The sequence below is a fragment of the Actinoplanes sp. NPDC048796 genome (assembly GCF_040650035.1).
Classification (GTDB): domain Bacteria; phylum Actinomycetota; class Actinomycetes; order Mycobacteriales; family Micromonosporaceae; genus Actinoplanes.
Genome location: NZ_JBEZGO010000005.1, coordinates 165,791 through 211,282 on the forward strand (window position 1 = coordinate 165,791; position 45,492 = coordinate 211,282).

A 45,492-nucleotide genomic window follows, 5' to 3' on the forward strand; every position below is an offset into this window, starting at 1 on the left:
ACGAGCCGGGCCCGCGGCCCGAGACCTTCGAGTTCGCCGTACGCGTCGAAGAAGCCGTTGAGGTGCTCGACGCGCACCAGCCGGTCGCTCGCCTCGCCCCGCGCGCGCAGGGCGGCGGCCACCGACACCGCGCCGAGGACGCCGATCGCCGCTTGCACGCGGCGCGGGATGAACGTGCGACGTCTGCGCGCCGGTGACGATCGCCCGGCCCGGCACCATCGGAAGGAACCGGTAGTCATCGGCGTCCGGCGCCGCCGACGGCCCGACCACCGCGGCCTTGCTCGTCAGCGGGTGGCCACCGCCGAGCCCGTCGATCTGCCGCTCGTCGGGCGACCCCAGGACGCGCAGCAGGAGGTCGTCGCGGTCAGCGGGATCGTGCACCGTGGCCACTCCCGCGTCGCGCAGGGCCTCGATGGTGCCGGGTTCGGCTCGGCGCACGTTCCGGACGACGTGATGCGATGCCAATGGCGCCTCCTCCGTCGCAGCCATGTCTACGGCCCGCGCTGAAGCCAGTCAATGTTGTCTTCTCAATTGTCGACGATATGAGCACGTCAGCCGCGGCCGGCCCGGCGAGCGGGACCAGTTCGGCGCCCGCTCGTCGGCCCGGTTCGCCGAGATGCACGAGCTCGTTCAGCTCGCCGCGGTCAGGCCAGGAACTCGGCCACGTCGGCGGCGAACTCGGCGTAGTGCTGGAACAGGAAACCGTGGGCGGCGTCCGGGTAGAGCTTGAGCCGGGCGCCCGGGATCAGGCCGGCCAGCAGGTGCGAGTAGCGGGGCAGGATCATCGGGTCGCTGTCGCCGTTGGCGACGAACACCGGGGCCTCGATGCCCGTCACGCGTTCGAGCAGGGCGTGGTTCGGGATGCCCCACTCGGTCACGGCGTCGTACTGGGCCAGGCGCGTCTCCCAGGTGGTCGCCTTGTCGCGGTCGGCTGTCCGGGCGTACATCCGGCCCAGGGCCTTCTGCCCCTCCTGACGGCTGGCCTCGGAACCGGTGAAGAAGACCCCGAGGTAGCCCTCCGGAGTGGTCTGCGGGACGCCGACAGCGCCGATGACGTCCGGGGCCCAGCCGTGCATCCCGGCCGCGCCGCGCGGCGCCGCCGAGGCCAGCACGAGACGGCGGACGGCGTCGGGCCGGATCAGCGCCACCTCCTGGGCCACGAAGCTGCCGAGGGAGAAGCCGAGGACGTCGGCCTGGGTGATGCCGAGGGCGTCGAGGAAGGCGAGGGCGTCGTGGGCCATCCGGGTCACGCTCGGCGGTGTGACGCCGGTCGTCCCGCCGACGCCGGTGTTGTCGAAGGCGATGACCCGGCGGCCGGCGGCCAGGGTGTCGATCAGCGCCGGATCCCAGCTGTCGAGGTTGCCCCGGAAGTGCTGCAGGAGCAGCAGAGGCACCCCCGAGGATCCGGTCTCCCGGTAGGCGTAGTCGATCCCGTTCTGAGCGCTCACCAGCTTGTTGGGCGAGTCGATGTAGCTACTTGGCATGACGCCATGCTTCGTCCGCGCCGGCCCACCCACATACGGCGAATGACTGGCCGTCAGGGAAGTTTGGCCACCGTCAGCAGGACCACGCTGTCGTCCAGCGCCTCCAGGCTGTGCCGAGCGTCGGGGATGATGACGAGGTCGCCCGCCTCGGCGTCGCCGGCGTCCTCGCCCGCGACCAGACGGACCCGGCCGCTGAGGACCTGAAGGGTCGCGTCGCCCGGGCTGTTGTGCTCGTGCAGCTGCTGGCCGGCGGCGAGCGCGATGACGGTCTGCCGCAGGGTGGTCGTGTGGTTGCCGAAGACGGTGTGGGCGCCACGTCCGCTCGGCACGTCCCGGGCGGTGACCGTCTCCTTGGCCGCGAGCTCGGTCAGCGAGATCTTCTCCATGCTCCGACCCTGCCCCGCCCTCCGGGCGGGGTGCAGAGGCGAAAGTCCCGAGAAGGCGCTCGGCTAGCGGGCGCGGCCGGTGCGGAAGGCGTAGGCCACCAGGGCCGCCCGATCGCGGCAGGCCGTCTTGGCCAGCAGGTGGTTGACGTGGGTCTTCACGGTGGCGTCGGAGACGTGCAGGCGGGCGGCGATCTCGCTGTTGCTGTGGCCCTGGGCGATCTCGCGCAGCACGTCCTCCTCGCGGGCGGTCAGGCCGCTGTCGTCCCCGGGGACGGGGGCCACGCCGTACGGCGCCCCGCCGGCCAGCGCCTCCAGGAGACGGCGCTGCACGCTCGGGTCGAGCTGGGCCTCGCCCGCCGCCACGGTCAGGATGGCCTGCTGGATGTCCTCGGCGCCGGCGTCCTTCGTCAGGTAACCGCGCGCGCCGGCCTGCAGGGCGCGGAAGACGGTGGTGTCGTCGGCGTACGTGGTCAGGACGACCACCCGCGAGCGGGACCCGGCCGCCGCGAGGCGAGTCGTGGCCTCGACGCCGTCCACGCCCGGCATGTTGAGGTCCATCAGCACCACGTCGGGGTCGAGCAGCGCCACCTGCCGCAGCGCGTCGGCGCCGTCGAGGGCCGTGCCCACCACGGTGAGGCCGTCGAGCAGCCCCAGCATCATGGCCAGGCCGTCGCGGACGACCTTCTGGTCGTCGGCGATCAGAACGGTGACGGTCAATTTTCCCCCAGCGGCAGCGTCAGGCTGACATGCCATCCCTTGTCGGTCGGCCCGGCGGACAGGTGTCCCCCGGCCAGCGCCGCCCGCTCGGCCAGCCCGGTCAGTCCGAAGCCACCCGACGGCAGCTCGGTCCCCGGGCCGCCGGTGTCGGCCACGGTCAGCTCGACAGTGTCCGGGCCCCACCCCAGCGAGACCGCGACCGTGGCGTCCGGACCGGCGTGCTTCGCCGCGTTGGTGAGCGCTTCCTGGACCGTACGGTAGAGCGCCAGGCCGTTCTCGGGCGGGAGCGGCCGCGGCGTCCCGGTGACCGTCAGGGTGGCGCCGGGATGCCGGTCGACCAGGCCGGGAATGAGCGACGGGCCGGGCAGCCGGTCGCCGCGCAGGGTCTCGACCACCTGACGGGCCGAGGTGAGGCCGTCGCGGGCCATGCCGTGCGCGCCGGCAATCTGGTCGACCAGGCGCTGGTCGGCGCCGGTCTTGGTGGCCAGCAGGCGCGCACCCTCCAGCTGCACGGCCAGGCCGGCCAGCGTGTGGGCGAGCACGTCGTGCAGTTCGCGGGCGATCCGGCCGCGCTCGGCCAGGCGGGCCGCCTCCTCGCGGGCGGCCCGGGTGGCCGACTCCTGGGCCAGGCGCTCCTCGGCCTGCTCGCGGGCCGTGCGGTTGGCCTGCGCGAAGGCCGACGCCAGGAAGAGGAAGAAGCCGCCGATGGCCAGGTTGAGGAAGGCGCTGACGCCCTGCGACGAGTTGAGCGCCTCGGCCAGCGCGGTGCCGACCACCACGATCCCGCCGAAGACGAACGCGGGGACGCGGGAGAGCCGCAGGCCGATGCCGGCCACCGCCATGAAGCTGAGGATGTAGCCGGGCCCGGACGGCAGCATCAGGTCCATCAGGGCGCCGCAGAGGCCGGCCCCGGTGAAGCAGGCGGCGAGGATCCACGGATTCGTGAGCTTGGAGTACGTGCCGGTCAGCCACAGCGCGATCCCGGCCACCACCACGACGGGGAACGCGGCCCGGGCCGCTCCCGACGAGGGGAGACCGGCCAGGACCGCGTTCACCGCGATCACCACCGCGCTGGCGTAGACCAGCACCCGGAAGGTGCGTCGTGCGTTCACCGCGCCATTGTCCCGGACAGCTCGGGCTGCCGGAGGCGGGCGGCGGAGACCATCAGCACGACCAGGCGGGAGAGCACCATCGCCAGCGAGAGCACCACGAAGGCGGCGGTCCAGGCGTCGGCGCCGGTGATGAGGTGGGTGCGCGAGAAGTCGACCAGGCCCTGGGTGAACCAGTGGTCGGCGCCGTAGATGAACAGCATGCGCCCGGCGGTCACCGCGATCCAGATCGCCGCGAAGCCGAAGCCGGCCGTGGTCAGGATCCGCCCGGTCGACGCGTCCCGGCGCACCCGGACGAACAGCCCGGACACGACGCCCAGCAGCACACCGGCGGCCAGGCCGGCCAGCACCAGCGGCACGTCGTTGCCCTCGGTCGGGAACGAGTGGAGGTAGAAGGCGGCGACGGCCAGCACGATGACGACCGGGCGCAGGAGCCGCTTGCCGGTGAACTCGTGGGTGCCGAGCGCGGTGGTGAGCATGAGAACGAGGATGCCGAGGCTGATCAGGTAGTTCGTCATGCCATAGACGATCCCGGCTTCGCGGGCGCGGCGAATCGGCGTACGGATGGAACTCCGGTCTCCACCCCAGGGTGGAGACCGATCCGGCCGGCCAGCTGAGCCCGGGAGGTCACCGCGAGTTTGGGGAAGATCCGGTAGAGGTGCGAGCCGACCGTGCGCGGCGACAGGAACATCCGCTGGCCGATCTCGCGGTTGGACAGCCCGTCGGCCGCGAACCGGGCGATCTGAAGCTCCTGCGCCGACAGGAGGCCGGCGGCCGGCACCCCGCCGGACGCGCGCAGTTCGCGTCCGGCCCGGCGCGCCCAGGTGGCGGCGCCGAGCACTTCGAACGTGTGCCGCGCCGACTCGACCGGCAGCCGCGACTCGCTGACCCGCCGCTGCCGGCGCAGCCAGGACCCGTACTCCAAATCGATCCGCGCGGCCAGCCACGGCGACCTCGCCGCTTGGCGCGCCCGCACGAACGAGTCCTCGTCGCCGTCGAGCAGGGCGCGCACGTACGGATCCCGGATCCGCGGCATCGCGTCCCGCTTGCCGCAGCGCAGGGCGGCCTCGGCGAGGTGCCCGGCGGCGTCGACCGGTCGCGGTCCGTCCATCAAGGACGACAGCGTGGTGTACGCCTCGGCGTAGCGCTCGGCGCTCAACAGGGCCACGCCCCGGGCGTACCGCACGGCGGTCGCGGTCAGCGGGCCGCCCAGGATCTCGGCCTCGGCGGCGTGCCGTCCCGAGCTCTCGGTCTCGCCGCGCACCGCCTCGACCAGGGCGATCGTCGCGGTCGCGCGGGCACGCCAGGCCGGCTGTCCGGTACGTTCGGCCAGCACCCGGCATTCGGTGGCGGCCGACGCCGCGGCCGGCCAGTCGCCGGCGGCCACGGCGGCCTCGGCCCGCAGCGCCAGCACGTGAACGAGCAGTCCGAGCCGCCCGCCGCGCCGCAGCGCCGCCGCCTCCGCGGTCAGCAGATCGCCGGCCCGCACCACGTCCCCACCGGCCAGCGCGGTCAGCCCGAGCTCCGGCCCGCTCCCCTCAGCCTCACCCGCGACCGCCCGAGCCCCAACCGTCCGAGTCCCAGCCCCGACCGTCCGAGTCCCAGCCCCGACCGTCCGAGCCCCAGCCCCGACCGCCCGGACGGCGGTCGCCCGGGGATCGCCGGCCACGTCGCCGAGCGCCGCCAGCACGGCCGGCAACGCCGACGCGGCCGGGCCGTCCCACGTGATCAGGGACAGCCCGGCCGCCGTGACCAGCGTGTCGAGCGCCGCCCCGGGCTCGCGGGCGGCGGCCAGCCCGGCCGCCGCCCGCGTCAACTCGGCGATCGCGTCGTGCGGCCGCGCCGCGAAACGGGCACGGATCGCTCGTACCCGGGCGTCTCCCGGGTCCGCGTGGTCGAGCAGCGCCGCCGCCCGCTCCGTCCACCCGTGCGCGAACGCGCGCTCGATCTCGTCCGTCCGCTCACCGCCGGCCGGCGGCCGGCCCACCCGGCGGAGCACCTTCCGGCGCCGCCGCCGGCGTTCCCGTTCCCTCTCGATCGTGCTCATGGGCCGAAGTTAGAACCGCCCAGTAGAGGACCAGTGACCATCGAGTGACACCACTCAGCCGCCCGTGATGCTCCAGTGCCACGGCTCGGACGGCAGGTTGACGAAGCCGTACTCGTCCGCGTGCAGTTGCAGCCACTTGAAGGCCGGGCTCTTCGAGGTGAGCGTCTTGCCGCCGGACGTGACGTCGACGGCCAGGCCGATCTCGTGCAGCGACCGGCCCGGAACGGCGGTGGGCACCCGGCACGACGAGGACGGCGCCGTGTAGATGTCCGGGCAGCCGTTGATCTTCCGCAGCTCGATCTGGCGCTGCTTGGTGCGGAAGCCGCCGCCCGAGATGTCGATGCCGGCCTTTTCAGCGTCGTCGACCATGCGCCGGTAGGCGTACGAGACGGTGCGGTGAACCGTCGTTCCGTAGATCACGACCGTGTCGGCGGTGGTGAAGGCCGGCCGGACCGCCGTCACCACGCTCCTGCTCACGGCGGCGGCCTGGCCGGCCAGCTCGGCCGGGGTCTTCAGGGCCGCGATCTTCTGCTCGGTCAGCACGATCGCCGCCGAGGCCGACTTCACCGAGTTGTTCGCGGTGGTCAGGGCGGCCGTCGCCGCCGACGACGAGGACCGGGCCTGGGCCAGGGCCGTCGCCGCGGCACGCGCTTGGGTGGTACGGACGGTGAGGGTCTTCTGCGCGGCCGTGACCCCGTTCCGGGCGATGGTGACAGCGGACTTGTGGCGCGGCTTCACCTTCGACAGCTTCTTCCGGGCCGCCGTCACCGCCGCCCTGGCCGCCGTCACGCGGTCCTTGGCCGTCTTGTCGGCGTTCGTGGCCGCGGTGACCTGCTTGGCGGCCACGGACAGGGCCGCCGTGGCCCGGGTGACCTCCACGGTGCGGGTCGTCACGGTCGTGCGCTGGGTGGCGAGTGTCTGGCGCAGCTGCGCGCCGGTGGCGGTCACGGTGAGGCTGCGGTACATCAGGCTGGTCCAGCTCTGCGCGGCGGCCGGGACGGCCGCCTCGGCCGGAGCCTGCATGCCGGCGGTGGCGAGAGCGGCAGCGACGATCGCGGTGGTGACGGACCGTCGGGCTCGGGATCGGGTTTCCTGTCGTTTCGTCACCCGGCAAAGATGGTGTCGCCCGGGTGCAGCCCCAGGGCCGTCCCGGGTGCGAACCAGGTGTCACGGCACGAGCACGACCACCTTGCCGCTCACTTTGTTGTCCTCCACGTCCCGGTGCGCGTCGCGGATCCGCTCGAACGGGTAGACGGTGACCGGCCCCAGATCGAGCGTGCCGGCCGCGATCCGGTCGAGGCTGTCCTGCAGCACGGCCGGCGACAGCGAGGTGGCGTCGCCGCGTCGACCCCGTCCGGATAGAGCGCGCGGACCCGCTCGGCCACCTTCCCGTCGTCCAGCAGCGCGTGGTCGGCGGTCAGCTCGGCCAGGCGGCCGGGCTGGCGCGTGGTGGCCAGGACGGTGGCGCCCATGCTTGCGGCCAGCGCCGCCGTCGCGTACCCCAGAGCCGATGTTCCGCCCCGGATGAGCAGGGTCTGGCCGGGTCGCAGGTCAAGACCGACGGTCAGGGAGCCGTACGCCGTCTGAAGCCTCTCCGGTACGGCGCCCACCGTCGCCCACGGTAGTGCCGACGCGAACGGGATCACCTGCCGTCGCGGCACCACCGTGTACTCGGCGTAGCCGCCGTCGAAGCTGCGGCCCATTCCGCCCATCATCGCCACCACCTGCTGTCCCGGGGACAGGTCGGTGCCGGGCGCCTCGTCGACCAGGCCCACGGCCTCGATCCCGGGAACGATCGGGAAGCGGGCGTTCTCCGCGTACCCCAGGCGCAGATGGAGCTCGGACCGGTTGAGACCGAAGGCTTTCACGCGGATGCGCACGTCGCCGGGACCCGGCACGGGCAGCGGCCGCTCGCGGATCTCAAGGTGCTCCACGGGTCCGGGCGAGGTCAGGACGACGGCTCTCATGGCTTATAGTTTCCACGGAATTAGATTCCATGGAATGCAATTTGCTAAGATGTGCGGCGTGACACAGAGAGTGCGCTGGGCCCATGACCTCGTACGCCTGGAGGTCGTCCTCTGGGACCACGTGGACTCCCGGCTCAAGCAGGCCCACGGCCTTTCGCTGGCCGGATTCGAGACCTTGTGGGTTCTCCAGGACGGCGAGCCGGCCCGCGTCGGCGACCTGGCCCGTGAGCTGCGGATCACCATGGGCGGCGCCAGTAAACTGGCCGACCGGGTCGGCGCCGCCGGCCTCATCGAGCGCACGGCCGACCCGGGTGACCGGCGCGCCACCCGGATCGCCTTGACCGCCGAGGGCCGGGCGATGCTGACCGCCGCCACCGGGACGTACGACGCCGCCGTGGCCGAACTGCTCGACGGCGTGGTCAGTGACCACGAACTGAGCGTGACCCACGACGTGATCACGCGCTTGCTGGCGTCCACTCGCCCCGCCGGCGCCGGTTAGCCTTGCCGCCGTGAACACGAACACCCGCGCCGACCGGGCCGCCCGCGCCTGGCTCGACGTGCACGGCGTCCTGGCCGCCACCCAGCCCGACGGCTATCTGCACGTCTCCCCCCACGGCACCGCCGAGCTCGTCACCGGCACCCGGATTCCCCTCCTCAACGGGGTCGTCGCCATCACCCGCGACCCCGACGCCGGCGAGATCGCCGGCGCCGCGACGTCCCCGCGCTTGGCGGGCCTGCCCTGGTCTCTTCGGGTACGCGGGGAGGACGCCGACGACCGCATCGCGGCCGTGGCCGCCGCACACGGGCTGGCCACCCGCTCGCCGCAGCCGTTCCTGCTCCGTGAGCTCACCCCGGCCGACGCCGCCCCGGTCGCCGGCGCCCGGCGCGTCACCGGAACCGAGAGCGCGGCCTACCAGCGGGCCCTGGCCGCCGGTTTCGGGGCGCCGCTGGACGGCATGGCCATCTTCGCCCACCCCCACCTGCTCGACCACCCGTCGATGAGCGCCTACCTGATCGAGGCCGGCGGCGAACCGGTGGCGACCGCCTTCGCCGCCCTCTCCGGCGACCTGGTCGGCGTCTTCAACATCGCGGTCCTCCCACCCTTCCGCCGCCGGGGTTTCGGCCGCGCTGCCACCGCCGCCGCCCTCAGCGACGCCTACGCCAAGGGCGCCCGCACCGCCTTCCTGCACTCGACGGCCGAGGGCCGCCCCCTCTACGACCGCATGGGCTTCCACCTGGCCGAGAACTGGACCCTGTTCACATGACCTTCGCCGACGACGTGCGGTCCGCCTTCCGGCGCGGCGAGACCGACGAGGTCGTACGGCTGTGCCGGACCGCCCTCGCCGAGTCCCGCGCCACCGAGGTGGAGGCCCTGTACGGCCTGTCCCGCGCGGCCCTGCGTTCCGGCGACCTGGCCGGCGCCACCGCCCTGGCCCGGCAGTCGCTGGAGGCGGCACAGCGCGCGGGCGACCGGGCGCTGGAGGAACGCCCACGGCACGTCCTGGCCGCGGTCGCCCGCCTCGCCGGCGACCTGGCCGGCGCCCGGGAGCTCTACCTGGACAGCATCCGCCTCAACGAGGAGCTGGGCCACGCCGAGACGGTCCTCACCGAACGCCACAACCTGGCGTTCTGCGACCTCCGGCTGGGCCACCTGGACGCGGCTCGCGAGTTGTTCGCCGCCAACCGCGCCGAGGCCGAGCGCAACGGCTGGGCCTCCTTCCTGCCGTTCGCCGCGATCGCCGACGCCTGCCTGGCCGCCGCCGAGGGCGACCACGCGCGGGCGGCCCGGCTGATCGCGGCCGCCGACGCCGCTTTCGCCGCCCACGGCCAGGTTCCCGACCCCGACGACGCCGCCGAACTCGACCTCGCCCGCGCCGAGGCGGCGGCCGCGCTGGGCGAAGCCGCCTATGCCGAGACCTACGCGCGGGCGGGCGGTCAGTCGCCGGCGCGCAGCGTGTCCGAGGGTGATTCGCCGTAGCGGGCACGGTATTCGCTGCTGAAGCGGCCCAGGTGGGCGAAGCCGCAACGATGGGCCACGGCGGCCACCGTCACCTCGCCGTACGCGGCGCGCTTCAGGATGGCGTGGGCCCGGCCCAGGCGGACCTGCCGCACGTACGCCATGGGGGTCAGGCCCAGATGCCGGCGGAACCCGTCCTGGAGTGACCGGACGCTGAGATGGCCGGCGGCGGCCAGCTCGGCCACGGTGAAAGGGCGCTCGGGGCGCTCGTTCACCGCGTCCGTCACGCGGCGGATCGCGCGCGGCGGCGCCGGTGGGGGCGGCTGGTCGAGGTCGTCGCGGAAGTTGTGGGGCAGGCACAGCAGCATGCCGTCGATCAAGGCGTAGCGCAGGCGTTCGGCGATCAGCGGGTATTCGAGCAGGCTGTGCTTGGCCACCGACTCATCGCGGAACAGGCGGACCAGGCGGCACCAGCTCGCGGCCGGGCCATGGGTGACGTCGAGGGCCGGCGGCAGCACGAGGCGGTGCGTCACCGGGCGGCCCAGCATGGCCGACAGCTCGGCGTGCAGGGCCTGTTCGTCGACCACGACCGCCAGGGGGCGGAAGTCCGCGCCGTGCCGGAACGTCACGTCGCGGCCGGGCCCGATGACCGCGGCACGGTGCCGGTCGACGCCCACCTCGTCGTGGTTGTGGCGGACCCCCGCGGTGCCGGCGGTGGCCAGCGTGACCTGGTAGCCGCCGATGTTCTCGACCGCCGTGGTCAGCGGCATGGTGAACGAGTAGCTTCCGGTCAGCAGCGCGCCCACCCGGGCCACGTCGAGCTCGAGCCGGAACGGGAAGCCGCCGGCCGTGTCCAGCCGAAGCCCGGACGGGGCGAAGAACCGGGCCATCTCCTGCCGCGCGTGGTCCATGTCGGAGCTGGCGAGCCGCCACCGCGATAAGCCGTCCACCCCCGCTACCTTGCCCACGAATTCGCATGACCCGGCGCCCTCACGCATTCATCCATGTGGACTCTTCGATTCACGTGCCTACGCTGCGGTCATGCCAACCGTCCTGTACCGGGCGCTTGTCGCCACCACCGCGGTCGTGCTCGTGGCGGCCGCCGCACCGGCTCCGGCCCACGCCGCCGCGCCGGCTCCGGCGGTCGGGGCCACCACGTCGGCCGCCGACACCGTCGGCAGCGGGAACACCTGCGCCGGCTTCCTCGACGAACGGGCGCACCTGGGCAATCTGGGGATCCGGCGGGTCTTCGCCTCGGCCGGTCAGCTGCCGCCGGCCGACGCCGTCAACTGCCACACCGCGTACGGCGCCGTTCTCTGGTTCTCTTTCAAGACGTCCTGTACGCCGGTGGCCGTGGCCGCCGGCGGCTGCGACACCGAGATCCAGAACATCGCGGCCGCCATGCCGGCCGGCGCCTACCTCACGTACTTCCACGAACCCGAGGACGACATGACCGGCACCCAGTTCGTGGCCGCCTTCAGCCGGGTCTACGTGGTCGCCAAGGCCGTCAACGCCTCGATCTCGATCGTGCCGATCCACATGTCGTACCAGTGGCGGCCCGGCTCGACCGGCGTCACCAACAACGGCACCGGCGGCGACCGGGAGATCAGGGACTGGATCGTGCCGCCGCTCTACGCCGACGCGTACGGCTTCGACCTCTACTGGCAGGCCAGCACCCGGGGCAGCGAGCCCGACAACCCGGTCAGCGCCGGCAACGACCCAAGGATGCTGCGCTGGTACAACGCCGTCGCCGGCCTGGGCCGCCCGCTCACGCTCCCCGAGTGGGGCATAGACGACGACCAGGGGGTACGGGCGTCGCGTGGCCCCGCCATCCGGGCGTCCCGGGCGTGGCTGTCCGCGCGCGACTTCCGGGTCATCGCCTACTGGCAGATGGACAACTGGTATCTCGGCGCCAGTTCGGTCCCGGCCGGCGGATACCTCGATCCGGATGGGGTCGCCGCGTACCAGGAACTGGTGTCCGGCGCCTGATCGTCCGGACACAAAACGAACGGCGGCCCGCTGAAACCAGTCGGGCCGCCGTTCGCGGAATGTGAAATCAGAGAGGACGGATGTTCGACGCCTGAAGGCCCTTCTGGCCCTGCGTGACCTCGAACTCCACCCGCTGGTTCTCGTCGAGACTGCGGTATCCGCTGCTCGCGATCGCCGAGAAGTGGGCGAACAGGTCGGCGCCACCGTCATCGGGGGTGATGAAGCCGAAACCCTTGTCGCCGTTGAACCACTTCACGGTACCGGTAGCCATGTCTGCTCCTTAGCAGGCTTTCAGGGGCCGCACTGTGCGAACCCTTACGCCGCCGCGTTGATCACCCGCGCCGGAAACGACACGAAAAACGAAAAAGCGCCCGCGGGTCCAGATAACCCATCAGGCGCCGAAAACGTCTACGGAAATCAAAACTGCAACACGGCCAACTTAGCACAGAATCCGCTGATCTCCGCCGACCCGGATGCGTGCTGCGTCACAGCGACGCGCGTACAGTGCCCTGCATGGCTGACGTCCGGCCCTTGGTTCCGTCGGCCCCCAGGAGATTCACGTGACCGTTTCACCCTCGCCACGGCCCGTCCCGACCCTCCGGGAGAGAAGCGCGGCCAGTTTCCACGCCGTCCTCGCCACCGCCCTGACCGCGGGGCTGGAGCAGGCCCTCGAGGCCGGCGACCACCAGAAGGCGATCGGCTTCATCAACCGCGGCTTCGCCGAGGGAAGCCCCCAGCTGGGCTGCGAACTGCTCTGCCGGGCCACCGAGGTCATCGGGTCGGCCCGCACGTGGACGGTGCAGCTCGCGCCCCTGAGCCAGAGGGGCCGGCGGTCCACTGTGTAGAGACGGCTGTCGCGGACGATCGCGACGAGACTGCCGCGCGGATCAGGGGGTCCTCGATTCGCCGGACCGGACCTGCTCGGTGGTCACCGCGGGCCTCCCCACCACCACCTGCGGCCGGGCAGCGAGCTCTGCTACTGGGACGCCTCTCTCGCCGTACCCAGGAGTGTTCTTACCCCTGGGTGTTCTTACATTGCCCGAACATCGGCCGGCCGCCCGCGCGGGCACAATGGGCCGGTGACCGAGAAAGGGCTGGTGCTCCTCGTCGAGGACGAGCGCCCGATCGCCGACCTCGTGCGGCTCTACCTGGCCCGCGACGGCTTCGGCGTCCATGTCGCCCACGACGGCGAGGCGGGGCTTCAGGCCGTACGGAGGCTGCGGCCGGTCGCCTGTGTGCTCGACATCGCCCTGCCCGGCCTGGAGGGCACCGAGATCTGCCGCCGGATGCGCGAGGACGGCGACTGGACGCCGGTGGTCTTCCTGACCGCCCGCGACGACGAGGTGGACCGCGTCCTCGGCCTCGAGCTGGGCGGCGACGACTACCTGACCAAGCCGTTCAGCCCGCGCGAGCTGGTCGCGCGGGTACGCGCCCTGCTGCGCCGGGCCGCCGGCCCCGGCGACGGCGACCGGGTGCGGACGCTCGGCCCGGTCTCGCTGGATCCGGCGCGCCGCCTGGCCTCGGCCGCCGGCCGCCCGCTCACCCTGACCGCTACCGAGTTCGACCTGCTCGCGCATCTGCTGCGCCGACCCGGCCGCGTGTTCACCCGCGAGGAACTGCTGGCCGCGGTGTGGGGGTACGCGTCGCACGCGCAGACGCGCACCGTCGACGTGCACATCGCTCAACTGCGCGCCAAGCTGGCCGACTGCGCCGCCCTGATCCGCACCGTCCGCGGCGTCGGCTACACCGCCACCGCCGATGGTTAGGACGTTCACCGGGCGGGCGGTGCTCGTCACGGCGGCCACGGCGGTCGTCTCGGTCATCGTGACCGCCCTGGTCGCCCTGCCGATCGCGGTCCGGTCGGCCGACCACGCGGCCCGCGCGGATCTGTCCGAGAAGTCGGCGCTGGCGGTCGAACTGCTCACCAGCGAGCGGGCCGCGGCGCGGACCCGGATCGTGAACCGGCTGCGCGACGACGGGATCGCCGTCTACCTGGTCCGGCGGGGCGCCGCCGACCGGCCGGGCCTGCCCGCGCGGGTGGTGGGGCGGATCGCCGCCGGCGAGGACGTCGACGCCCGCGGGGTCGTGGACGGCCGGGCGGTGCTGATCTCCGGCCGCCCGCTGACCGGCAACGACGCCGGGGTGGTGCTCACCCGCGCGGCCGGCTCGGGCACGGCGGCGCGGGTGCTGGGCGGCGTGTGGATCGCCCTGCTGGCCGGTCTGGCCGGCGGGGTGGTGGCGGGCGCGCTGCTCGCCCACTTCATCGCCCGGCCGCTGCGGCAGGCCGCGCTGGCCGCGAAGCAGCTCTCGGCCGGCGACCGTTCCGTGCGGCTGCCGGTCCGCCCACCGGCCGAGGCGGCCGAACTGGCCACCGCCCTCAACCAGCTCGGCGCCGCCCTTCAGCGCAGCGAGGGCCGTGAGCGCGAGTTCCTGCTGTCGGTCTCGCACGAGCTCCGGACGCCCCTGGCCACGATCCGCGGCTACGCCGAGGCGCTGGCCGACGGGGTGGTCACCGCCGACGGCGCCGGCCGGATCATGCTGGGCGAGGCGGATCGGCTGGAACGGCTGATCTCCGACCTGCTGGTGCTCTCCCGGCTGGAAGCGGCCGACCTTCCCGTGCAGATGGTCGCCGTGGACCTGGCCGATCTCGTCGGGTCGGCGGCCGAGGCGTGGGCGCCGCGCTGCGCCCCGGACGGTCCGCGCCTGAGCACCGAGCTTCCGGACGGTCCGGTCATGGTCGGCACCGACCCGGGGCGGCTGCGCCAGGTGGTCGACGGGCTCGCCGAGAACGCGCTGCGCGTGCTGCCGTCCGGCGCGCCCCTGGTGTTCGCCGTCCGGGCCGGCGAGCGGGGCGGCGTGGTGGAGATCCGCGACGGCGGTCCCGGCTTCACCGACGAGGATCTGGCGGTCGCCTTCCAGCGGGGCGCCCTGCAGCAGCGGTACCGCCACGAACGCGCGACCGGCAGCGGCCTCGGCCTGGCCCTCGCCGCCCGCCTCGTCGAACGCCTCGAGGGCACCATCGAGGCCGCGCACGCCCCCGAGGGCGGCGCGATGTTCCGCATCACCCTGCCGTTCGCCACGTGAAGCAATCCGCCTTACCGAATCCGAACACTTCCCTGACGTGGTGCACGCGCGCCGCCGCGAGAGTGGCCGCCATGAGAAGAAACATGAAGTTGACCGCGCTCGGGCTCGGGCTCGCGGGCCTGCTCGCGCTGGCCGCCTACGCCGCGCCGGCCGGGGCGACTGATCTCACCGGTGAGACGTCCGCGCTGACGACGGTCGGCCTGGACAGCCCTGAGCCGTCCGCCACCGCGTCGAACCAGCCCCGGGCGAAGCACCAGCCGGGCCGCGCCTACCTGCGGAAGAACACCCTGCACGGCGAGATCGTCGTGCAGGGCAAGGACGGCCCCCGGACCCTGGTCGTCCAGCGGGGCACCGTCACCGCCGCCGGCGGCGACAGCCTGAGCGTGAAGTCCACCGACGGCTTCACCCAGACCTGGGCCAAGGCCGAGAAGTTCACCGTCCGCGGCGACCTGAAGACGGGGGCCGAGGTCGGCGTGGCCGGCCGCAGGGAGGGCGACAAGACCGTCGCCCGCCTGGTGATCGTCAAGAAGTGACGCCCAGGGTGCTCTCCCGGGCGATCAGCCGGTGCTCGGCGCGCCATTCGACGCCGGGCACCGGGGACGGGCTGGTGATGCGCTTGACGAGGCGGTCGACGGCCATCTGGGCGATCGCCCTCTTGTCGGGCTGGATCGTGCTGATCGTGGGACTGCTGTAGCGCCCGTCCTCGATGTCGTCGTAGCCGATGATGGCCACGTCCTCCGGCACCCGCAGGCCACGCTGATGCAGCGCGTGGATGGCGCCGGACGCGACGAGGTCGCTGTAGCAGAAGACCGCGTCCGGCGGGTCGGCCCGGTCGAGCAGGGCCGCCATCGCCGTCGCGCCGTCGACCCGGTTGAAGCGGGCCGTGCTGATGATGAGGGACTCGTCGACCGGCCGGCCCGCGGCCGCGTGCGCGGCCCGGAAGCCCTGTGTACGCAACTGGGCCGCCTCGCCCGTCGGGTACGGCTGGTCGCCGATGGCCGCGATCCGCCGCCGGCCCAGGGAGATCAGGTGCGCGACCGCGTCGGTCGAGGCGGCCACGTCGTCGATGCCCACGTGGTCGAACGTGCCGTCCGACGAGCGCTCGCCCAGCACGACCAGGGGCAGGTCGGGATCCCGTACGGCCAGATCCTCTTGCGAGAGGCCCAGCGGGCTGAAGATCATGCCGTCGAAGAGGAAGCGGCGCGAGCCCCGCCCGATCAGCTCGTGCTCGTGCTCGCGGTCGCCGTCGGTCTGGTCGACCAGCACGTTGTAGCCGAGCTTGCGGGCGGCCGGAATGATCCCCTGCAGCAGCTCGGCGAAGTACGGGGTGTCCAGATAGGGCACGACGACCACGATCTGCCCGGACCGGCCGGTGGCCAGGTTGCGGGCGAGCACGTTGGGCCGGTATCCGAGCTGGGCGATGGCCCGCTCGACCTTCTCGCGGGTCGCGTCGGTGACGCGGGCGTAGCCGTTCACGACGTTGGAGACCGTGCGCGGCGAGACGCCGGCCAGATCGGCGACGTCACGCAGAGTAGTTTCGCGCATGGTCCCCCCTGAAATTTCCACGAGAATATTTCCGGCAGGTTGCCTCTTGCCAGAGCCGAATGGCCGGGGCATAGTCCTTTGCAGCGCTGCAAAGCGCAATCTACCTCACACCAACCCCCACGAGTGGTGTACTCCCCCGCCATTCGGCTCCAGATCCATCGATCGCGCCGACGTCACCGTCGGTCATGTCGGCGCGCCCGTGCACAGGAGGCCGGACCATGCGATTCATGACAAAAACCGCGATGAGCCTCGCGCTCATCACCACGCTGGCCGCGTGCGGTGGCGGCGATGATCAAGAAACGACGGCCGCCAAGCCGACGAACTGCACCAACAAGATCGTCAACGAGGCGGCGCCCCGCGTCCTCGTCTGGGCCTGGTATCCGAACATGGCCAAGGTCGTCGACAACTTCAACAAGCAGCACACCGACGTCCAGGTCTGCTGGACCAACGCCGGGCAGGGCCAGCCCGAGTACGAGAAGTTCCAGACCGCCATCTCGGCCAAGAAGGGCGCGCCCGACGTCATCATGCTCGAGGCCGACCAGCTCGTCGGCTTCGAGATCCAGGACGCCCTGGTCGACCTGGCCCCGTACGGCGCCGGCGACGTCAAGAAGAACTTCAGCGAGGGCGCCTGGAAGGACGTCTCGCAGGGCGACGCGGTCTACGCGGCGCCGGTCGACGGCGGCCCGATGGCGCTGATCTACCGCACCGACATCTTCGACAAATACCAGATCAAACCCCCGAAGACCTGGGCCGAGTACGCCGAGGCGGCGGCCAAGGTCAAGGCGGCCGGCGGCCCGGTCTTCGGCGACTTCGGCAGCAACGTGCCGGCCGTGACGACCGCCCTGATGATCCAGAAGGGCGCGGTGCCGTTCGTCTACGACCTCAAGGACAAGCAGAACATCACCGTCAAGCTCGACGACCAGGCCACCAAGGACGTGCTGAACTTCTGGGGCGACCTCTCCAAGAAGGGGCTGGTCGGCAAGGAGGACCAGTTCACCACCGACTACATCGCGGGCATGGTCGGCGGCAAGTACGCCACGTACGTCTCGGCCGCCTGGGCCCCCGGCTATCTGACCGGCGCCGGCGTCGGCAACGGCAAGGAGAAGGGCAAGTTCGCGGTCGCCCCGCTGCCGCAGTGGGACCCGGCGAACCCGGTGAGCGTGAACTGGGGCGGCTCGGCCTTCGCGGTCACCAGCCAGGCCACCGACAAGGCGAACGCGGCCAAGGTGGCGCTGGGCCTGTACGCCGACGAGGCCTCACTGACCGACGGCTGGAAGACGCAGACCATCTTCCCGCTCAACCAGAGCGTGCTGACCTCGGACGAGTTCGTGAACGCGAAGGTCGAATTCTTCAACGGCCAGACCGCGAACAAGGACATCTACATCCCGGCCGAGAACGCGTACAAGGGCGCCACCTACAGCCCCTTCACGGTCTACTACTACGCCCAGCTCCAGGCCCAGATCGTGAAGATCAACGAGGGCAAGACGACAGGCGACCAGGCGGCCACCGACCTGCACAACCAGATCGTCCAGTACGCGAAGACCCAGGGCTTCACGGTCAAGTGACGACGACACGCGGAAAAGCAACGGGCTGGCTTTTCATCCTGCCGTTCCTGGTGGTGTTCCTGGCCTTCCTGGTGGCCCCGCTGTGCTACGCCGGCTACCTCTCGCTCTGGACGAAAGGGCTGGCCACCGGGACGACCTTCGCCGGCTTCGACAACTACACCAGAGCCTTCGAGGATCCGTCGTTCCGCAAGGGCCTCTGGTTCGTGCTGCGGTTCAGCGCCGTCGTCATCCCGCTGCAGATCATCGTGGCCCTGGTCGCGGCGCTCGTGCTCGACGAGGTGACCGGCCGCCTGGCCCGCTTCTCGCGGCTGGTCATCTTCCTCCCGTACGCCATTCCGGCCGTTCTCGGCGCCCTCATGTGGGGTTTCCTCTACAGCCCGAGCTTCGGCCCGATCGAGCAGATCGCCACCGCGTTCGACGTGCGGGCGCCGTTCCTGCTCAGCCAGGGCAACATCTTCTACGGCCTGCTCAACGTGGTGACCTGGCAGTGGTCCGGCTACTACATGATCATCATCTACGCCGCCCTGCGCAGCATCGACACGTCCATCTACGAGGCGGCGCGCATCGACGGCGCCACCGCGCGGCAGATCGCGCTGCGCATCAAGGTGCCGATGGTGTCCTCGGCCCTGGTGCTGATCCTGGTCTTTTCGCTCATCGGCACGCTCCAGTTCTTCACCGAGCCGCAGATCCTGGCCCCGATCGCCAACGGCTCGGTCACGCCCGACTTCACGCCGAACATCTACGCGTACAACATCGCCTTCCGCTACGCGCAGTTCAACTACGCCTCGGCCATCTCGTTCTCGCTCGGCTTCGTGGTCTTCCTGGCGGTCGGCATCTTCATGTTCGTCACCCGCAAGAAGGGGAGCATCTTCACGTGACCAGGCCCCGCCACATCTGGGCCAAGCTCCTGCTGCTGGCCATGGTGTGCTACTTCCTGATCCCGGTCTGGTGGCTTCTGGTCGCCAGCACCAAGAACGCCGAAGGACTGTTCTCCGGCCGCGGCGCGCTGTGGTTCTCGAACGGCTTCCACTTCTTCGAGAACCTGGGCGACCTGTTCACGTACAACAACGGTGAATATCTGCGCTGGCTGGGCAACTCCGCGCTGTACGCCTTCGCCGGCGGCATCGGCTGCACGGTCGTCTCGGTTCTCGCCGGGTACGGCTTCGCGAAGTTCAGCTTCCGCGGCCGCAACGTGGTCTTCGCCGCCGTGCTCGGGTCGGTCATGGTGCCGCTGACGGCCCTGGTGATCCCGACGTTCGTGCTCATGTCGAACGCCGGGCTCACCGACACCATCTGGGCCGTCATCCTGCCGTCGCTGCTCAGCCCGTTCGCGGTCTATCTCATGCGGGTGTACGCGTCCGCGTCGGTACCCGACGAACTGCTCGACGCGGCCCGGATCGACGGCGCCGGCGAGCTCCGCACGTTCGTCAAGGTGGCGCTGCCGCTCATGCGCCCCGGGGTCATCACGGTGCTGCTGCTGTCGATCGTCTCCACCTGGAACAACTTCTTCCTGCCGCTCACCATGCTGTCCACCTCGAAGCTCTACCCGCTCACGGTCGGCATCGGCCTGTGGGAGCAGCTGGCCAGTTCCAACAACGGCGGTGGCCAGTCCCTCTGGAACCTCATCATCGTCGGTTCGCTGGTGTCGATCGTCCCGCTCGTCGTCGCCTTCCTGACCCTGCAGAAGTACTGGCAGGGTGGACTGGCCGTAGGAAGCCTCAAGTAAAGGACCAACGTGCTCAACGCCAAGCTGCACCTCGACCCCGACCGTGTCGTCGCCCCCGTCTCCCGCCGCACCTTCGGCTCGTTCGTCGAGCACATGGGCCGCTGCGTCTACGGCGGCCTCTACGAGCCCGCGCATCCCTCGGCCGACGCCGACGGCTTCCGGGCCGACGTGCTCGCCCTCGTCCGGGAGCTCGGCGTCTCGCTGGTCCGCTACCCCGGCGGCAACTTCGTCTCCGGATACAAGTGGGAGGACGGGATCGGGCCGGTCGCCGACCGGCCGGTGCGCCGCGACCTCGCCTGGCACAGCCTGGAGACCAACGAGGTCGGCGTCGACGAGTTCATGCGCTGGGCGGGCAAGGCCGGGGTCGAGGTCATGTACGCCCTCAACCTCGGCACCCGCGGCGTCCAGGAGGCGCTCGACGTCCACGAATACCTCAACCAGCCGGCCCGGACCCATCTGGCCGAGCTGCGCCGCCGGAACGGGTCGGAGAAGCCGTACGGCATAAGCATGTTCTGTCTCGGCAACGAGATGGACGGGCCCTGGCAGACGGGACACAAGACCGCTGACGAGTACGGGCGTCTGGCCGCCGAGACGGCACGCGCGCTGCGGGCCGCCCAGCCGGACGCGGAGTTCATCGCCTGCGGCAGCTCGAGCTCGTCCATGCCGACCTTCGGCGCCTGGGAGGCCGAGGTGCTCGAGCTGGCGTACGACCAGGTCGACTACATCTCGGCCCACGCTTACTACGAGCCGCTGGACGGCGACGTCGACTCGTTCCTGGCCTCGGCGGTCGACATGGACCACTTCATCGACAGCGTGGTGGCGACCGCGGACAGCGTCGGCGCCCGCCTGAAGTCGAAGAAGCGCATCAACATCTCGTTCGACGAGTGGAACGTCTGGTATCTCAGCCAGTGGGAGGCGTCCCGCTCGGCGATCACCGAGTGGGAGGTGGCCCCGCGCGTCATCGAGGACAGCTACAACGTGATGGACGCGGTCGTGGTCGGCAGCCTGCTCATCTCGCTGCTGCGGCACAGCGACCGGGTCACCGCCGCCTGCCTGGCGCAGCTGGTGAACGTCATCGCCCCGATCCGCAGCGAACCCGACGGCGAGGCCTGGCGGCAGACCACGTTCCACCCGTTCGCCCTGACGTCCCGCCTCTCCTCCGGCGACGTGCTCGACGTCAAAATTGATTCCCCGGTGTACGAGACCTCGCGCTTCGGCGCGGTGCCGGTCGTCGACGCCGTGGCCACCCACGACGACGGCGCCCTGTCGGTCTTCGTGGTCAACCGCCACCGTACCGAAAGCGTCTCCTTCTCCTTCCCCGCCCGGGGACCGGTGTCGGAGGCGTGGGTGCTCAGCGACGACGACCTGACCGCCACCAACACGCAGCAGTTCCCCGACCGGGTCATCCCCCGCGAACTGGCCGTGGAGGCGACGGACGGCACGGTCACGGTGACGCTGCCACCGGTGTCGTGGAGCGCGATCCGCCTCTAGGACGCCGGGGCGAGGTCGCGGTGGTGGCGGGTCCACGTGCCCTTGCCCTGGCGCTTGGCGGCGTACATGGCCAGGTCGGCGTCGCGCACCAGCGAGTCGACGTCGTCGTCACAGGTGGCGCAGGCGATGCCGATGCTGGCGCCGGCGCGCACGGCGGTGTCCTCGAACGGGATCGGCTCGGCCAGCTCGCGCAGGATGCGCTGGGCCGTGTGCTCGGCGCCCTCCCCGTCGCAGTCGCGCAGCAGGACGGCGAACTCGTCGCCGCCCAGGCGGGCCACCACGTCGCCCGGGCGCACGCACGCGGTCAGCTTCCCGCCGACGCCGGCCAGCAGCACGTCGCCGGCGGCGTGGCCCAGGGTGTCGTTGACCGCCTTGAAGCCGTCGAGGTCGATCAGCAGCAGCGAGGTGTTCTCGTCACCGACGTCGCGCAGCGCGCCGGTGACCTCCTCGTGGAAGTGGGTGCGGTTGGCCAGGCCGGTCAGCCCGTCGTACAGGGCCTGATGCCGCAGCCGGGCCTCGTGCTCGCGCAGCTGGTCGATGAGGCGGTTGTTCTCGTGGAACGCGGCCAGCTGGCGGCAGACGACCAGGATCACGATGATGCCCAGGCCGGCCATCGCGCCCCACAGGCGCGGATGCGGGCCGGCCGGCGTCTCGACGACGACCGTGGTGAAGGCGACGGCGATCGATCCGTACGGGAGAAGGCTGTAGGGACGACGCCGCCGTGACCCGAACGCCGAGCCCTGGTCGAACCGGGCGACGTCCTCCTGGATCCGCGCGCCCAGCCCGATCAGCAACGACGGCAGCAGGCGCACGACGAAGACGTACGGGTCGAGCGTGCCGTCGGGGTTCGGCCCCAGGAAGAAGCCGACACTGTTGATCCCGGCCGACACGATCATCGGGACGGCGGCGGCCCGGTGCATGGGCGCGTTGCCGCTGAGAACCAGCTTCACCGCGGCGAAGCACGAGGTGAGGATGACGCAGCCGGCGGCCAGCGTCCCGGCGATGTTGCCGCCGTGCTGGGAGGGTTCGATGGCGAAGCAGTACGCCACGACGGCCCCGCCCACGAGCACGGTCGACGAGTCCAGCCAGAACGCCACCTTCTCCCGGCGCGAACTCCCCGGAATCGGATGCAGCAGCATCGCCACGATGATGGCGCCCAGCCCCACCGCGAACAGCAGCCCCTGCACCGGCCCACCGGCGGTGTCCTTGAGACCCGGCCCGATGAACGCGGTGACGGCCTGCACGGTGTCGCCGACGGTGAAGAGCACGCCGGCCGCCGTCATGACGAGCCAGAACCGGCGGATGGCCCCGGTCGCCATCCGGTGGACCCGCCACGCCGACCAGGCCAGCAGCGCGTCGAGCGGCGGCTGGAACGCCCAGAAGGCCCGCGCCTGGTCGTGGGCGGCGTCGAGGGAGCAGAGCACCCAGGCGCCGGCCAGCGTCCACAGCACGGCCGCCAGTATGAGCGGATCGCGGAGAAGACGGTTCACCTCTGCGGTATCGGTCGTTCCGGCGCCGGCCTGAGGATTCAGCCCGCGGGCGGCGACGGTTGCGCCGGGCACAGCTGGACGGCCAGCCGCCCGAAGACGTCGGTGGTGATGTCGCCCGCGCACGACCGGCCACCGGCCACGGTCCGGGACCAGCCCTGCAAGCGGCCCCGCACGGTGGTGCCGCAGCGCACCTCGAAGTCGGCGGTGACACGGTCGACGCCGGTGTAGACGACATCCGCCGGCCCGGCGCCGGAGCCGTACCCGAACGACTGCCCCTCGGCGGACGGCGCGGTGGTGTGCACCGGCCGGCCGGTCTTCCGCGCGAGCGAGGCACCCAGCGCGGTCAGCCACCCGGGCGCGTCGACACCGGTGACCGACGGGGTGAACGGTTTGTCCAGCAGCCGGCGGCCCGCCCCGCCGGAGGCGAGCTCGTCCGCCCGGAACAGGGTGACCTGCGTCAGCACCGGCGTCGTGGTCACGGCCGACCAGGTCAGCGTCTCCGCCGTCGGCTCGCAGCCGGACGGGACGGGTGTGACGGCTGGTTCCGCGTCGGCCCGCGCGCACGCCCCGGCCATCATCAGCGCCGCCAGCGCCACCACTCCACGGATCTTGATCACCGCGGCAGCATAGGACCGCGGCGCCCGCGGTCTTCGACGGGCGGCAGGCGGCGCAGCGGTGGGGGCGGCGAAGAACATGACCCCCATGCCGTTGGGGTCGTAGACGCCGGTCAGCGGTCCGGTGAGCAGTTCGAGCTGGATACCGCCGGCCTGCGGATCCGCCGACAGCGTCATCAGCTCAGCGCGTTACGGGGCCAGCCGCTTGAGTTCGTGCACGGTGACGATCACCGGATCTCAGGGGCGGCCTGCTTGAACTGGTGATCCAGAGCCAGCGCGGTGTGGCACTTCGCTGTGGTCTTCCCGCCCCGGGTGCGGCAGGCGCTGCCGGCCGGTGCACCACAGTTCGGGCAGTCGTGACGTTCGACCGCCGTCGCGGCCCGATCAGGCGTGAAGCGCATGTCTACAGACTCTGCGGTTACGGCCGGATCACCCAGCTCGGCGTCCAGGTTCCAGGGTTGTCGTGGCTGGACGTCGTCGCAGCGAAATGGTCACGGAGGGCGGCCAGTGCCGGGTGGAGATTGTCGCGGTGCCAGAGGAGCGAGTGCGGGTAGACCGGGGTGGGGTCGATCACCGGGATGCGGCGCAGACCGTGGCTGGCAGGCCAGACGAGGCGGGTCTGCGCACCTATGAAGGTCGCCAGTGCCGGGGTGTCGGCGACGGTGTCGAGGAGCGCGTCGGCGCCGAGGTTAGGGCCGGTTGCCTCGATGGTGAGCCCGAACTCGGCGACGAGGTCGTCGTAGTAGGCGGCCCATTCGGTGCCCGGGGTGATGCCGGGCATCCAGATGCGATGCCCGGCGAGCTGCGCGATCGTCACCGACCGGGCAGACGCCAGCGTATGGGCGGGGCCGGTGAGCAGTTGGTGTGGCTCGTCGAGCACACGGACAGTCTCGATGTCTTCGGGAAGGGGCCGGCCGGGCATCGCGACCGCGCGGAAGGACGCGTCGATCGCTCCGGCCCGCAGGGCCGCGATGGCCGTCTCGATGTCGAACAGTTTCATCACGTCGAGTTCGATCTCGGGGTGGGCCTGGTGGAAGCCGCGGATCAGGCCGGTTGTGGCGAGGCGTGAGGCGATCACGTCGACGCGCAGCGGACGGCTTCCGGGGCGCACCGCTGCGGCGGCTCGCTCGGCGGCGCGGAGCAGTTCGCGGGCATGGGGCAGGAATGCTTGGCCGTCGATGGTGAGTTCGGCACCGCGCGGCGTGCGGGTGAACAGCCGTACGCCAAGGTTGCGCTCCAGCACGGCGATGCGTTTGGAGACGGCCTGCTGGGTGATCGACAGCTCGGCGGCGGTCTCCTGGAACTGGCCCGCCTCGGCAACGGCGACGAAGGTGCGCACGGCGTCGAAGTCCATGTCGACAGACCTTACCGTCACAACCGCAGGTTGTTCGATCCCGGCGTGGCGGTTGTTTGATACGCAGTAGCACTGCCTGATTGGATCCCAGCCATCAACTATCAGTTGTTTTGCTGAGATGTGAGGGCCACCGGGTGGTGACTGAAAGATCGTTGGGGCGGCAGTTCAGGTGGCTCTGGACGGCGTACACGGTGAGCACGTTCGGCACGTGGCTCGGGTTCGGCGCCTTCCCCTTGATCGCGATCCGGGTACTGCACGTCGGCCCGATCGGGGTGTCACTGCTGTCGGCTGCGGGATTGGCCGTCGGTGCGGTCGTCGCGGTGCCGCTCGGCCCGTGGGTGGAGTTTCGCCGCAAGCGGCCGGTGATGGTGACGATGGACCTGATCCGGTTCGCCGTGTTGATGAGCGTTCCCGCCGCGTTCGCGTTCGGCCGGCTGACTTTCACTCAGCTCGTGGTCGTGTCGATTGCTGCCGCGGCGTGCGACATCACCTTCAAAGCGGCCAGCGGCGCCTATCTGAAGACCTTGGTCCCGCGGGCGGAGCTGCTCGTCGCGAACGGCCGGTTCGAGGCCACCACGTGGACCGCCACCGTGGTGGGACCGCCGCTCGGCAATGCCGCGATCGGGCTGTTCGGTCCAGTGGTAACCGTGGCGGTCGACGCGGTGAGCTACCTGTTGTCGGCGCTGGGTATCCGGGCGACCGGAGGACGGGAGCCACGCCCCGATCGCACCGGTGGGATACGGCTGAAACCCGGGGACCTGCTCGACGGATGGCGTTACATCCTGGCCCACCCGGCGCTGCGCCCGCTGTTTTTCAACACGGTCCTGGTCAACGGTCTGATCATGGCGACCTCACCGCTGCTGGCCGTCCTCATGCTCGGCCGGCTCGGGTTCGCGCCCTGGCAGTACGGCCTCGCCTTCGGCGCGCCGTGCGTCGGCGGGCTGATCGGCTCACGCCTGGCGCAGCCGCTCGTCACCCGGTTCGGCCAACGCGAGATCCTGCTGACTGCCGGCGCGCTTCGCGCCTGCTGGCCGCTTGGGCTCGCCCTGGTCGGCCCTGGCATCGCCGGTCTTGTGCTCGTCATCGCCCTCCAGTTCGGGCTGGTCGCCTGCATGGGCGTGTTCAACCCGGTATTCGCGACCTATCGACTCGACCAGACACCGGCGAACCGAGTCGCCCGCACGCTGTCCGCGTGGTCGGTCACCAGCAATGCCACCATCGCGGCCCTCACCGCGCTGTGGGGGCTGCTGGCCACAGTCACCAGCCTGCGCATCGCGATGGCGATCGCCGGCCTTCTCATGCTGACCACCCCGCTCCTGCTGCCCCGACGTGGACGTACTCCCTCGACCGGTCCAGCGCACTGGTGATCTGCGACCTGCAGAACGCCCTCGTCAGCGCTCCTACAGCCCCGTACCCCGCCACCGAGGTGGTGGCCCGTGGAGCGCCTTCCACGGAACCGGCCTCGACCTGCCCCACCGCAACAGCGCCGAACGCGCCAGTTGCCGTTCCGATGCTCCTCAACCGCCATGTCGAAGGCGGCGTGTCATGATCCGGCCATGGAACCGGAAGTCATCGCGGCGGCGCGGGGCGGGGACGTGGCCGGGCTGCGGCGGTTGCTGGAAACCGATCCGGCGGCGGCCGGCGCTCGCGGGTGGATGGGTGAGACGGCGCTGCACGCGGCGGCCGCGTCCGGGGCCGCCGAGGCCGTGCGGATGCTGCTCGCGGCGGACGCCCCGGTGCGGGCCCGGCGCGACGCCCCCGAAGGCAAGGCGCGGGTGCTCCTGGAGGCGGGAGCGGAGGTCGACGCCCGCGACGGCTCCGGTCAGACGCCGAGGCGATCGTCGCGACCGAGCACATCGCCTTCCGCGACCTCGCCGTCCATCCGCATCGGCCCCTGATCGCGGTCGCCCCGGTCGGCGCCGGCGCCGAACTCCGCGCGGACTACCTCGCCACGCCGCGGCCGCTCACCGGGCTCGGCGACGTCACCGCCCTGGCGTTCTCCCCCGACGGCCGCCGGCTGGCCGCGGCCACCGACGACGAGCGGGTGGTCCTCTACGACCTGGCCGCCCGCCGGGTCACCGCCGGCGTCGAGGCCGGCGAGCGGAACGACTGCGTGGCCTTCTCCCCCGACGGCACCCTGCTCGCGTCGACGTGCTCGTTCCAGGCCGGCGCCCACGTCCGCCTCGACCGGGTCACGCCCGACGGTGGCCTGGAGCCCGTCACCGAGATCGAGGCCTTGGACGGCGACGAGATCCCGGCCGTGGTGTTCACCCCGGACGGCCGTCACCTGGTGATCTGGACCGGCCGGCACGACGTCCTCCTGATGGCCGACACCCGGGGCGCCGTGGTCTGGCAGCGCTCGGTCAACGCCACACGCATCCCACCGGCTCTCTCCTCCCGGCCGTGCCTGACTCCGGACGGCGAGACGATCGCGCTCGGCCTCGACGGCCTGCTCGTCCTGCTGGCGACGAGGGACGGCCGTACGCTCGCCGTGCTGCCCGTCGACGGCGGGGCCCGGTCGGTGGCGGCCGGCCCCGGCCCGCTGCTCGTCGGCACCAGCAGCGGTCTGCGAACGGTCACGCTTTCCTGAACGCGGCCGATCACCGCCGGGGCGCGGTGGCGCCGAACGGGTCGGAGCCCAAGACGCTCAGCAGGGCCAGCGCCTCGGCGTCGGGGGAACCCGCCGGGGCGCTGTAAAGGACCAGGTGCTGGTCGCTCTCCGTCAGGGCCAGGGAGTCGCAGTCGACGGTGACCTGGCCGACGACCGGGTGGTGGAAGGTCTTGGTGATCATCGGGGCGCCCTGCACGTCGTGGCGGTCCCACAGGCGGGCGAAGTCGGGGCTGCCGTCGCGCAGGTCCCGGACCAGGGCGGTCACCTCCGGGTCGGCCGGGTAGCGGGCCAGGGTGGCGCGGAGCTCCATCACCACGTGGTGGCGGAACTCGCTGACGTCGGAGACGCCGTAGAGCGCGCGGCCGGGGCTCAGGAACGCCTTGCGGGCCAGGTTGCGGCCGGCCGGGGCGAGCGCGCCGAAGTCCTCCATGAGGGCGGCGGCCAGGTCGTTCCAGGCCAGCACCTCGAAGGTCGCCGACGTCACGAACCCCGCGGTCCGCGGGAGGCGTTCGAGCAGGGCGAGGATGCTCGGGCGCACGTCGCGGCGGTGCCGGGCGGTACGGACGGGCGCGGTGCCGGCCAGCACGTGCAGGTGGCCGGATTCGGCGGTGGTCAGGCGCAGAGCGCTCGCGATACCGGCCAGCACCTCGGCCGACGGGCGCGGCGCCCGGCCCTGCTCGAGGCGCACGTAGTACTCGGTGGAGATGTGCGCGAGCACCGCCACCTCCTCGCGGCGCAGGCCGGGGGTTCGCCGGCGCGGGCCGGACGGAAGGTTCACGTCCTCGGGGCGGAGCCGCTCCCGGCGCGTACGAAGGAACGCTCCCAGCTCCTGCTTGTCCATGCCTCCAGTCTGCGCGCCGGGCGAGGGCGGAGCCTGGTACGGCTTGTGCCTGTCTCCGGGGCGCGAGCGCGGCGAGGCTTTCCGGCATGACAGACATGCTGACCGGCAAGGTCGTATTCATCACCGGCGCCAGCCGTGGCATCGGCGCGGCCGCGGCCCGCCTCTTCGCCCGGGAGGGCGCGGCCGTCGTCCTCGCCGCCCGGGGAACCGGGGCCCTGGAGAAAATCGTGGCCGAGATCCGCGGTGCGGGTGGCGCCGCCGACGCCGTAGCCCTGGACCTGGCCGATCCGGCGAGCATCCGCGCCGCCGTCGGCCGGGCCGGGGAACTGCACGGGCGGCTCGACGGCGCCTTCAACAACGGAGCGGCCATCCAGCAGCCCGGGCCGCTGGAGACCACCAGCGACGAGGACGTCGAGCGGCAGTTCGCGGTGAACTTCCGCGGCCACTGGACGGCCATGACCGCCGAGGCGGCCCTCATGCGGGCCGGCGGGGGCGGCGCGATCGTCAACACGTCCAGCATCGGCAGCCGGCGGGCCAACCCGGCCCTGCCCGCGTACGGGGCGATGAAGCGCGCCCTCGACAGCATCACCGAGACGGCGGCGGTCACGTGGGCCGCGCAGGGCATCCGGGTCAACGGCATCACGCCCGGCGGCACGGCCACCGAGATGATCGACGCGTGGGAGGCCGCCACACCGGGCATCGTCCAGCGCATCACCGCGACGACCCCGATGGGCCGGATGGCCGAGCCCCGCGAGATCGCCGAGGCGGCGTTGTGGCTGCTCAGCGACCGCGCCTCATGGGTCACCGGCGCCGTCCTCCCGGTCGACGGCGGCGCGGGCGCCTGACACCCCGGCCCGGGCCGGCCAGTGCTCGGCCCTGGGGCGCGGCGCCAATTTCCGCGCCAGGGTCGAGTCATGTGGTCATCCGAAGAAGCAGCCGTCCTCGCCGCGAGCCCGTCGCTGATGCTGAGCGTCGGCCCGGCCCGGCGCGAGGGCGTCGAACTGGGCATGGTCGTCATGAACGGCGATTTGTACGTACGCGCGTTCCGGGGCCGCCGATCGGCCTGGTTCCGGGCCGCCCTCAGCGACCCGCGCGGGCACATCGCGGCCGGCGGCCTCGACCGCGACGTCCTCCTGTCAGCCGAGCCGGGCCCCGCCGAGGCGCTGGACGCCGCCTACCGCGCCAAGTACGGCGCCAACGCGGCCCTGGTCACCGGCCCGTCGGCCCAGGACGACACCCTGCGCGTCGAGCCGGCGTGATCCCGGCCCGGCTCGGGCACCGGCCGGCTCAGGTGGGCCGGTCCGCTCGCCATTGCAGGTCGCTGGGCTCCGGTTGCCGGCCGGTGAGGTGAGTGAGGAGGGCGCGCAGGGCCGCGCGGTCCCGGGCGACAGCTGCGAGGCCACCGCCGGCCCCCGCGTGTTCGCGCAGGAAGTCGGCTGCCGCCAGGGTGGCGTTCGGCGCCAGGACGTCGTCGATGTGGTCCTGCATGTAGGTGAGGACCTCGTCGGGTACGCCGCCGCGTTCGTACGCGTCCTCGGTCAGCAACCACGCCGCCAGCGCGCGGAGCGCTTCGTCGGGATTCACTCACCCATCGTGGCAGCGGCGGGCACCGGGCGAGGGTGGGTTTGGGGACACGTGCGCCCGCGCGAGAGGATCGGGGTGTGGATCTGCGCGTGACGCTGCTCGGCGACTTCGAGGTGGCCGTCGGTGGTGCCGCCGTGCCCGTTCCCGGGGCGCGCCTGCGAGGGCTGCTGGTCCGGCTGGCTCTGGCCGGTGGGCGGCCCGTGGCGCCCGGCGCTCTGGTCGGGGCGCTCTGGGCCGAGGAACAGCCGGGTGACCCGGCGAACGCCCTCCAGTCGCTGGTGTCGCGGCTGCGGCGGCTGCTCGGGGACGCCGAGTCGGTGACGCAGGCGCAGGGCGGCTACCGGCTCGCGGTCACCGACGACGATGTGGACGCGCTGCGCTTCGAGCGGCTGGCCGCCGAGGGGCGTGACGCGCTGCGGGCCGGTGATCCGGCGGCGGCCGCCACGTTCCTGGCCGAGGCCGTCGAGCTCTGGGGTGACCCGGCCGCCGTCGGCTCGGTCGCGCCGGCCGCCGCGACCCGGCTGGCGCAGGTCGCGCGGGAGGCGGCCGCCGGCCTGGCCGAGGCGGAGCTGCGAACCGGACGGCCCGAGGCCGCGGCGGCCCGGTTGACCGCGCTGCTGGCCGAGGATCCGGTGCACGAGCGGGCGGCCGTGCTGCTCATGGAGACGCTCGCGGCGCGGGGACGGCCGGCCGAGGGGCTGGCCGTCTACGAGCGGATCCGGGAGGCGCTGGCCGAGCGGCTGGGTGTCGATCCGGGCGCCTCCCTGCAGGAGGCGCACGTGCGGCTGCTGCGGGGGCAGCCGGAGGCGCGGGCCGAGGCCGAGGGGAACCTGCCGGCGCCGCTGACCAGTTTCGTCGGGCGCGACGACGACCTCGCCCGGGTCGACACGCTGCTCACCAGCGGGCGGCTGGTCACCGTGGTCGGGCCCGGCGGGGCCGGCAAGACGCGGCTGGCGGTCGAGGCGGCCCGGCGGCGCCGGCACGAGTACCGGGACGGGGCCTGGCTGGTCGATCTGTCGTCGGTCACCGAGCCGTCGAAGGTGGGCGCGGCCGTGCTCGCCTCGATCGGGTTGCGCGGGTCGGCGCTGTTCGACGCCCGGCTGCGGGCCGAGGGCGACGAGCTCGACGTGCTGGCCGACCAGCTCAACGGGCGGGAGAGCCTGCTCGTCGTGGACAACTGCGAGCATCTGATCGACGCCGTCGCGCGTCTGCTGGCGGCGCTGCTGCCGCGCGCGGCCGGGTTGCGGGTGCTGGCGACCAGCCGGGAGGCGCTGGCCATCGACGGTGAGGCGCTGGCGCCGCTCGGGCCGCTGGCCCTGCCCGAGCCGGGGGCCGACGTCGCCCAGGCGCGCCGGGCGGCGTCGGTGCGGTTGTTCACGGAGCGGGCCGGCGCCGTACGGCCGGGGTTCGACGTCGACGATCAGACGCTGGGCGGGATCCTCGAGGTGGTGCGCCGGCTCGACGGCATGCCGCTGGCGCTGGAGCTGGCGGCGGCCCGGTTGCGGACGATGTCGCTGGCCGAGCTGGCCGCCGGGCTCTCCGACCGGTTCCGGCTGCTGACCACCGGCAGCCGGGCGGCGATGCCGCGGCACCGCACGCTGCGCGCGGTCATCGCGTGGAGCTGGGACCTGCTGAGCGAGCACGAGCGTACGGTCGCCGAACGGATCTCGATCCTGCCCGGCGGTGTCACGCCGGCCTCGGCCGCCGCGATCTGCGCCGGCACCGCGGTGCCCCCGGCCGAGATTCCCGACCTGCTGGCCGCCCTGGTCGACAAGTCACTGCTGCGGCTGGCGCCGGAGGACGGCCGCTACCGCATGCTCGAGACGCTGCGTGAGTACGGCATCGAGCAGGGCACCCTGGGTGACGCGCGCGACCTCGCGGCCCGTTACCTGGCCGGCCTGATCGCCCGCAACGACCCGCGACTGCGCGGCCCGGAACAGCTCGACGCGATGCGGGAGATCCGCGCCGAGTACGACAACACCCTGGCCGCCCTGCGCCACTTCTGCGACAGCGGCGACGCGGCCGCCGCGGTCTCCCTGGCGCTGGATCTGACCTGGTACTGGCAGATGTTCGGCCGGCACACGGACGCGGTCTACTGGATCGGCGAGGCGCTGGCCCTGCCGGCCGGCGGTCACACACTCGAACGCGACACGGCCGAGGCGATCCTGCTGCTCAACCGGGCGAGCGCGCAGAACGAGATCTTCGGCGACATCCTCGAGCACCGCCGCGACGAGCTGCGGGAGCTGGCCGGCCGCCTCACCGCCTACCCGCAGCTGCCGGGGCTGGCCGGTCCGCTGACCGCCATCACGCTGGCCTGGCTGCGGGAGAACGACGCCTCGCTGGCCCTGCTCGGGCGGCTCATCGACGGGCCCGACGAGTGGCTGGGCGCCCTGGCCCGGGTGTTCCGGGCCCAGATCGCCGAGAACGAGGGGCAGCTCGACCAGGTACGCGAGGACGTGACGGCGGCCCTGGCCGCGTTCGGCCGGATCGGCGACCGCTGGGGGCTGGCCACCGTGCTGCCGACCCGGGCCATGATGCGGCAGTACGCCGGTGACCTGCAGGGAGCGCTGGACGACCTGCGCCGGGCCCGTGCGGTGGCCCGCGAGTTCGGCTCGCTCAGCCTCACCGACGAGATCTTCATCGACCTGCGCTGGATCGACCTCAACATGCGGCTGGGCGAGAACGAGCTGGCCATCGCGATGGCCGAGGAGGTGCGCGACCGCGCCCGGCGCGCGGTCTCGCCGGAGTTCCTCATCCTCATCAACGCGCTCGAGGCGGGCATGTGGGTGCGGCTGGGTGACCTCGACCGGGCGCGGGTGCTGCTCGAACACGCCGAGAAGGAGATGGGCGAGCGGTACATGTACGGCGGTGACCACGGCCGGGCCATCGTGGGTTCCGTGCGGGCCGGGCTCTGCCTCGAGCTGGGTGATCCGGCCGGCGCCGAGAAGGCTCTGGCCGGGGCGTACGCGGCGGCGCTGGAGTCGCGTGACATGCCGTTGATGTCGCTGGTGGCGGTCGGTGCGGCCGCCCTGGCCGGCGCGTACGGGCGGGCGGGTGAGATGGCCGTGATGCTGGGCGCGGCGGCCCGGCTGCGCGGCGCCCACGACCACACCGATCCGCAGATCGCGAAGCTGAGCCGCGAGGGCCGGCTGGCGCTCGGCGGGGACGCCTTCGACGAGGCGTACGGGAAAGGATGGAACCTGGACGGAAAGACGGCCCTGACCCGGGTCGACCCCGCCCGGCTCAGCCGGGCGGGGATCGAGAAAGCGTGACCGGGTGACTAGGCGCGGCGCGAGTAGCCGCGCAGGGCGAGCGGGACGAAGACGACGAGCAGAGCGGCCATCCAGGCCAGCGTCGCCCACAGGTGGGAGGCGACCGGGCCGCCGAGCAGCAGCCCGCGGATGGTCGAGACCAGCGGCGTGATCGGGTTGACGTTCACGAACCACTGGAGCCAGCCGGGCAGCGTGTCGGCCGGGACGAAGACGTTGCTGCCGAACGACAACGGGAAGACGATCAGGAACATCAGTCCCTGTACGGCGCCCGGGGTGCGCACGAGCATGCCGACCCACACCGAGATCCAGCAGAAGCACAGCCCGAAGCCGACCGCGAGCGCCACCGCGGCGACCGCCGGAAGGAACCCGGTCTGCACCCGGAAGCCCATGATCATGCCGAAGCCCAGCATCACCACGCAGACCGTCAGGTAGCGGATGATGTCGGCCCCGACCGCGCCGACCAGCGGCGCCGACCGGGCCACGGGCAGCGACCGGAACCGGTCGAACACGCCCTTCTCGATGTCGGCGTTGAGGTTCTGGCCGAGGGCGATGCCGCCCATGGCCAGCGACTGCGCGAGCATGCCGGGCAGCAGGACTTGGAGGTACTCGTCCCGGTGGCCCCCGGAGATGGCCCCGCCGAACAGGTACGTGAACAGCAGCAGGAAGATCACCGGCTGCAGGGTCACGTCGATCAGGGCCTCGGGCGTCCGCATCGTCTTGATCAAACTTCGGCGCGCGAGCGCGACGCTGTGCCGGGCGAGCGCGGCGAGCGAGCCCCCACGCGGCGAGTCGCTGACGGTGCCCAGAGTCAAGGTGGTCATACCAGCTCTTCTTTCTTGGTGGTGAGGGTGTGGAAGACCTCGTCGAGGCTGGGCAGGTGCAGGCCGAAGTCGTTGAGTTCGATGCCGGCCTCGCGCAGGGCCGGGACGACGTCGAGCAGCGCGGTGTCGTCGGCGACGGGCACGCTGACCGCGCCCGGACGGGCCCCGGCCGAGCCGTCGGCGCTGGCCGTCGCGCCGGGCGCGGCCACCTTGTCGAGCACCCGGAGCACATCCGGAACGCGCGACGGGTCGGCCGGGCGTACGCGCAGGGTCAGGCCGCCGACGAGCCGCTTGAGCCCGTCCGGGGTGTCGTGCGCGATCACGTGCCCCTTGTTGATCACCACGATCTCGTCGGCGAGGGCGTCCGCCTCCTCCAGGTACTGCGTGGTCAGCAGGACGCTGGCGCCCTGGGTGACCTGGCTGCGCACGACGCCCCACATGTCCTCGCGCTTGGCCGGGTCGAGGCCGGTGGTCGGCTCGTCCAGGAAGATCACCTCAGGGTGACCGACCAGGCTGGCCGCGAGGTCGAGACGGCGCCGCATGCCGCCCGAGTAGGTCTTGGCCATCCGCCCCGCGGCCTCGGACAGGTCGAACCACTCGAGAAGCTCGACCGCCCGGCGCTTGGCTTCCCTGGTCGGCAGGTCGAGCAGCTGGCCGATCAGCACCAGGTTCTGGGTGCCGGTCAGATCCTCGTCGACACTGGCGTACTGCCCGGTCAGGCCGATCCGCCGGCGGACCCGCTGCGGCTCGCGCAGCACGTCGATGCCGGCCACCTCCGCATGGCCGGAATCCGGGCGCAGCAGGGTGGCCAGGACCCGTACGGCCGTGGTCTTGCCCGCGCCGTTGGGCCCGAGGACGCCGAGCACGGTGCCGCGGCGCATCGCCAGGTCCACCCCGTCGAGCGCCTGTGTCTTACCGAATCGCTTGCGGAGGCCTTCCGCACGCACCACGAAATCGCTCATGCCCCCGAGCGTCGCGCGGCGCGCTGACACCGCGCGCACACGGCGCTGACACGAGCCTGACGGTCACCCCCAGACCTCGTCAGCGGTCTCGGCGATCAGCCGGAGCTTGGCGACTTCTTCCTCGTACGACAGGGAATTGCCCTCGACCGTCGAGGAGAACCCGCACTGCGGCGACAGGCAGAGCTGGTCGAGCGGGATGTAGCGGGTGGCCTCGTCGATGCGGCGCTTCAGCGTGTCCTTCGACTCGAGCTCGCCGCGCTTGGTGGTGACCAGGCCCAGCACGACCATCTTGCCCGGCGGCACGAACCGCAGCGGGGCGAACGTGCCGGAGCGCTCATCGTCGTACTCGAGAAAGAAGCCGTCCACCGCGAGCTCGCTGAACAGCGCCTCGGCGACGAAGTCGTAGCCGCCCTCGGCCGCCCACGACGAGCGGAAGTTGCCCCGGCACATGTGCGTGGTGACGGCCAGGCCCGCCGGCCGCCCCTCGAGCGCGGCGTTGATCTGCCGGATGTACCGCAGGTGCTGATGCTCGGCGTCGTCCCCACGCTGAGTGAGCAGCTTGCGCTGCTCAGGGTCATTGAGGTACGCGAAACTGGTGTCGTCCAACTGCAGGTAGCGGCACCCCAGATCGGCGACGCGCTTGACCTGTTCCTTGTACGCCGCGGACAGATCCGTCCAGAACTGCTCCTCGTCCGGATAGACGGCCGGATCGATCGCGGCCCGGCCGCCCCGGTAGTGCACCATGCTCGGCGAGGGAATGGTCAGCTTGGCGGTCTGCCCCGCGTCCACCGTCTCCCTTAGGAACGTGAAGTCGTCGCCGAAGATGGTGTCGGTGAGCCGCACGGGCGCGTCGATCGCGAGCGCGGCCGACTCGAAGTCCAGCTCCCCGCCGGCGTTGCGGAAATGCACCTGGATCTTCTCGTCGGTCGGGCGCACCCCGCCGAGCCGGTAGATGAAGTCCATGTGCCACGACGTGCGCCGGAACTCGCCGTCGGTCGCCGTGCGCAGCCCGACATCGCGCTGCATGCGCACGACCTCGCGGATCGCGTCGTCCTCGACGGCCTTGAGCGCGCCCGCGTCGATCTCGCCCACGGCCCGCCGCTCCCGCGCCTCCAGCAACCGCCGCGGCCGCAGCAGACTGCCGACGTGATCCGCCCGAAACGGCGGCGTGTCACGGAGTGTCATCGTCAGGTCCTCCCTCGGCGCGGCTTCCCGTCCCGCCAAGGTAACCCGTCGATCGATCTCTGGCGATGCCTAACGCTTGAACACGGGCAGGTAGTAGGTCTGCGCGACCGTACTGTTGCAATCGAAGATCCACTGCTGAACACCCGGATCACGGGACACGTACGGCACGTCCAGGCATTTGAAGCCTTTCTTCTGCCCGTCCGAGAGCATGCTCAGCAACTGGTACTCGGCCCTGTCGGCGTTGCGGTAGCGCGGCATCCAGAGCTGGGCGTTGTTGCCGTCGCAGCGCCACTGCCAGATTTTCGTACGGCTGGCCGCGTTCCCCCACTGCACGTCCAGGCACTTGCCGCTGTGCTTGTTCATCCAGACGTAGCAGGGCATCTGGGTGATGCTGATGAACGGCGAGCAGAACTTCACGAACAGCGGACGCCACTGCTGATTGGCGGCCCCGTTGCAGGGCCACTGCACCACCGCCCCACCGTCGGCGGTCGAGAACCCGTACACGTCGAGGCACAGATTGTTGGCCCGCGACCGGATCTCATAGAAGCCGTTGTCCCGGGGAACCACCGCCTGAGCCGAGCTGGGCACCGTCAGCGCGGCCACGACCAGCGCCACCACCATCGCGAGACGCTTCACAAATGTCACCATGGGACCCACCTAGACCGGCCGCGCGAACATGTGCCAGGGCACCGTAAGCCCCCACCCGGCCGGCGCGACATCCCCCGATAGCGGTCGCCGGACCCGCCATCCCACCACGAACCGGCAGGGGAAACCGCTGTCCGACGCGCGTCGAACGGCGCTGAACGGTGTTCCGGTCAGTGCGGAACGGCCCGCCGGATTGCCCGCGTCCGCCCGGATCGATGAGCTGAATCCGACCGATCCATCGGCAACTGCACCAAAGGCGAGTACGACGCGAAGCTGCCGGCCGGGAAGACCTCCGAGCCGGCCCGGGGACCGGGCTGGATCGCCCGCGAGTGGGGCGGCGACTGGACGGTCAAGCTCGTCTGACCCGGCGCCGGCCGGCCGGCTCATACCGGCCGGCCGGCGCGCAATCCGGCCGGGTGATCCCGTTTGCCGGCGATCGGAACGGGTAGCCGCATGTTCGCCAGTTCGAGGAGGCGCTGATGCGAGCGATGGTCTACCGCGGTCCGTACCGCGTACGGGTCGAGGAGAAGGACCGCCCGGTGATCGAGCACCCCAACGACGCGATCGTGCGGGTGACCCGGGCCGCCATCTGCGGATCCGACCTGCATCTGTACCACGGGATGATGCCGGACACCCGGGTCGGGATGACGTTCGGGCACGAGTTCGTCGGTGTGGTCGACGAGGTCGGCCCGTCGGTGCAGCGGCTTCAGCCGGGCGACCGGGTGATGGTGCCGTTCAACGTCTTCTGCGGCACCTGTTTCTTCTGCGCCCGCGGCTTGTACTCCAACTGTCACAACGTCAACCCGAACGCGACAGCGGTCGGCGGCATCTACGGCTACTCGCACACGTGCGGCGGCTACGACGGCGGGCAGGCCGAGTACGTACGGGTGCCGTTCGCCGACGTCGGGCCGAGCCCCATCCCCGACTGGATGGACGAGGACGACGCCGTGCTGCTCACCGACGCGCTGGCCACCGGATATTTCGGGGCCCAGCTCGGTGACATCGCCGAGGGTGACGTGGTGGTGGTCTTCGGCGCCGGGCCGGTCGGGCTGTTCGCCGCCAAGTCGGCCTGGCTGATGGGCGCCGGCCGAGTGATCGTCATCGATCACCTTGAGTACCGGCTGGAGAAGGCGCGGACCTTCGCCCACGCCGAGACGATCAATTTCACCGAGTACGACGACATCGTCGTACAGATGAAGAAGCTGACCGACCATCTGGGCGCGGACGTGGCGATCGACGCGGTCGGGGCCGAGGCCGACGGCAATCTGCTGCAGCATGTGACGGCGACCAAGCTGAAGTTGCAGGGCGGCTCGCCGGTCGCGCTGAACTGGGCCATCGACTCGGTACGCAAGGGCGGCACGATCTCGGTGATGGGCGCCTACGGGCCGATGTTCAGCCTGGTCAAGTTCGGCGACGCGATGAACAAGGGCCTGACCCTGCGGATGAACCAGTGCCCGGTGAAACGGCAGTGGCCGCGCCTGTTCGAGCACGTCCGCAACGGCTATCTGAAGCCGAGCGACATCGTCACGCACCGCATTCCGCTGGAGCACATCGCCGAGGGCTACCACATCTTCTCGGCGAAGCTCGACGGTTGCATCAAGCCGCTCATCGTCGCGTAGGAGACCCGCCATGGCATACACGCCGGACAAGCCGAAGCTCGCCGAGTCCTCCGACGAGTTGCGCGCCCGCATTCCGGGCTGGGGCGCCGACCTGGATCCGAAGGACCGGCCCTCGGTGCCGCGGGAGGTCTTCGACCCGGATCTGAGCGGCGCCCACTGGGAGTTCCCGGAGCGGCAGCCGGAGAAATGGCCGCGGGAACGGTCGATCGAGCACAAATTCCTGACACCCGTTTTCGGTACGTCGTGCCCGCCCCGTGGCCTGTCCGGCGCGATCCGCCGGTACTCGTACGCGAAGTTCAGTGAGGGCCGGGCCGCGCACTGGTTGCTGCTGCTGGCCGCCGACCGGGTCGACGTGGCGGAGAGCCGGCTGCGCGCGCTGGCCGCCGGCCACCCGGACCGCTTGATCGCCGAGACCGGCGTGCGCAGCGAGCTTTCCCACCACGGCCTCGCCTCCCGCCGCGGCCAGGGCCGCGCCGACGTCGTCCATCACCCGCTGGATCCGATCGTCGTGGCCGCACCCTGGCTGATCGGCGCCGCCATCACGTACGCCCTGATCCGCCGGAAGCGCCGCTGACCGCCCCGCTCAGCCTCAGCCCGCCCACCCGGCCTCAGCCCCGCTCGGCCTCAGCCCAGCGCGGATGTCAGCTCGCGCCGCGACGCGATGCCGAGCTTCGCGTAGATCTTGCGCAGGTGCCATTCGACGGTGCGCGGGCTGAGGAACAGCGAACCCGCGATCTCGACGTTGGTGCGGCCACGCACGGCCTGGCCGGCGATCGCCGACTCCTGCGGGGTGAGGTTCTCGGCGGTACGGGGGTCGGCCACCTTCCGGACGATGGTGGCTCCGCCGCAGGCGGCCAGTTCGCGGCAGGCCCGCTCGGCGAAGCCGGCGGCGCCCATCGCGGTGAAGGCCTCGTACGCCGTCCGCAGGTGCCGCCGGGCCTCGGCCCGGCGGCCGGCCCGGCGCAGCCATTCGCCGAACAGCAGGCGGGCCCGGTGGCCCTCCAGCGCGGTCGCCGGCTCCGACAGTTCCTCGACCGCGACCCGGAAACTCTGCTCGTCGCCGTCGGTGAGGCCGTCCGCGAGCGCCCGCATGCCCCGCGACCACGGGGTGTCGACGGCCGCCGTCCGCTCCCGCAACGCCGCGCGGGCCGAGGCCGCGGCCGCCTGGTCGCCGGCGTGGACGGCCGCCTCGACCAGTTCGGCCAGCGGCCACTGGTGCAGCCCGAGGTCGGGGTGGCCGGCGCTCTCCCGGGCGGCCGCCAGCGCGGCCCGGTGGTCGCCGAGTCCGTTGTAGAGCACGGCTTTGGCGTACGTGGCCATCGTGTGGCGACGGCCGTCGTCCCCAGCGTCCGCGTCCCGCAGCTGTGCCTCGATGAGGTCGAGCGCGGCCCGTTCATGTCCCCGGTAGGCGGCCAGCACCAGGCCGGTCGGCTGCGTCACCGCGCCGCCGGTGTGCCGGACGGCCGCCTCGAGCTCGTCGAGAAGCCGCTCGGCGTCGGCGAAGCGACCGGCGTCCATCAGGCTCCGGGCTTGCAGGGCGAGCGCGGTCGGCAGGAGCGAGAGCGCACCGGTGTCGCGGGCGAAGGCGACGGCCCGCTCGCTCATCCGGTGGGCAAGGTCCATCCGGTGCAGCTCGTGCGCGACCGGCGAGGCCAGCCAGATCAGGCTCAGGTCGTCGGGCTCGGTCATCGCGTCGAGAGCCCGCGCCAGCAGCGGCAGGGCTTCCTCCCGCCCGTCGAGAACCCACGCCGTCAGCCCGGCCAGCAGCAGATCACGAAAGCTCGGCCCGTCGAGCTCGGCGCGAATTGCATCGAGACGGGCCGACCCGGCACCCAGCAAATCGCCGGCGCCGGCGCGCGCATCGCGGGCGGCGCCGGCGTCGTGGGCATCACGAGCGGCGCGGGCATCACCGGCATCGCGGGCGGCGCGGGCGGCTCGGCGCAGGTCGTCGAGGCCGCGCCGGCCCGCGTAGAGGGCCGCGCCGATCGCGGACAGGAACGTGTCACGGGCGGCCACCGGGTCCAGGTCGCGCAGGCGGATCGCGGCCGCCAGCAACGCCGGGCCGGACTCGCGGCCGTGGGTGACCGCGAACGCCACCTGCGCCCGCAGCCGTTCCACGCGGGCCCGGTCGAGGTCGCTCAGCGGGCCGATCTCCGCCGCCGCCAGCAGGTCCGGCACCTGGGCGTACGAGCCGGCGTGCGCCCTCGTCACGGCCGCGTCGACCAGCAGCCCACCCCGCCGCCGCTGGTCGCGGGTCAGCTCGGCCGCCCGTTCCAGGAAGGCCGCGGCCGCCGACCGTCCGCCGCGCGCCAGGGCCCGGCCCGCCGACCGTTCCAGCTCGGCCGCCACCTCCTGGTCCGGCCCGGCCGTGGCGTGCGCCCGGTGCCAGGCCCGGCGGTCCGGGTCGCGGTCGCCGTCGGTCGCCTCGGCCAGGGCACGGTGCACCTCGCGCAGCGCGGCCGCGTCGGCCGACCGCCAGGCCGCCGAGCGGACCAGCGGATGCGCGAACCGTACGGCCGTACCGATCTCGACCAGCCCGTCGATCTCGGCCGGCGCCACCGCCTCCGGGGAGAGACCGAGCCGGTCCAGGGCGCGGCGCAGCAGCAGCACGTCGCCGACCGGCTCCACCGCCGCCGTGACCAGCGCCATCCGGGCCGCCGCGGGCAGGGCCACGATCCGGCGGCGGAAACCCGCCTCGACCCGGCCCTCCAGCGGCGCCGCGCCGCCGCCACCGAAGCCGAAGGCCAGCTCAGCCGCCGACAGACCCCTGGTCAGTTCCAGCAGGGCCAGCGGGTTGCCGCGCGTCTCGGCCAGAATCCGGTCACGGACGCGGGCGTCGACCGGCCCGGTCAGCACGGAGTCCAGCAGCGCCCCGGCCTCGGTCTCGGACAGCCCGCCGACCTTGATCTCGGGCAGGTCGGTGAGGATCGGCTCCGGGGCCGGGTCGCGAGCGCCGAAGACCAGCGCCACCGGCTCCGTGGTCAGCCGCCGGGCCACGAAGGCCAGGATGAGCCCGGACAGCCGGTCGAGCCACTGCACGTCGTCGACCAGGGCGACCACCGGCCGGCCGTGGGCGCTGAGCAGCCCCAGCGTCGCCATGCCGAGAACCAGCAGCTCCGGCGTCTCCCCCACGCTCAGTCCGACGGCCACGCGCAGCGCCGCCCGCTGCGGCTCCGGGAGCCGGTCGAGCTCGCCGATCAGCGGCGCGCACAGCCGTTGCAGCGCCGAGTAGGCGATCTCCGACTCCGACTCGACCCCGGCGGTCCGCAGCACCCGGACGTCGCCGTCGCGTTCCGCCTCGCCGTCCAGGTATTTCAGCAGTGCCGTCTTGCCCGTGCCCGCCTCGCCTCGTAGCACCAGCGCCCGGCTGCGCCCGTCCCGCACCTCCCGCAGCACGCGGTCGAGCTCGTGCTGCTCCCGCTGTCGGCCGCGCAGCTCGCGACCGGCCGTGTTGACCAGCATCATGTGAACATCCTCGGCACCGCGACCGTTCCGCACATCGCGGCCAGCCCGACTCCCCACTACCGGCTAACCGGTAGTGGGGTGTTGCGCCGCCGAGCTAGCGTGGTCCCCGTGATCTGGTCGGTGGCCCTGTGGCACCTGATCGGCGCGCTGACCGACGTCGGCCCGGCCGGTCTGGTCGTCGGCGCGCTGCTGGTCGCCGTGCTGGCGGGCGTCGCCGCCGCCACCCACCGCTCGCCGGTGGGCGAGCCGCTGGTCACGCCCGGGGTGTTGCGGCAGCGCGCCGCCCGCATCCTGCCCCGCCATCGCGACCCCGACGCTCCGGGTCGTACCCGCCCTCGAGGACCGACACGGCCGCTCCCGGCCGTGTGAGTCGCACGGCCGCTCGGTGATTTCCACCCTGTCCGGTCGTCCCTCGAGGAGTTCTTCATGTCCGCCGTCTATTCGGCGATCTCCGCCGTGCTCTTGTTCTGGCACGCGCTGTGGGAGCGCGTGCTGTCCAGCCCCGACTGGCCGTGGGTTCTGGGCATCGTCTTTCTCGTCCTGACCATCCGCCTGTTCCTGCTGCCGCTCGCCGTGCGGCAGGTGAAGTCGCAGCGCGCCCTGCAGGCCCTGCAACCGCGGATCAGGGAGCTGGGGAACGATCCGGCCGCCGTGGCCGACCTCTACCGGTCCGAGAAGGTCAACCCGTTCGCCGGTTTCCTGCCCCTGCTGATCCAGTTCCCGGTCTTCATCGGCCTCCTGCACGTGCTGCGCCACATCAGGCCGGGGTCGACGACGGCCACACTGTACGGCTGGACGCAGACCCAGTTCGACAGCGCCGCGCACGCCGAGCTGCTCGGCGCGCCCATCGCCGCCACCTTCAGCCACCATCTCGGCGCGCCCGGCCTCACCGTCCAGCTGGTCACGGCGGCCCTGATCGCTGTCATGATCGTCACGACCTACCTGTCCACCCGCCAGGCCGTCCAGGGCGACGGGCTGATTCAACGGCTCATGCTGTACGGCGTACCGGCCTCCCTGCTGGTCTCCGGCGCCATCTTCCCGATCGGGGTGATCGTCTACTGGGTGACGCAGAACCTGTTCGGCCTGGCCCAGCAGGCCTGGATCCGGCGCCGCTACCCGGTACCCGGCGAGCCGCCTCGCGGCCCCGGCGGCGATAAGGCAAGATCACAGGGTGCTACCGGATGAGGCTCTCGACACGTCGACATTGAACGAGCGGCAACGCCAGATCCTCTCCGTGATCCAGAAGTGGGCGCTGCGGCACGGCTACTCCCCCTCGACACGCGAGATCGCCGACGCGATCGGCGTGGCCTCGACCTCGACGGTCAGCCGCCACCTGCGCGTCCTGGAGGAGTACGGTTTCCTGCGCCGCGGCCGCTCGACCCGCCCGGTCGACGTCCGCATGTTCCTGCAGCCGGTGCCGCACCAGCGAAGCGAGCCGACCACGGTGGGCGTGCCGGTGCTGGGCGACATCGCCGCCGGCACCCCCATCCTGGCCGAGCAGACTTCCGACGAGGTGCTGCCGCTCCCCCGCGACCTGGTGGGCCGCGGCACCTTGTTCGGCCTCCGCGTCCGAGGCGACTCGATGATCGACGCCGCCATCTGCGACGGCGACCTGGTGATCGTGAAGCAACAGCAGGAGGCCTACAACGGCGACATCGTAGCCGCCATGATCGACGACGAGGCCACCGTCAAGGTCTACCGCCGCCGCGCGGGCCACGTGATCCTCGAACCCCGAAACCCGTCCTACGCCAACATCAACGGCGACCACGCGGTGATCCTCGGCAAGGTCGTCTCAGTCCTGCGCCGCACCTAGCGCTCAGGACCAGAACACCTCGACACGGGAAGCGTCGTTCCGGTCGATGACGCACCGGAACTCAGTGGTTCCGGCGCCGACCCGACCAGCCTCGACAGAGTTCAGCGAGTCCCGGACCGTGGCCTCGTACCCGGCGCCGTCCGACGGCTGCACCCGCAGCTCGAACTCGTAGACCGTGTCGTCGTTGATGATGGATCCGGTGTCCTGGACCGACAGCACGGCCGCGGTACACGCACGGCCGTCGCGGATCTCTTCATCGCTGAGGTGGTCGAGACCTATCGCCGTGTAGACCAGCCAAGCGATTCCGCCCACGCATCCGAGAACACCGATGACGCCCGTGCCGATCAAAATCGGAAGCCATTTCCGCCGCCCTGCACTCACCTGCGACACCGATAAAGACCTTTCACCTCGCCACTTGGACGGCCGAAGCATAGGCGATCGCATGAACCCGATTCACGGCGCCCACGCAGGAAGCGTTCTCCCCCACTGCCACCGAAACGGATCACGACGCGAATACATTTGATTCTGTACAAGAACTGAATAGCGGGTGTCCTTGTCGTGAAGATGCGCGAATGTCGAATCGCCCGAGAAAGCACGTCGTAGCCGAAACCATCCGGCGCCGGGCTTACACAGCGGCGCTCTCACGTTGGACTTTCCACCCACGAACACGTCCACTTACCCACCCGCGATCGCCTGCCCCGCGGGCACAACCGGCCGAGGGCCGGCCGGAACGAGACCGATCTTCACCTCACAACCCTGATCAACATCTTCAAGTGGCGCCACCGACCTCGAACCTCTTCGCGGCATTCTTCAGGTACGCTACCCGCTCCGACATGCCGCGCAAGGAAGTATCCGCAATGTCTATGTGCATCAGGTAGGCGATTCGAGAAATTCTGGTATTGGCTTCGTCCAGCATTCTGAAAGCCTCCTGATCGTCGGGTATGGCGTCCAGCGCAAGGAGGCACGTCATCAGCTCTTGAGCTTCCGTCGCGATGAATCCGCCAGAAACAACCGCTATTTCCGGTACGAGCGAATACATCTTTCCTGAGGCGGCGAGTACGGCTTCTTCGCCATGCCTGCGTGCGTCCTGCATATCGTCGACGGCCTGCAGATACCTGGCGTAGAGGATCTGGCGCGCCTGTCTGATCGATTGTTGAGCGGCGGACTGTGCCGCCTCCCTCTGAACGCGACTACTGATGCGAGCTGCGGTGATCGTCCCCGCAATACCGGCGACACCCACGATTCCCGTGACTACAGGCCCGACCCATTCGTATGCCACAGATCCAATCTCCTTTGATGACGAAAGGCGCGGATGATGCCAGCTCCGCGCGGACCCACTCCGTTGGCTCCCGCTCGTCAGCGAGTGCCAAGAATCGAGCATCGTCGCCATCGCGCAGCCGCCGGATGGTTGTCTTCGGAACGGCTTCGTACAGAGTCGACGACGCCCTACTGAATACCCTAGCTGTGCAGCTAGCGCACTTGCGGACAGTTCATGCGCGCGTCAAGGCGACCGAGATACCCGATGAAGGGTCTATCTTGCCCGGTTTCAAAGTGCCGTCGCTGATGCGTTCAGAACTGCGCGCTCCAGTGTCACTGGTACTGGACGGTCGGCAAATTGTGAGCGGCACCTCCGCCACCCCGCCACCGTGCGTCACCGGTGGCGTGGTCGACGACAGCTGAGCCGGCTCCCGCCTATCAGCGGCGCCAGAAGCCACGGCGAAGCTCACCAACAGCCGATGACCAACCCCGACGGTACGGACCGATCGTCGAATGTCGCCCGTCCCGCGATCCCCCCTATCGCCGGACCACTCCCACACCCGAAAACATCACCTGACCCACGCAACCCCTTTTCTTGGACCTGCCCACCAAGCCCGCGCAACCGGCCTGGAATTGCCGCGCAACCCACCACCAAGCAGGCCCGCGTGACCGAATCCCACCCCCGACCCCAGCGCGGCAGCGAACCCCACCCACCACCGCACCGCAAGGTGACCGCAAACCTCTCCCCGCGCCCAGCAGTCAGCAACCCACCACCTGGCAGTTACCTACTCCCATGCAAGGCCGAGGGGAGGGGGTGCCACAAAAGAGCCGTCAAGCGGCGGGCGGCGGATTGTCAACGCCTCCGCGCGGCGGGCGCGTCGGGCAACCGCGC

Annotated in this window: 47 protein-coding genes and 2 pseudogenes (1 of these 49 running past the window's edge); 23 read left to right on the plus strand and 26 right to left on the minus strand. The window is 71.6% G+C overall.

All coding sequences use genetic code 11. From position 1 onward, the window contains the following. The 11 genes and pseudogenes from AB0C26_RS22410 to AB0C26_RS22460 all read right to left on the minus strand — a co-directional run. Positions 1 to 158, minus strand: partial view of a hypothetical protein gene (locus AB0C26_RS22410; RefSeq protein ID WP_360251667.1) — the 5' portion only. Its footprint begins 79 nt before the window's first position; only the first 158 of its 237 coding nucleotides appear in the window; the start codon lies at positions 156 to 158; the stop codon falls past the left edge of the window. A gap of 127 nt (positions 159 to 285) precedes the next feature. After that, positions 286 to 489: pseudogene (locus AB0C26_RS22415) on the minus strand (PrpF domain-containing protein); the annotation flags it as partial. 155 nt (positions 490 to 644) lie between these two features. Beyond that, entirely contained in the window at positions 645 to 1,484 is an 840-nt protein-coding gene (locus AB0C26_RS22420; protein ID WP_360250509.1) for an alpha/beta hydrolase, read from the minus strand. Between the two features lie 53 nt (positions 1,485 to 1,537). After that, positions 1,538 to 1,870, minus strand: coding sequence for a cupin domain-containing protein (locus tag AB0C26_RS22425; protein WP_360250512.1), 333 nt, complete (start codon positions 1,868 to 1,870; stop codon positions 1,538 to 1,540). Between the two features lie 63 nt (positions 1,871 to 1,933). After that, complete coding sequence (locus AB0C26_RS22430; RefSeq protein ID WP_360250515.1) at positions 1,934 to 2,587, minus strand: response regulator transcription factor; 654 nt, start codon at positions 2,585 to 2,587, stop codon at positions 1,934 to 1,936. After that, complete coding sequence (locus tag AB0C26_RS22435; protein WP_360250518.1) at positions 2,584 to 3,699, minus strand: histidine kinase; 1,116 nt, start codon at positions 3,697 to 3,699, stop codon at positions 2,584 to 2,586. The genes AB0C26_RS22430 and AB0C26_RS22435 overlap by 4 nt, the downstream gene beginning before the upstream one ends. Next, entirely contained in the window at positions 3,696 to 4,214 is a 519-nt protein-coding gene (locus AB0C26_RS22440; RefSeq protein ID WP_360250521.1) for a hypothetical protein, read from the minus strand. Before AB0C26_RS22440 ends, AB0C26_RS22435 begins: the two co-directional genes overlap by 4 nt. Beyond that, a complete protein-coding gene (locus AB0C26_RS22445) occupies positions 4,211 to 5,743 on the minus strand; it encodes a LuxR C-terminal-related transcriptional regulator (protein ID WP_360250524.1) in 1,533 nt (510 codons plus the stop codon). Before AB0C26_RS22445 ends, AB0C26_RS22440 begins: the two co-directional genes overlap by 4 nt. 54 nt (positions 5,744 to 5,797) lie before the next feature. Beyond that, on the minus strand, positions 5,798 to 6,850 hold the full coding sequence (locus tag AB0C26_RS22450; RefSeq protein ID WP_360250527.1) for a M15 family metallopeptidase: 1,053 nt from the start codon (positions 6,848 to 6,850) through the stop codon (positions 5,798 to 5,800). Between the two features lie 60 nt (positions 6,851 to 6,910). Continuing rightward, positions 6,911 to 7,057 carry a zinc-binding dehydrogenase gene (locus tag AB0C26_RS22455; protein ID WP_360250530.1) on the minus strand — a complete coding sequence of 49 codons (147 nt, stop codon included), beginning with the start codon at positions 7,055 to 7,057 and terminating at the stop codon, positions 6,911 to 6,913. 458 nt (positions 7,058 to 7,515) lie between these two features. Beyond that, positions 7,516 to 7,710, minus strand: a pseudogene (locus AB0C26_RS22460) (NADPH:quinone reductase); the annotation flags it as partial. Positions 7,711 to 7,768: 58 nt separating this feature from the next. Here AB0C26_RS22460 and AB0C26_RS22465 point away from each other — a divergent pair. The 3 genes from AB0C26_RS22465 to AB0C26_RS22475 are packed head-to-tail and all read left to right on the plus strand — an operon-like array spanning position 7,769 to position 9,688. After that, positions 7,769 to 8,209: a MarR family winged helix-turn-helix transcriptional regulator gene (locus tag AB0C26_RS22465; RefSeq protein ID WP_360250532.1), complete on the plus strand. Its 441-nt coding sequence runs from the start codon at positions 7,769 to 7,771 to the stop codon at positions 8,207 to 8,209. Between the two features lie 10 nt (positions 8,210 to 8,219). After that, on the plus strand, positions 8,220 to 8,975 hold the full coding sequence (locus AB0C26_RS22470; protein WP_360250535.1) for a GNAT family N-acetyltransferase: 756 nt from the start codon (positions 8,220 to 8,222) through the stop codon (positions 8,973 to 8,975). Next, a complete protein-coding gene (locus AB0C26_RS22475; protein ID WP_360250538.1) occupies positions 8,972 to 9,688 on the plus strand; it encodes a tetratricopeptide repeat protein in 717 nt (238 codons plus the stop codon). Before AB0C26_RS22470 ends, AB0C26_RS22475 begins: the two co-directional genes overlap by 4 nt. Here AB0C26_RS22475 and AB0C26_RS22480 read toward each other — a convergent pair. Then, positions 9,646 to 10,617: an AraC family transcriptional regulator gene (locus AB0C26_RS22480; RefSeq protein WP_360250541.1), complete on the minus strand. Its 972-nt coding sequence runs from the start codon at positions 10,615 to 10,617 to the stop codon at positions 9,646 to 9,648. The genes AB0C26_RS22475 and AB0C26_RS22480 overlap by 43 nt on opposite strands. Positions 10,618 to 10,708: 91 nt before the next feature. Here AB0C26_RS22480 and AB0C26_RS22485 point away from each other — a divergent pair, with 91 nt between their 5' ends. After that, on the plus strand, positions 10,709 to 11,656 hold the full coding sequence (locus AB0C26_RS22485; protein ID WP_360250544.1) for a hypothetical protein: 948 nt from the start codon (positions 10,709 to 10,711) through the stop codon (positions 11,654 to 11,656). A 67-nt stretch (positions 11,657 to 11,723) separates the two neighbouring features. On the opposite strand, the gene AB0C26_RS22490 is transcribed toward AB0C26_RS22485, so the two are convergent. Further along, positions 11,724 to 11,927 (minus strand): cold-shock protein, encoded by a 204-nt coding sequence (locus AB0C26_RS22490; RefSeq protein WP_360250547.1) that lies wholly within the window; start codon positions 11,925 to 11,927, stop codon positions 11,724 to 11,726. A gap of 289 nt (positions 11,928 to 12,216) precedes the next feature. Here AB0C26_RS22490 and AB0C26_RS22495 point away from each other — a divergent pair, with 289 nt between their 5' ends. The 4 genes from AB0C26_RS22495 (at position 12,217) to AB0C26_RS22510 (ending at position 15,273) form a co-directional block, all read left to right on the plus strand. Beyond that, a complete protein-coding gene (locus AB0C26_RS22495) occupies positions 12,217 to 12,501 on the plus strand; it encodes a hypothetical protein (protein WP_360250550.1) in 285 nt (94 codons plus the stop codon). A gap of 234 nt (positions 12,502 to 12,735) precedes the next feature. Then, positions 12,736 to 13,422, plus strand: coding sequence for a response regulator transcription factor (locus AB0C26_RS22500; protein ID WP_360250553.1), 687 nt, complete (start codon positions 12,736 to 12,738; stop codon positions 13,420 to 13,422). Further along, complete coding sequence (locus AB0C26_RS22505) at positions 13,415 to 14,740, plus strand: HAMP domain-containing sensor histidine kinase (protein WP_360250556.1); 1,326 nt, start codon at positions 13,415 to 13,417, stop codon at positions 14,738 to 14,740. Before AB0C26_RS22500 ends, AB0C26_RS22505 begins: the two co-directional genes overlap by 8 nt. A gap of 71 nt (positions 14,741 to 14,811) precedes the next feature. Beyond that, entirely contained in the window at positions 14,812 to 15,273 is a 462-nt protein-coding gene (locus AB0C26_RS22510; protein ID WP_360250559.1) for a hypothetical protein, read from the plus strand. Here the strand turns inward: AB0C26_RS22510 and AB0C26_RS22515 are convergent. Further along, on the minus strand, positions 15,263 to 16,285 hold the full coding sequence (locus tag AB0C26_RS22515) for a LacI family DNA-binding transcriptional regulator (protein ID WP_360250562.1): 1,023 nt from the start codon (positions 16,283 to 16,285) through the stop codon (positions 15,263 to 15,265). The two genes, AB0C26_RS22510 and AB0C26_RS22515, sit on opposite strands and share 11 nt — an antisense overlap. 227 nt (positions 16,286 to 16,512) lie before the next feature. On the opposite strand from AB0C26_RS22515, the gene AB0C26_RS22520 reads away from it, so the two are divergent. Genes AB0C26_RS22520 through AB0C26_RS22535 form a run of 4 tightly spaced genes read left to right on the plus strand, consistent with a single transcriptional unit; the run spans position 16,513 to position 21,067 of the window. Next, on the plus strand, positions 16,513 to 17,850 hold the full coding sequence (locus AB0C26_RS22520) for an extracellular solute-binding protein (RefSeq protein WP_360250565.1): 1,338 nt from the start codon (positions 16,513 to 16,515) through the stop codon (positions 17,848 to 17,850). Further along, positions 17,847 to 18,728, plus strand: a complete 882-nt coding sequence (locus AB0C26_RS22525) for a sugar ABC transporter permease (RefSeq protein ID WP_360250568.1) — start codon at positions 17,847 to 17,849, stop codon at positions 18,726 to 18,728. Before AB0C26_RS22520 ends, AB0C26_RS22525 begins: the two co-directional genes overlap by 4 nt. Further along, a complete protein-coding gene (locus AB0C26_RS22530) occupies positions 18,725 to 19,576 on the plus strand; it encodes a carbohydrate ABC transporter permease (RefSeq protein ID WP_360250571.1) in 852 nt (283 codons plus the stop codon). The genes AB0C26_RS22525 and AB0C26_RS22530 overlap by 4 nt, the downstream gene beginning before the upstream one ends. A 9-nt stretch (positions 19,577 to 19,585) precedes the next feature. Next, positions 19,586 to 21,067: an alpha-N-arabinofuranosidase gene (locus AB0C26_RS22535; RefSeq protein WP_360250574.1), complete on the plus strand. Its 1,482-nt coding sequence runs from the start codon at positions 19,586 to 19,588 to the stop codon at positions 21,065 to 21,067. Here the strand turns inward: AB0C26_RS22535 and AB0C26_RS22540 are convergent. The 3 genes from AB0C26_RS22540 to AB0C26_RS22550 all read right to left on the minus strand — a co-directional run bounded on the left by AB0C26_RS22540 (position 21,064) and on the right by AB0C26_RS22550 (position 24,525). Then, positions 21,064 to 22,557 (minus strand): GGDEF domain-containing protein, encoded by a 1,494-nt coding sequence (locus AB0C26_RS22540; protein ID WP_360250577.1) that lies wholly within the window; start codon positions 22,555 to 22,557, stop codon positions 21,064 to 21,066. The genes AB0C26_RS22535 and AB0C26_RS22540 overlap by 4 nt on opposite strands. Positions 22,558 to 22,595: 38 nt before the next feature. Beyond that, positions 22,596 to 23,348, minus strand: coding sequence for a hypothetical protein (locus tag AB0C26_RS22545; RefSeq protein ID WP_360250580.1), 753 nt, complete (start codon positions 23,346 to 23,348; stop codon positions 22,596 to 22,598). A 241-nt stretch (positions 23,349 to 23,589) separates the two neighbouring features. After that, positions 23,590 to 24,525, minus strand: a complete 936-nt coding sequence (locus tag AB0C26_RS22550; RefSeq protein ID WP_360250583.1) for a LysR family transcriptional regulator — start codon at positions 24,523 to 24,525, stop codon at positions 23,590 to 23,592. A gap of 137 nt (positions 24,526 to 24,662) precedes the next feature. Here AB0C26_RS22550 and AB0C26_RS22555 point away from each other — a divergent pair, with 137 nt between their 5' ends. The 3 genes from AB0C26_RS22555 (at position 24,663) to AB0C26_RS22565 (ending at position 27,115) form a co-directional block, all read left to right on the plus strand. After that, a complete protein-coding gene (locus AB0C26_RS22555) occupies positions 24,663 to 25,892 on the plus strand; it encodes an MFS transporter (RefSeq protein ID WP_360251635.1) in 1,230 nt (409 codons plus the stop codon). A 189-nt stretch (positions 25,893 to 26,081) separates the two neighbouring features. Next, the gene (locus AB0C26_RS22560) at positions 26,082 to 26,423 is read left to right on the plus strand and encodes an ankyrin repeat domain-containing protein (protein WP_360250586.1); all 342 of its coding nucleotides are present in this window, start codon (positions 26,082 to 26,084) and stop codon (positions 26,421 to 26,423) included. Beyond that, on the plus strand, positions 26,423 to 27,115 hold the full coding sequence (locus AB0C26_RS22565) for a hypothetical protein (protein ID WP_360251638.1): 693 nt from the start codon (positions 26,423 to 26,425) through the stop codon (positions 27,113 to 27,115). Before AB0C26_RS22560 ends, AB0C26_RS22565 begins: the two co-directional genes overlap by 1 nt. 10 nt (positions 27,116 to 27,125) lie before the next feature. Here the strand turns inward: AB0C26_RS22565 and AB0C26_RS22570 are convergent, their stop codons facing one another. Further along, positions 27,126 to 27,977, minus strand: a complete 852-nt coding sequence (locus AB0C26_RS22570; RefSeq protein WP_360250589.1) for a helix-turn-helix transcriptional regulator — start codon at positions 27,975 to 27,977, stop codon at positions 27,126 to 27,128. An 86-nt stretch (positions 27,978 to 28,063) separates the two neighbouring features. Between AB0C26_RS22570 and AB0C26_RS22575 the strand changes: the two genes are divergently transcribed. Both AB0C26_RS22575 and AB0C26_RS22580 read left to right on the plus strand, forming a co-directional pair. After that, on the plus strand, positions 28,064 to 28,822 hold the full coding sequence (locus AB0C26_RS22575; protein WP_360250592.1) for an SDR family oxidoreductase: 759 nt from the start codon (positions 28,064 to 28,066) through the stop codon (positions 28,820 to 28,822). A 69-nt stretch (positions 28,823 to 28,891) separates the two neighbouring features. Beyond that, complete coding sequence (locus AB0C26_RS22580; protein WP_360250595.1) at positions 28,892 to 29,236, plus strand: DUF2255 family protein; 345 nt, start codon at positions 28,892 to 28,894, stop codon at positions 29,234 to 29,236. Between the two features lie 28 nt (positions 29,237 to 29,264). Here the strand turns inward: AB0C26_RS22580 and AB0C26_RS22585 are convergent, their stop codons facing one another. Next, on the minus strand, positions 29,265 to 29,561 hold the full coding sequence (locus tag AB0C26_RS22585) for a hypothetical protein (RefSeq protein ID WP_360250598.1): 297 nt from the start codon (positions 29,559 to 29,561) through the stop codon (positions 29,265 to 29,267). 77 nt (positions 29,562 to 29,638) lie between these two features. On the opposite strand from AB0C26_RS22585, the gene AB0C26_RS22590 reads away from it, so the two are divergent. Then, positions 29,639 to 32,833 (plus strand): BTAD domain-containing putative transcriptional regulator, encoded by a 3,195-nt coding sequence (locus AB0C26_RS22590; RefSeq protein WP_360250601.1) that lies wholly within the window; start codon positions 29,639 to 29,641, stop codon positions 32,831 to 32,833. Between the two features lie 8 nt (positions 32,834 to 32,841). On the opposite strand, the gene AB0C26_RS22595 is transcribed toward AB0C26_RS22590, so the two are convergent. From AB0C26_RS22595 to AB0C26_RS22610, 4 genes are all read right to left on the minus strand, one after another. After that, positions 32,842 to 33,654 carry an ABC transporter permease gene (locus AB0C26_RS22595; protein ID WP_360250604.1) on the minus strand — a complete coding sequence of 271 codons (813 nt, stop codon included), beginning with the start codon at positions 33,652 to 33,654 and terminating at the stop codon, positions 32,842 to 32,844. Further along, the gene (locus AB0C26_RS22600; protein ID WP_360250607.1) at positions 33,651 to 34,616 is read right to left on the minus strand and encodes an ATP-binding cassette domain-containing protein; all 966 of its coding nucleotides are present in this window, start codon (positions 34,614 to 34,616) and stop codon (positions 33,651 to 33,653) included. Before AB0C26_RS22600 ends, AB0C26_RS22595 begins: the two co-directional genes overlap by 4 nt. A gap of 63 nt (positions 34,617 to 34,679) precedes the next feature. Next, entirely contained in the window at positions 34,680 to 35,801 is a 1,122-nt protein-coding gene (locus AB0C26_RS22605; RefSeq protein ID WP_360250610.1) for a 5-methyltetrahydropteroyltriglutamate--homocysteine S-methyltransferase, read from the minus strand. A gap of 69 nt (positions 35,802 to 35,870) precedes the next feature. Further along, positions 35,871 to 36,449: an RICIN domain-containing protein gene (locus tag AB0C26_RS22610; RefSeq protein WP_360250613.1), complete on the minus strand. Its 579-nt coding sequence runs from the start codon at positions 36,447 to 36,449 to the stop codon at positions 35,871 to 35,873. Positions 36,450 to 36,925: 476 nt separating this feature from the next. Between AB0C26_RS22610 and AB0C26_RS22615 the strand changes: the two genes are divergently transcribed. Together AB0C26_RS22615 and AB0C26_RS22620 are read left to right on the plus strand one after the other, a co-directional pair. Continuing rightward, the gene (locus AB0C26_RS22615) at positions 36,926 to 38,065 is read left to right on the plus strand and encodes a zinc-dependent alcohol dehydrogenase (RefSeq protein ID WP_360250616.1); all 1,140 of its coding nucleotides are present in this window, start codon (positions 36,926 to 36,928) and stop codon (positions 38,063 to 38,065) included. A 10-nt stretch (positions 38,066 to 38,075) separates the two neighbouring features. Beyond that, positions 38,076 to 38,639 (plus strand): hypothetical protein, encoded by a 564-nt coding sequence (locus AB0C26_RS22620; protein WP_360250619.1) that lies wholly within the window; start codon positions 38,076 to 38,078, stop codon positions 38,637 to 38,639. A gap of 50 nt (positions 38,640 to 38,689) precedes the next feature. Here the strand turns inward: AB0C26_RS22620 and AB0C26_RS22625 are convergent, their stop codons facing one another. After that, complete coding sequence (locus tag AB0C26_RS22625; RefSeq protein ID WP_360250622.1) at positions 38,690 to 41,530, minus strand: LuxR family transcriptional regulator; 2,841 nt, start codon at positions 41,528 to 41,530, stop codon at positions 38,690 to 38,692. Between the two features lie 108 nt (positions 41,531 to 41,638). On the opposite strand from AB0C26_RS22625, the gene AB0C26_RS22630 reads away from it, so the two are divergent. Genes AB0C26_RS22630 through lexA form a run of 3 tightly spaced genes read left to right on the plus strand, consistent with a single transcriptional unit; the run spans position 41,639 to position 43,343 of the window. After that, positions 41,639 to 41,899, plus strand: a complete 261-nt coding sequence (locus tag AB0C26_RS22630) for a DUF6412 domain-containing protein (protein WP_360250625.1) — start codon at positions 41,639 to 41,641, stop codon at positions 41,897 to 41,899. 57 nt (positions 41,900 to 41,956) lie between these two features. After that, positions 41,957 to 42,715, plus strand: coding sequence for a membrane protein insertase YidC (gene yidC / locus AB0C26_RS22635; RefSeq protein WP_360250628.1), 759 nt, complete (start codon positions 41,957 to 41,959; stop codon positions 42,713 to 42,715). Continuing rightward, positions 42,702 to 43,343, plus strand: a complete 642-nt coding sequence (gene lexA, locus AB0C26_RS22640) for a transcriptional repressor LexA (RefSeq protein WP_360250631.1) — start codon at positions 42,702 to 42,704, stop codon at positions 43,341 to 43,343. Before yidC ends, lexA begins: the two co-directional genes overlap by 14 nt. A 3-nt stretch (positions 43,344 to 43,346) precedes the next feature. On the opposite strand, the gene AB0C26_RS22645 is transcribed toward lexA, so the two are convergent. Both AB0C26_RS22645 and AB0C26_RS22650 read right to left on the minus strand, forming a co-directional pair. Further along, the gene (locus tag AB0C26_RS22645) at positions 43,347 to 43,655 is read right to left on the minus strand and encodes a hypothetical protein (protein WP_360250634.1); all 309 of its coding nucleotides are present in this window, start codon (positions 43,653 to 43,655) and stop codon (positions 43,347 to 43,349) included. Between the two features lie 457 nt (positions 43,656 to 44,112). Further along, the gene (locus AB0C26_RS22650) at positions 44,113 to 44,622 is read right to left on the minus strand and encodes a hypothetical protein (RefSeq protein WP_360250637.1); all 510 of its coding nucleotides are present in this window, start codon (positions 44,620 to 44,622) and stop codon (positions 44,113 to 44,115) included. Positions 44,623 to 45,492: the final 870 nt, after the last annotated feature.

Bases quoted from the DNA above. Each gene is read 5' to 3' on its own strand.
- AB0C26_RS22420 (WP_360250509.1), bottom strand. From the start codon at position 1,484: ATGCCAAGTAGCTACATCGACTCGCCCAACAAGCTGGTGAGCGCTCAG.
- AB0C26_RS22625 (WP_360250622.1), bottom strand. From the start codon at position 41,530: ATGATGCTGGTCAACACGGCCGGTCGCGAGCTGCGCGGCCGACAGCGG.
- AB0C26_RS22505 (WP_360250556.1), top strand. From the start codon at position 13,415: ATGGTTAGGACGTTCACCGGGCGGGCGGTGCTCGTCACGGCGGCCACG.
- AB0C26_RS22550 (WP_360250583.1), bottom strand. From the start codon at position 24,525: ATGGACTTCGACGCCGTGCGCACCTTCGTCGCCGTTGCCGAGGCGGGC.
- AB0C26_RS22510 (WP_360250559.1), top strand. From the start codon at position 14,812: ATGAGAAGAAACATGAAGTTGACCGCGCTCGGGCTCGGGCTCGCGGGC.
- AB0C26_RS22605 (WP_360250610.1), bottom strand. From the start codon at position 35,801: ATGACACTCCGTGACACGCCGCCGTTTCGGGCGGATCACGTCGGCAGT.
- AB0C26_RS22440 (WP_360250521.1), bottom strand. From the start codon at position 4,214: ATGACGAACTACCTGATCAGCCTCGGCATCCTCGTTCTCATGCTCACC.
- AB0C26_RS22490 (WP_360250547.1), bottom strand. From the start codon at position 11,927: ATGGCTACCGGTACCGTGAAGTGGTTCAACGGCGACAAGGGTTTCGGC.
- yidC (WP_360250628.1), top strand. From the start codon at position 41,957: ATGTCCGCCGTCTATTCGGCGATCTCCGCCGTGCTCTTGTTCTGGCAC.
- AB0C26_RS22595 (WP_360250604.1), bottom strand. From the start codon at position 33,654: ATGACCACCTTGACTCTGGGCACCGTCAGCGACTCGCCGCGTGGGGGC.
- AB0C26_RS22515 (WP_360250562.1), bottom strand. From the start codon at position 16,285: ATGCGCGAAACTACTCTGCGTGACGTCGCCGATCTGGCCGGCGTCTCG.
- AB0C26_RS22520 (WP_360250565.1), top strand. From the start codon at position 16,513: ATGACAAAAACCGCGATGAGCCTCGCGCTCATCACCACGCTGGCCGCG.
- AB0C26_RS22600 (WP_360250607.1), bottom strand. From the start codon at position 34,616: ATGAGCGATTTCGTGGTGCGTGCGGAAGGCCTCCGCAAGCGATTCGGT.
- AB0C26_RS22560 (WP_360250586.1), top strand. From the start codon at position 26,082: ATGGAACCGGAAGTCATCGCGGCGGCGCGGGGCGGGGACGTGGCCGGG.
- AB0C26_RS22485 (WP_360250544.1), top strand. From the start codon at position 10,709: ATGCCAACCGTCCTGTACCGGGCGCTTGTCGCCACCACCGCGGTCGTG.
- AB0C26_RS22620 (WP_360250619.1), top strand. From the start codon at position 38,076: ATGGCATACACGCCGGACAAGCCGAAGCTCGCCGAGTCCTCCGACGAG.
- AB0C26_RS22445 (WP_360250524.1), bottom strand. From the start codon at position 5,743: ATGAGCACGATCGAGAGGGAACGGGAACGCCGGCGGCGGCGCCGGAAG.
- AB0C26_RS22545 (WP_360250580.1), bottom strand. From the start codon at position 23,348: ATGACGCTGTCGGCGGATCCGCAGGCCGGCGGTATCCAGCTCGAACTG.
- AB0C26_RS22580 (WP_360250595.1), top strand. From the start codon at position 28,892: ATGTGGTCATCCGAAGAAGCAGCCGTCCTCGCCGCGAGCCCGTCGCTG.
- AB0C26_RS22570 (WP_360250589.1), bottom strand. From the start codon at position 27,977: ATGGACAAGCAGGAGCTGGGAGCGTTCCTTCGTACGCGCCGGGAGCGG.
- AB0C26_RS22575 (WP_360250592.1), top strand. From the start codon at position 28,064: ATGACAGACATGCTGACCGGCAAGGTCGTATTCATCACCGGCGCCAGC.
- AB0C26_RS22615 (WP_360250616.1), top strand. From the start codon at position 36,926: ATGCGAGCGATGGTCTACCGCGGTCCGTACCGCGTACGGGTCGAGGAG.
- AB0C26_RS22475 (WP_360250538.1), top strand. From the start codon at position 8,972: ATGACCTTCGCCGACGACGTGCGGTCCGCCTTCCGGCGCGGCGAGACC.
- AB0C26_RS22425 (WP_360250512.1), bottom strand. From the start codon at position 1,870: ATGGAGAAGATCTCGCTGACCGAGCTCGCGGCCAAGGAGACGGTCACC.
- AB0C26_RS22610 (WP_360250613.1), bottom strand. From the start codon at position 36,449: ATGGTGACATTTGTGAAGCGTCTCGCGATGGTGGTGGCGCTGGTCGTG.